A 56,027-nucleotide genomic window follows, 5' to 3' on the forward strand; every position below is an offset into this window, starting at 1 on the left:
CCAATGGCAGCAAGCAGGTTTCCGTCAATCTCGGCGGCACCATACCAGGCCTCACCACGGTGCAGATGACGATGGCCATCGGCGAACCGCCGCAAAGCACACCATCCCTGGCCGTTGGCGCCGTCGGCACGGTGGTGCGCACCTCCCAGACCCGTATCAAGCTATCCATAGCGATCGACGCACTGGCGGCGCTGGCTGGCACCAAAGTGCAGCTGCCGCTTTACGTGCAGCTGGCCAATGCGACGGGAAAGCTTTCGGCCATCACCTGCCTCGGCAACGGCGCGCAGAACGCCAATGTCTCCGTCAGTACCATACCTGGCGTCGCCGATCTCTACATCGGCAACGTCGACACCACACAGTTTTCCAATTTCGCGACCGGCCCGGACGTGACAGCTGCAACCTTGGTCAACGTGCTGGGCCTGATCACCGCCACGGCCAGCGCCCACGTCGCCATTACAAATATGACAAAGACGACGCTCACCTTCACGCCGGCAGACATCGCTGCCGGGGTGAAAAAGACTGCCTCCACCACGGACACACTGACCTCCGCGATCTCGTCCCTCTTCGCCAACACCAACTATTCGATCAATATCCTGGGCCTCACCCTCGTCACCAAGGCCGTCTTTCAGCAAGCGCTGGCCATGACGCTTTCGAGCATCAGCACGCCGCTCAACGATCTGCTCAGCAACGTGCTGCTTCTGGCCGGCGTCAAGGTCGGCCAGGCCGACGTCACGGTAACAGACGTCCGCTGCCAGCAGCCCGTACTCGTCCAATAGACGACGTCCCAAAACAAAACGGGCCGGTCTTTCGACCGGCCCGTTTTCGATGTGATGTTGAGACTGCTCAGCCGTTGGCGACAAGTCGCTTTTCGTCGCGACCGCCCTTCATGCGCTCTGCCAGCAGGAAGGCGAGCTCCAGCGCCTGGTCGGCGTTGAGGCGTGGATCGCAATGGGTGTGGTAGCGATCCTGAAGGTCGTCGGCCGTGACGGCGCGGGCACCGCCAGTGCATTCGGTGACGTCCTTGCCGGTCATCTCGATGTGGATGCCGCCCGGATGCGTGCCTTCGGCGCGGTGGATCTGGAAGAAGCTTTCTACTTCCGACAGGATGCGCTCGAAAGGCCGTGTCTTGTAGTTGTTGAGCGTTATCGTGTTGCCATGCATCGGATCGCAGGACCAGACGACCTTGCGGCCCTCGCGCTCGACGGCGCGCACCAGCTTCGGCAGATTGTCGGCGACCTTGTCGTGGCCGAAGCGGCAGATCAGCGTCAGGCGCCCGGCCTCGTTGGCAGGGTTGAGCACGTCGATCAATTCCAGCAGGTTGTCGGCTGTCAGCGACGGACCGCATTTCAGCCCGATCGGGTTCTTGATGCCACGGAAATACTCGACATGGGCGTGGTCGAGCTGGCGCGTGCGGTCGCCGATCCACAGCATGTGGCCAGACGTCGCATACCAGTCGCCCGAGGTCGAGTCGACACGGGTCATCGCTTCCTCATAGCCCAGCAGCAATGCTTCGTGGCTGGTGAAGAAATCGGTTTCGCGAAGGCTCGGATTGTTCTCTGCCGAGATACCGATGGCCTTCATGAATTCCATGGTTTCGCTGATCCGGTCGGCCAGCTTGCGGTAGCGCTCGCCCTGCGGGCTGTCCTTGACGAATCCGAGCATCCATTGATGAACGTTTTCGAGGTTGGCATAGCCACCCATCGCGAAGGCGCGCAGCAGGTTCAGCGTCGCGGCGGACTGGCGGTAGGCCATGATCTGCCGTTCCGGATCGGGAATGCGGGCCTTTTCGGTGAACTCGATGCCGTTGACGATGTCGCCGCGATAGGCCGGCAGCGTCACGTCGCCCTGCGTCTCGACATTCGACGAGCGCGGCTTGGCGAATTGCCCGGCGATGCGACCGACCTTGACGACAGGCAGCTGGGCGCCGAACGTCAGCACCACTGCCATTTCGAGAAAGGCGCGGAAGAAATCACGGATGTTGTCGGCGCCATGTTCGGCAAAACTCTCGGCACAGTCTCCGCCCTGCAGCAGGAAGGCGTTGCCTTCGGCGACATTCGCCAGGTGCTTCTTCAGGCGACGCGCCTCGCCGGCAAAGACCAGCGGAGGATAGGTCGCAAGCTGCGCTTCCATCACCGTCACGGCATCCTTGTCCGGGTATTCCGGAACCTGGCTGATAGGCTTCTGCCGCCAGCTGCTGGGGGACCAATTCTGTACCATCGTGCTCACCTGTTTTCCGCCCGGTCTCCGCCGGTTCTCCCGCTATTTCGAAATAAGCGCGGCTTATATCCCTTTGCGTGCGACTTGCATAGCGGGGCTACTCTCTGCGCGTTCCGATGCAGATTTTAACCGAATACAAACCACGGCAATTGCCGGATTGTTGATGAAACTACCCTATAAAGCGCGCAAACGCCGCGACGATGATAGCCGCGACCGATCGCCATGACGGCAAAGCTGCGAACGGGCTATCGACGATGCGCATTCAAAACCTCTGGAAAGACAGATCCGGCAACTTCGGCATCATGACGGCACTGCTGCTTGTGCCCATAGTCGGCACCGCAGGCATGGCCGTGGACTTTGCCAATGCGCTGAATATCAGGAACCAGCTATATGCTGCCGCCGACGCCGCAGCCGTCGGTTCACTCGCCGAAAAATCGCCTGGCGTGACCGCTGCCATGGGGATGACGTCGGATGGCACCGTCGCGGTTGCCCAGACCGATGCGAATTCGCTGTTCTTTGCCCAGAACAGCGCGGCACTCACCAGCAGCAACGTCAAGGTCGCCATCGCAGTCACCAAGACCGGCAACACGCTTCAGTCGAACGTCAGCTTCACGGCAACAGTGCCGACGACGTTCCTGCATGTAATCGGCCAGGACACCATCTCCATCGCAGGCAAGGCCACGGCGCAAAACCAGACTCAGACCTACATGGATTTCTACATCCTGATCGACAACACGCCATCGATGGGCGTAGGCGCCACGCCGAATGATGTGGCGCTCATGGAGGACAACACCTCGGACAAGTGCGCCTTTGCCTGTCACGAGACCGGCGCGAACAAAGGCAAAGACAATTACACGCTGGCAAAGAGCCTCAAAGTTACGATGCGAATCGACGTCGTCCGTGAGGCAACGAAGAGCCTGACAACCACTGCAACGACGCAGCGCAGTTCCTCCGACCAATACCGCATGGCGGTTTATACCTTTGGCGCAGCGGCGGAAACGGCGGCGCTGACGACGATCTCCCCCCTGACGGCCGACTTGGCGCAGGTCCAGACCTATACCAGCGCCGTCGATCTCATGACCATTCCTCAGCAGAACTATAACAGCGATGCTCAGACCAGTTTCGACACCGCCCTGACCGCGCTCAACACCACAATCCCGACACCGGGAAATGGCTACACCAGCAGCAGCCCTCAGAAGACCTTGTTCTTCGTGACGGACGGCGTCGGCGACAGCATCAAGCCGGTCGGCTGCACTGCACCGTTGGATGGTAACCGCTGCCAGGAGCCGATCGACACATCTTTCTGTACGCCCCTGAAGAACCGCGGCGTCAAGATAGCCATTCTCTATACGACCTACCTGCCCCTGCCGGCTAACCCTTGGTACGTGAGGTGGATCGATCCGTTCAGCAAGCAGATCCCTGCCAAGCTGCAGAGCTGCGCGTCACCCGGCCTCTATTTCGAGGTCAGTCCGACCCAAGGCATCAGCGATGCCATGAATGCGCTGTTTATGCGGGTGGTCAACGGGTCCAGGCTGACGAGCTGATACCAGGTAAACTGGAGGCGAGCGCGAGATAGCGCGCTCGCCTCCATTAATCTTGATCAGACGCGCGCGCCATTCTTGATCAGATAGCTCGGCGTATACATGGTCACCAGCTCTTCTGAAGCCGTAGGGTGGACGGCCATGGTGCGATCGAAATCGTCCTTGGTGCAGCCGGCCTTCAATGTGATGCCGAGCAGCTGCGCCATCTCGCCGGCATCGTGGCCGAGAATGTGGGCGCCGACCACCTTGCGGTCGGCCGCATTGACGATCAGCTTCATGATGCTCTTTTCGGCCCGCCCCGATAGCGTCGCCTTCATCGGCCGGAACTGGGCGCGATAGACTTCAAGCGCCTCGTATTTTTTAGCGGCCTCCTCCTCGCTCAGGCCGACGGTGCCGATTTCCGGCTGCGAGAACACGGCGGTGGCGATCAGCTGGTGATCCGGCTTGGTGGGATTGTTCTTGTATTCGGTCTCGATGAAGCACATCGCCTCGTGAATGGCGACCGGCGTCAGCTGTACCCGATCGGTGACGTCGCCGAGTGCAAAGATGTTGGGCACCGAGGTGCGCGAGTATTCGTCGACGACGATGGCGCCACGACCGTCGACCTTGACGCCGGCGGCCTCCAGCCCGAGCCCCTTGGTATGGGGATCGCGACCGAGCGCCAGCATGACCGTGTCGACCGTCAGCGTATCGCCCTGCTTTGTGCGGGCCTGCAGGCCCTCCGCCGTCTTGGTAACTTCCTCGATGACGTCATGGCAGCGGATCTTGATGCCCTTGGCGACCATTGCCTCATGCAGGCCCTGGCGCATGTCGTTATCGAACCGCGACAGGATCTCGGCACCGCGATAGATGAGCGTGGTATCGACGCCGAGGCCATGGAAGATATTGGCGAATTCGACGGCGATGTAACCGCCGCCGGCAATCAGGATAGACTTCGGCAGCGTCTTCAGGTCGAAGGCCTCGTTCGAGGAGATGCAGAACTCGTGGCCCGGAAGCGACTGGTGCGCATTCGGCATTCCGCCTACGGCGATGACGATGCGTTCAGCAGTCACCGTCTGGCCGGTCTTGACGAGGCGCACAGTATGGGCATCGACGAGCTCGGCGCGGCTGTCGTATATCTCGGCCTTGGCATTATCGAGGCCCTTGCGGTAGAGGCCTTCGAGGCGGGTGATTTCCCGGTCCTTGGCCTCGACCAGCTTGCTCCAGTCGAAAGTGCTCTTGCCGACAGTCCAGCCGAACCCTTCCGCATCCTCGAAATGCTCGTGGAACTGCGAGGCATAGACGAACAGCTTTTTGGGAACGCAACCACGGATGACGCAGGTGCCGCCATACCGGAATTCCTCGGCAATCCCGACTTTCTTGCCGAGCGACGCCGCCACGCGGGCGCTGCGCACGCCGCCGGAGCCTCCACCGATGACGAAGAGATCAAAATCGAATGACGGCATGGGAGCTCCTGGAATTTCTATGCCGGCGAGCCGGCTGGATCGATGCTGATATAGGAATACCGGCGATAAAAAGAAAAGCCCGGATGAACCGGGCTTTGGAATAGCAGATATGCGAAGCGATTAGGGCTTCGGAGCAGGTGCCGGCTTTGCAGCAGGTGCCTTGGCAGCCGGTGCCGGTGCGGCGTCGGCAACTGGCGGAGCCGGCGGAACCTTGACGATCTTCTCGAGTGCCTTGTTGCTCTGGTTGGCGAGGTCACGCGAAATGCCCTGTCCCCAGATGTCGGCAGCCTTGTAGAGTTCGCGGGTGGCGATCGGGCCATCCTTCAGGAGCTTCTTGCCCGCTTCCGAATTGTAGAAGTCGGCCATTGCCTTCAGTTCTTCGGTCGTGAACGACTTGGCATAGGTTGCAGCCGCTTCCTTCTCGAGGTCGGCGCGGCGGGCAGCAAGCGCAAGCGCCTGCTGGTCGACGGTCGAGCTGATGGCTTCCTGGAAATTCGGGTTGGCCTGGATCATCGTGCTTTTCAGCTGCTCGGCCAGCGTCGGCAGAATGGAATCGAACTGATTGGTGATGCCGAGCGCGTTAATCGCGGCACGGGCAGCCTTCATCTGTTCTTCGGAGATTTCCTGCGCGCTGACTGAACCGAACGCCATGCCGGAAAGAAGAACGGTTGCAGCGGCCAGGCGGCCGAAACCCGCTATTTTGATCATGTGTTCAATCTCCTGTATGATGCGCGTGAAGCGTGTGCGCGCCTGCCGGGCCGGCAATGACCGCAAGCGTCGCCAAGTTGATAAAGAGCCCGTGTTCGACAACGCCGGGTATGGAATGAAGTGCGGCTGATAGCGCCTCTGCATCAGCAATGCGGCCAAAAGATGCATCGAGGATGTAGTGCCCGCCATCGGTCGTGAAAGTCTGGTCGCCTGCTTGGCGCAATGCCAGGGCGCCGGATAACCCAAGTCTGGCCGCAGCCTTTTCGATCATCATCCGCGTTGCCGTCAGCCCGAAGATGTTGACCTCGATGGGCAATGGAAATGCACCCAGGGTTTCGACAAGCTTGCTCTCGTCGGCAATGACGATCATCCGGCCGGATGCGGCAGCGACGATCTTCTCGCGTAGCAGCGCGCCGCCACCGCCCTTGATCAGTCGCAAGCTGTGGTCGAGTTCATCGGCGCCGTCGATGGTCAGGTCCAGTTCCGGGCGCTCGTCCAGTGATTTGAGCGGCACGCCCAGCTCCATGCAGAGCCGCGCCGTGCGCTCGGATGTCGGAATGCCTTCGATCCGCAATCCGTCGGCGACCTTTTCGGCAAGCAGCCTGACGAATTCTTCAGCGGTGGTGCCGGTGCCGATGCCAAGCCGCATGCCGCTCTCGACATAATCGAGAGCCACTGCCGCAGCCTTGATCTTCATTTCGCGGGCGTCCATGCGCCACGTGCTCCCACCGTTTCGATGGAGTGCTGTTTACACGGCCCGCTTGGCAAACGGAAGCCAAAATTCGGCGGTGCGAAAGAATTGCGGCGGCATTCCGAGAGGCGCGCAAGAGGCCGGCGGAGATCGTCGGCGTTGCATTGGCAGACGCGATCTTTTACTGGAAAGGCTCATTTTTCCCTCCCCGTTAGCCAAGGCGGTCTGCCCGTGAAAACTCCCACTGTAGTCTTCGATCTCGATGGAACGTTGGTCGATACCGCGCCAGATCTCGTCGCCAGCGTAAACCACACGATTGCCGCCCTCGACCTCAAGCCGGTCGGCTTTGACGACCTCACCTATCTGGTCGGCCACGGCGCGAGGACGATGATCCAAAGGGCCTGCAAGCTCGGCGGTTACGATCTCGAGGAAAAGGACATGCCGCCTCTGATGGAGCGCTTCATTGACTTCTACGGCAAGACCATGCCGGGCGACAGCAAGCCTTATCCCGGTCTCGTCGCCGCCTTGGACCGCCTCAGGGCCGAAGGCTTCGCGCTTGCTGTCTGCACCAACAAGATAGAGGCGCTGGCTGTAACCCTGCTCCAGAAGCTGCAGCTCGACCACTACTTCGCAACCATCGTTGGCGGCGATACCTTCCCTGTCCGCAAGCCTGACGGCCAGCATATCCTCGGCACCATCGACAAGGCCGGCGGCGATGCGACGCGGGCGATCATGGTCGGCGACAGCATCAACGACATCCTCGCCGCCCGCAACGCCGCCGTCCCGTCGATCGCCGTGCCCTTCGGCTACTCCGACGTGGAGATTGCAAGCCTGTCGCCGGACCACATCATCCAGCATTACGACGAGCTGACGCCCGAACTGGTCACAAGGCTGCTCGCAACGCGCTGAGGCATATCTCCGAAACGAAACAGGCGACCCGAGGGCCGCCTGTCGAAAGTCATTGTCAGAGGGAGGCGATCAGATCTGCGCTTCGCGGACCTTGGTCGTCGTAGCGAACGCCTTCATCGTGTAGGTGTCGCGATCGTAGACATCGTCGAAGTAGCGAACGACGCCATCCTTGTCCGGCCACGCCGTGAAGTAGGCGATGTAGACCGGGAAGCGCTGCGGCACGGGCACGGCCTTGTTCTCGCCGGTGGCGATCTGCTTGGCGACATCGGCAACAGTCGTGTTCAGCACTGCCGCTGCCATGGCGCGCGGATCGGCCAGGCGGACACAGCCGTGGCTGAGGGCGCGCATGTCCTTCTTGAAGAAGCTCTTCGACGGCGTGTCATGCATGTAGATCGCATGGCTGTTCGGGAACAGGATCTTCAGTTCGCCCAGCGCATTGTCGCTGCTCGGCGGCTGACGCACGGCGATATTGGTGGTCGATCCGTACCAGTCGACGCTGGACGAAGGAACGGCGCGACCGTTGACCTCGACCTGATAGCCGGTCTTGTCGAGATAGTTCGGATCGGCCCTGAGCTTCGGCAGCATCTCGTTGACGATGATCGACTGCGGCACGCCCCAGTAGGGGTTGAACTCGACGGTCTGGATCTGGTTCTCGAAGAAGTTCGTCTGGTGCCCCTTGGCGCCGACGACGACGCGCATCGACAACGCTTCTTTGTTGTCGTTGTAGTAGTAGACCATGAAGGCCGGCTGGTTGATGAAGACGTAGCGCGGACCGAGCTGGTCAGGCAGCCAGCGCAGCTGTTCCATGGCGATGGTCAGCTTCTGCAGCTTGGCATCGCTGTTTTCACCGACGATCGCACGAACGGTAGACTGGCCGATGACGCCATCGGCCGTCAGACCTTTTTCCTTCTGGAAGGCTTCGACAAGCGAGACCAGTTCCGGCGTGTACAACGGCGTCTGCTGATAGGACGAGAACACGTCGGCATGAGATGTCGTCAGCGCATCGGAACCCTTGAGCTGGATGCCCTTGACGATGTTGGCGATCTGCGGCGAGGTATCGCCGGGCTTGATGATGCCGGTGAGGGTAATCGCGACGCGGTTGGCATCGTTGGTAGTCTCGGCCTTCAACCGGGCATATTCAGCCTTCAGGGCATCGAACTGCGGGTTCTGCGGGCTGCGGCTGTTGAGATAGGCGGTGACATCAGGGCTGAGCGACAGGTTGCCCAGCACGGGCATCAGGTTGACGTCCTTGCGCTTGAAGTCGTGATAGCCGGACAGCTTGTTCGGATCGATGCGGCCGCGCTGGTTGTCCTGCACGAAGGCGAGAACCTTGGCCGACAAAGCCAGTTCGAACTGTGTCAGGGCCCGGTCACGGTCGGCAGGATTGACGCTGCCCTCGTCGATGACGGGAACGGCAACCTTGTAGTCGTCGGGATCGAGACCGATGAGATCGGCCTGCGCCAGCACAGCCATGGCGGCCTTGGCCTTCTCGGACACCGCATTATCGGCAACCCAGACCATCGGCTTCTTGCTGTCGGCGTAATAATCTTCCAGAGCCTTGGCGACATCGTTGGTCGCCGACACCCGGGCTTCGGTGAGATAACGACGCTGGGCGCTGGACGGGTCGACTGCGACAGGAGCGGCAGACACATCGGCGACGGCACCGGTGACTACCGGATCCGCGAATTTGCTCGTTGCGACAAGGCGCATCGGCTCGGGCTTGTAGGTGTAGTAGGTCGGCGAGCTGACCTTCGGAGCCGGGCCACCACCACCCGCACCTTCTCTCGGGACGGGAGCAATCGGCATGCTCGGAGGCAGGATCTGATTGCTGTCAACCTGCTGCTGCGACCGACCCTTGCCGCCACGAATGAAATCCATCAGCGTCATGGCATGCGCAGACGTGCCAACGATCGTCAGGCCACAGGATAGTGCCAGGACGGATGCTGCTGCTTTCGTCAGAAATGTCGTTCTCAATTCAGTCCCCTGTCATGGGTGTGTCGGACAGCCCGAGCTCATGTCAAATAATTCAGCGATACTAGAAGATCGGGCGGTGAATTGGAAGAAAACCACCCGGTCGGAACGACGCACGAATACTTGCTTTTCGCATGGGATTCGGCCGCGTCGAACGCTCAGAAGTTCACACAAAATTATGAAATTATTGGTTAATTTTTTGTGGAATTTTGCGTTGCAATTGAGGCGTAAAAATCGGCCGAAAAACATTGGCAATGCGCGTGATATAAATAGCACGGGAATTTGCGGCCTGGAAAGATCGAGTCGACGCAACTTTCAGGAGACTTCTCTTTGCTGTTTTCTTACCGGCGGATCGGCCTTATAACAACGCGGATTTTCGAACGGAGCGGCAGCTCCACGGTCCCACGAAAGGCAGCAGAATGACTTCCACCCGTAAGGAAACCGACACGTTTGGCGCGATCGACGTTGCCAGCGACCGGTACTGGGGCGCACAGGCGCAGCGCTCGCTCGGCAACTTCAAGATTGGCTGGGAAAAGCAGCCGATGTCGATCGTCCGCGCGCTGGGCATCGTCAAGCAGGCAGCCGCCCGCGCCAATATGGAGCTCGGCGGGCTCGACGCCGATCTCGGTAAAGTGATCGTCGCCGCCGCTCAGGAAGTGATCGACGGCAAGCTCGATGCGCATTTCCCGCTGGTCGTCTGGCAGACCGGCTCCGGCACCCAGTCGAACATGAATGCCAACGAAGTGGTTTCCAACCGGGCAATCGAAATGCTCGGCGGCGTCATGGGCTCGAAGAAGCCGGTGCATCCGAACGATCACGTCAACATGAGCCAGTCGTCCAACGACACCTACCCGACGGCGATGCATGTCGCCTGCGCCGAGCAGATCGTCCACCACCTGCTGCCGGGCCTGCGCCACCTGCACGAGGCGCTCGAAGCCAAGGTCAAGGCTTTCGCCCACATCATCAAGATCGGCCGCACCCACACGCAGGATGCCACCCCGCTGACGCTCGGCCAGGAATTCTCCGGCTATGCAGCCCAGGTCGGCTCGGCCATCAAGCGTATCGAACTGACGCTGCCCGGTCTCTATGAACTCGCCCAGGGCGGCACGGCCGTCGGCACCGGCCTCAATGCACCCATCGGCTTTGCCGAGAAAGTTGCCGAAGAGATCGCAGCGATCACCGGCCTGCCCTTCGTCACGGCCCCCAACAAGTTCGAGGCGCTGGCCGCCCACGATGCCATGGTCTTTGCCCACGGCGCCATCGCTGCTGCTGCTGCCGCCCTGTTCAAGATCGCCAACGACATCCGCTTCCTCGGCTCCGGCCCACGCGCCGGTCTGGGCGAACTGTCGCTGCCCGAAAACGAACCGGGCTCGTCGATCATGCCGGGCAAGGTCAATCCGACCCAGTCGGAAGCCCTGACCCAGGTCTGCGCCCATATCTTCGGCAACAATGCCGCAATCACCTTTGCCGGCAGCCAGGGTCATTTCGAGCTCAATGTCTACAATCCGATGATGGCCTACAACTTCCTGCAGTCGGTGCAGCTGCTCGGAGACGCCGCCGTCTCCTTCACCGACAATTGCGTCGTCGGCATCGAGGCCCGCGAGGACAACATCCGCAAGGGCGTCGAGAACTCGCTGATGCTGGTCACCGCGCTGAACGGCCGCCTCGGCTACGACGCCTGCGCCAAGATCGCCAAGACGGCCCACAAGAACGGCACCACGCTGCGCGAGGAAGCCGTTGGCGGCGGATACCTCAGCAACGAGGAGTTCGACGCACTGGTTCGGCCAGAAAACATGATCGGCCCGAAGTAACATTCGAGCCTTGCATCCCGGCTTCGGCCGGGATGCGCAACGCAACCAAAACATTTAATTAGACATATATAATATTAACTTCTGGTAGACATTTCTCGCCGACAAGAACAAAAACTGCAACCACACTTCCGATAATTACAATTATATTCAATAGCTTAACAGTATTCGCAGGATTTCATTACTAATTTCCAGCAAGGTTACCCTTAATCTTTTCAAAAGAAATTTAGGCTACATAAACCATAGTCATTTAAATCCTTAGGAGTTCGCCAATGAGCACGGTGATTGCGTCCAGGTCGCAAATTCCCGACGTGGCAGGACAGATCATCTATGCTATGCGAGCCATGGGCGTTGCTCCGATCCCGCGCAATTACGAGCTTTTCTACGAAGCCTATATTGGCTCCAACCCTGCCCTCACCCGCGACCTTGCAGCGCTTGGCAGCAACGCCACGCAGGAAGAGATCGACCTTCTCGGCAGCCAGTATTTTTCCCATTCCACGCGGATCTACGACGACGCCCATTCGCGGATCATAAACGAGCTGGACGGCGTGCTGCGCGCCCTGAAGCAGGAACAGACATCGCTTTCCAGCTACAACAAGCTACTCGGCGAAACCTTCGTCCGCATTACCTCGAAGACCGCCAACAGCGCCGACCTGCTGCGCAATGCGATCGACATGCTGACCGAAGCCACCGGCGATACCATGGCGCGCGGCGAAAAGACGGTTGAGGATGTTGCCCAGCGCTCGCAGGAGATGGACCAGGTTCGCAAGGAACTCGACGAATACAAGCGCATCGCCAACACCGATTCCCTGACGCGCCTCTCCAACCGCCGGGCCTTCGATGACCGCCTCGCATCGGTGTTCGACAATCCGATGGCGAAGTCCGTCACGGCGCTGGTGCTATGCGACATCGACAATTTCAAGAAGGTCAACGACAGCTTTGGCCACCCCGTCGGCGACAAGATCCTCGCGACAGTCGCGTCAGTAATCCGCGCCAACGTTCGCCGTGACGTCTTCGTTGCGCGCACCGGCGGCGAAGAATTCGCCCTGATCATCGATGGCAATACGGCTGACGAGGTGATGGCGATCTGCGAGCGGATCCGCCGCACTCTCGAATCGACCCCCTTCCGCAATTCGCGCACCCGCGTCGACTACGGGCCGATCACCATGTCGCTTGGCGTCTGCATGGCGTCGGAAGCGAAGGATCCGGGCGAACTCTACAGCAACACCGATATCGCGCTCTATCAGGCCAAAAATTCCGGACGCAACTGCACGTCGCAATATCAGAGCGGCATGCAGAAGGATTTCAGCAAGAGCTGGCTGATCTACAAGAACTGAGCCCCGATACCGAAGCGGGTCAGCGCTGCCGCAAGGTCTGTGAACTGTGCCGCAGCGACACAAATTCCCACAGCGCCACTCCGACCAGAATGCCGGTCGCAAGGATTGCTAGGTCAAACCTGTCGACCCGCGACGCGAGCATCATCGACAGCAACAGAACAGCAATACCAACAAGATGCGACAGCGGCGGACGGTTGCCGGTGGTCGCCTTGAACCAGAGATTACCGCATAGGAAAATCAGCGGGCCACCGAGGATAGCGCCGGCAACGCCAAGGTCCGCCACATCGTCCGGATGCGTCAGGGCGAGCTTGTTGGCGACCACGGTGACGATGATGCCGGCAAGGATAGGGATATGCGCGTAGGTGAACGCCTGCCTCGCGAGACTGCCGGGCAACTCGGCATGCTCGATCCGATGGGCAGCACGCTCGTGGCCGAACTGGAAGTAGATCCACCACATCGCCACCGTGCCGGCGAAAACGCAAACGAGCATCATCATGCTCTGCGGCACGAGCGGCATCTCGGAGAAGGTCTCCCCGGCCTCGAGAATGGCCTCGCCGAGGCAGATGATGATGAACAGCGCGCAGCGTTCCGCCAGGTGTGCGCCCGAGACGTTCCAGTCCGCAGGCGTCGAGCGCCCGAGGCCCGGCACAATGAAACCGGCAGCCGGTGCTGCATATTCGATCGCCAGTGCTACCAGCCAGCACACCAGCCGTACCTCTCCCTCCTCCAGGCCACCGGCTATCCAGAAGACGCCGGACAACATCAGCCAGACGGTGATGCGCAGGAAATTGCGGTGATTGGAGGGGGCGGCGTGGCGCAGCGCGTAGACCGCGAACAGCGAGCGCCCTACCTGCATGAACACGAATGCGCCGGCAAACATCAGGCCCTTCTCGCCGAACGCCTCGGGGATCGATGCAGAGAGAATCAAGCCGGCGAGCATCAGCACGAACAGCATCACCCGCACCGGCTGCCGGTCCGGATCGAGCCAGTTGGTGACCCAGGTGGTGAATATCCACACCCACCAGACGGCCAGCGTCAGCAGCAGCGCCTGAAGTACGCCGAGCGCGGTGAAATGCTCGTAAAGCGCATGGGCAAGCTGAGATATCGAGAACACAAACACGAGGTCGAAAAACAACTCGACGAACGAGACCCGGTGCTCGTTCCGGCTCCCCTTCTGACGTAACCATCCATCCGCTTTACGACCGGTCATACTCTATCCCCCACCTGATGTTCTCAGCGCTGGCCGACCCTGTCGCGGCTTAGGCCTTTTTCGGCCAGTTCGCTCTCGTAGGCTGCCATCAGCGCCGGCCCATTCTCACCCAGCTCTCGCAGATAGGTCCAAGTGAAAATGCCGGTGTCGTGAAGGTCGTCGAAGCGGATGCGGACCGCATAATTTCCGGTTGGCGTAATCGTCATGATGCCGACATCGCGCTTGCCGGCAACGGTCACCTTCTGGCCGGGTCCGTGCCCCTGAACCTCGGCAGACGGGGATGTCACCCGCATCAGTTCGGCCGGAATGTCGAAACTGGCGCCATCGTTGAAAGTCACCAGCAATCGTTGCCGATCCTTCGATACCCGCAACTCGGTCGGCCAAATCCCGCTCATACTGCGCCCCACTCTTTGCTACAACCGCAGGACTAGGCTGCGGCCGCACCGCGCGCAAGACTCTTTTCTCGAGCATTTGCCTTGACGCAACAAGCCAGTCGTCCCAGTTATGCCCAATCACGGAGATATATTTGTGAACAGCATCGTCGGCGCTATCGCCAGCGCCTCTCCACTTTCGGCAAGCCCTTCCTCAATGATCGACCCCTTCGGTCGGATGGTCAGTTATCTGCGCGTTTCCGTGACGGACCGCTGCGACTTCCGCTGCACCTATTGCATGGCGGAAAACATGACATTCCTGCCGAAGAAGGACCTTCTGACGCTGGAAGAGCTGGACCGGCTCTGTTCGGCATTCATCGCCAAGGGCGTGCGCAAGATCCGGCTCACCGGCGGCGAACCACTCGTCCGCAAGAACATCATGCAGCTGATCCGCAGCCTCGGCGACAAGGTCAAGTCCGGCGCCCTCGAGGAGCTGACGCTGACCACCAACGGCTCGCAGCTCGCCCGTTTCGCAGACGAGCTTTACGCCTGCGGCGTGCGCCGCATCAACGTTTCGCTCGACACGCTGGATGCCGACAAGTTCAAGGAAATCACTCGCTGGGGCGATATCGCCCGGGTGATGGAAGGCATCGATGCCGCCCTTGCCGCCGGCCTCACGATCAAGCTCAATGCAGTCGCGCTGAAAGGCTTCAACGAAACGGAAATTCCCGACCTGCTGCGGTTTGCCCATGCACGCGGCATGGACCTCACCGTCATCGAGACGATGCCGATGGGCGAGATCGAGGAAGACCGCACCGATCGGTATCTTCCTTTATCCAAGGTGAAGTCGGATCTGGAAAAGCAGTTTACCCTGACCGATATCGGCTACCGCACCGGCGGCCCCGCCCGCTACGTGACCGTCGAGGAAACCGGCGGCCGGCTGGGCTTCATCACCCCGCTCACGCATAATTTCTGCGAAAGCTGCAACCGCGTCCGCCTGACCTGTACCGGTACGCTCTACATGTGTCTCGGCCAGAACGACGCCGCAGACCTGCGCGCCGCCCTTCGCGCCACCCCCGACGACGAACTCCTCAGCATGGCAATCGACGAGGCCATCCGCCGCAAGCCGAAAGGCCACGACTTCATCATCGACCGCACCCACAACCGCCCCGCCGTCGCCCGCCACATGAGCGTCACCGGCGGGTGACATATAGGTTCGAAGCGAGTGACATACAGAGTACAAGGCGGTCGAAACTTTGACGTGGTGATCGTCTGCATAGGCCCGTTGGTCGATGCGACCCAGCATAAACTGCGGCGCCAGGCAAAACAGCTTATCCTTCACGTAGGGTGGACTATCCAACTCGATCCATAAACACGAGACGATGAGATGGAACGAGAAATAATCGACGACTTCAGAGTGATCTTGCTAAAAGCGCGAGAGCATGATGGCGAAGCCTGGGAGATGGTGGTCGGAGAGTTGCAGCTGCAATTTGGCGAGGCCTGCCTCTGGGTGCTGATAGATGAACCTGAACAGGCTGCCACTGCCTTGCGTAGCATCAGGGAAATCGTCGCCTTCTACATGCAGAAGTGGAAAAGCGTAACGTTCACCGTCACCTTCCAAGTTATCGAAGGGGATGAAAAGCTCTTCCTCGAGCTACTGGAGGGCGGAGAAATTATCGATGATCGCCACCTGAGCACCATCGGTAAAACCTTCGATCGCGCTCGCCTTTCTCCCACTGACATATTTCTGACCGAGCGTACCCGTCGACTTAAAGAAGGATAACCACAAGAGAAGCAGCGGGCCGCACGACTGGCTGCCGACATGAGTTAATTCCGCACACCGTGTCTCAGGGCCTCATACCGCATCGCACAAACGATTTTGCCGATAACCTGTCCGTCACAGATTCCCAATCGCCGCTTTCCCGCGTAGACACTGCCACGCAAACCGGTGGAAGTGACGATGGCTCGATCGAAGAATACGGAAGGTGCGCTTTACATGGCCGCGGCCATGGCGGCCTTTTCCTGCAGTGATGCCCTGTCGAAATCGGTCATCTCGGTCATGAATGCCGGCGAGATCATGTTGCTGCGCGGCCTCCTCACCAGCGTCATCGTCTACCTGATCGCCAGACACCTGGGTGCGCTGCGTTCGTTCAAGGTCATTGCCCAGCCGATGATCCTGCTGCGCGTGGTCTGCGAGGCGCTGGCGGCCGCTACCTACATCTCCGCGCTCGGCATGATGCCGATTGCCAATGCCTCGGCGATCATCCAGGCCTTGCCGCTTGCCGTGACGCTCGGCGCCGCATTGTTCCTGAAAGAGCCCGTCGGCTGGCGGCGCTGGTCGGCAATCACGGTCGGATTTCTCGGCGTGCTGGTCATCGTCCGTCCCGGGCCGGAGGGGTTCACGCCGGCAGCGTTGATCGTCATCGCCAGCGTCTTCATCACCGCCGCCCGCGATCTCGCCACCCGTTGCGTCGACAAGCAGGTGCCGTCGCTGATGGTGACCGTCTGCACGGCCATCGGCGTGTCGCTGATCGGCGGCATCCTCGTCGTGCCGCTGGGCGGCTGGCATAGCCCAGGCCCGGTCGCGCTGATGCATCTGGCGCTGGCGTCGGTGATGGTGCTTGCCGGCTACCAGACGGCGATCCTTGCGATGCGCACAGGAGACATCGCCGTCGTCGCACCGATGCGCTATCTCAGCCTGATTTTCGCAGCCCTGCTCGGCATGATATTCTTCGGCGAGATGCCTGATCTGTGGACGGCGGTCGGCGCGGCCATTGTCATCGCCTCCGGCCTCTATACCTTCTACCGCGAGAGCCGGCGCAAACACGCCAGCCAGCTGGCACAAAGATCGGATCCGCGCGTTCCCGTCTGACAGAGGAACAAGACACGATGGTGTTCGCGATAGAAAAGCTGCCCTGCGTCATCCTTGCGGGCGGCCGCTCGACCAGGATGGGAAGCAACAAGGCATTGGCGACCGTCGGCGGCGTGCCGCTTATTGCGCACATCGTTGCCCGCATGACCCCGCAGTCGAGCGAGGTCGCCGTCAACGCGCCGCTGGACTTCGAAGGCGGCGACGGCCTGCGCCGGGTGCCCGACACCCTCCCCGGACAACTGGGCCCGCTCGCTGGCGTTCTGACGGCCATGCGCGATACAAAGGCGAACCATCCCGCCGCCAGCCATGTCCTGACCGTGCCGACCGATGGCCCGTTCCTGCCGACAGACCTGATGGCACGGCTCGCCGATGCCCGCCACGACGGCGAGACCATTGCCATCGCCTCGTCGAGCGGCGAGCAGCACCCCATCGTCGCCCTCTGGCCGGTGTCGCTGGCCGACGAGCTCGAAAGCTGGATACTGACGGATGGAAAGCGGCGAGTGCGCGACTTCCAGCGGCGCTATCCGCTGGCTGAAGTGATCTTTCCGCTGATCCAGACGGAAAACGGCACTATCGATCCCTTCCTCAACGTCAACACGCCAGAGGAACTCGCCGCCGCCGAGCTCTGGCTCCAGGCCCTGCACCGATGACACCGCCGAAGACTTTTGGCATTGCCGGCTGGAAGAACTCCGGCAAGACCGGGCTCGCGGTTCGCCTCGTCACCGAGTTCACCCGGCGTGGCTACCGGATCTCGACGATCAAGCACGCCCACCACGACTTCGACATCGACAAGGTCGGCGCCGATAGCTTCCGTCACCGCGAGGCTGGAGCCCATGAGGTGGCGCTGGTGTCAGGCACGCGCTACGCCATCATGCACGAGATGCGCGGTGCGCCGGAGCCTGGCTTCGACGAGATCCTCGCCCGCCTCGCCCCGTGCGATCTGGTCCTTGTCGAGGGTTACAAGCGCGAGCCGATCCCCAAGATCGAAGCCCGGCGGTCGGCATCGGCCAACCGCGAACCCCTGGCACCGCAGGACCCACATATCGTCGCAATCGCCGCAGATCACGAGGTTTCAGCTGACGACGCAGCCGTTAACGGCGGATTGCCCGTGTTCGACCTCGACGACACAATGGCCATCGCCGACTTCATCGTCACGACCGTCGGCCTCGAAAAGCCGAGCCCATAAAAAAAGCCGCCGGATTTCTCCGGCGGCGCAGACTGATGACAAAGCTATGATCTAATAACTCTGCAGGTTACTCGGGAAATTCAGCCGGTTGTCAAACTCCCCTCACCCTCGCCCTTGTGGCGGGGATCCAGTCAGCTCAAGTCTTTGAGCTGAAAGAGTCTTTTGACCCGACAGACGTTGTGTCGCTGGATCCCCGACACAAGGGCGAGAATGAGGGAGAGTAAGGTATCGCTCTCGTCAAACACGCTTCTTCAGGGTTTGTCAGCAGTCTGAGCCGCCGGATTTCTCCGGCGGCTTATTTTCTTCATCAGGAGAGGTGGTTACCGGACGGCAACAGGGCGAACCAGCGCCGTGACGCGGCGGATGGTGACGCGGCGGTTTTCCTGCTCCGGTCCCGGTGTGTTAATCTTCAGGTACTGCTCGCCATAGCCTTGCGTCGCAAGGTTTTCCGGCGGGATGCCGTAGACGTCGGTTAGCACGTTTGCGACAGATTCAGCGCGCTGGTCGGAAAGGATCAGGTTGCTCTGAGGTGTGCCCACGGCATCCGTATGACCCTCGATCAGGAAGGTCTCAGTCGGATCCTTCTTGACGATACTGCCGATGGCCTCGGCAATCCCGCGCAACGTCTTTGCCTGCTCCATCGGGATTTCGGCACTGCCCGTCGCAAAGGTGATCGTATCGAGGTCGATACGCCGTACCTTATCGCGAATACGAGCCGAGTAGCGAACCTCGTTCAGCGAGTAGACACGCTCGACCGGCTCGACAGGAGGCTTGCGCAGGAAGTCGTAGTAATCCTGGTCCTGATCGGCACTGGTATCGATGATATACTGGTTGAGCGGAATGCGCAGGCGCATCGGCGGCAGTTCATCACCTGGATCGCGGTAATAGTCGTCCTGATCCGGCGAATTCTCCAGCTCGGGCGAATAGAACAGCACATATTCTCGGCCGCGTGCATCGATGCGCGAGCGCTGGATGATATCGCCATAGCGATTGCGCACGGTTACGATGCGGTCGCCGTCGGGACGGTCGATCGTCTCGCGGTAACGGTCGCGGGGCAGCTGCTCGTAGACCGGGCGTTCCCCATCGCGCACGAAGCGCTGCGTGTCGTCATGCCGCACGAACACGTTGTCGCCGAAGTTGACGATGACGCGGTTGTCCTGGCGGTCGTCGATGCGCACGCCCTGGGGCGAGACATAATCCGGCTGCCTGTCCATGCGACGACCCTGCTCGCTGGTGACGGCTTCCATCTTCACCGGTGGCGCCTGGTTGCCGCCGGCTGCGCGTTGCGCGTCGGCATCGGATGTCGGCGCACGGACGTTGGCAGGTGCAGGCGGAGCCGGCTGCCCCGGTGCGGCCGCTGCCGGCTGGCCGGGAGCCGGGGGCTGGCCGGGAGCGCCCGGTTGACCTACGCCCGGCTGGCCACGGTGGCCACGACGCGCGGCATCCTTGTCGCTGTCGAGGACGGCAGTGCCGTTCTGGACGGGCAGGATGACCGGACCGCTGCCTGCGCCGGCCGCAGCCGGGTTCTCGGCGATCTTCTGGCGACGCTGCAGTTCGGCTGGCGAAACCTGCTCCCCGGCAATGCTTGGCGCTGCTGGTGCTACGGCTGCCGGTGCGGCACCGTTGGCCGCAGGGGCAGCGGCTGCTCCGGGTGCCGGCTTGCCAGGGGCAACCGGTTCGGTGCCGGGGGCGACCTGGCGCTGGCCGGCTGCTGCGGGTGGCTGTTCGGCGGCAGGCTTGGCAGGCGCAACGCCTTCAGCGGCCGGTGCCGGAGGCTTCTCGGCGTTCGGGGCGACCTTTTCGGCCGGCATGACGGGCTTTACGGGCTTCTCACCCGGCGTTGCAGGCGCCGGCGCTGCCCCACCATTGGCCTCTGCAGGCTTCTGGTGCTTGCCGGCTGGCGGCGGTGCAGGCGCTGCCGGCTCTGCTGCGGGGGCTTCGGCTGCCTTGGAGCGAACAGCAGGCGCTTCGGCCGCAGGCTTCCTGGTTTCGGGCTGTGCCTCTGGCTCGGCTGCCGCAGGCTTCTCGGCCTTCGGAGGCTTCGGCGCTTCCAGTTCCTGTACCTTCGGCTTTGCAGGGGCAGCTTCCGGCTCGGCAGGCTTTTCGGCCTTCGGCGGCTTCGGTGCTTCCATTTCGACGGGCTTTTCAGCCTTCGGGGGCTTCGGCGCTTCCGGTTCAGCCGGCTTCTCAGCCTTCGGCTCTACCGGCTTCTCGGCCTTCGGCTCTGGAGGCTTCTCAGCCTTGGGCTCTACCGGCTTCTCGGCTCTGGGCTCTGCGGGCTTTTCAGCCTTGGGCGCTTCGGGCTCACCATGCTTTTCGGCCTTCGGCGGCTCCTTGCCGGGCTCCTCAGCGCCGGGCTTCTTTTTCTTCTTGGGGTCCTGCTCGTCTTCCGCAGGCTCGGCTGTCGCCTGCGCTACCTCGAACGATGCAGCATTGTCCGCTTGCCGGACAGTGGTGTTGACGGTGCCACCGACCAGCATCGCGGCGTGCACCGGCTGCAGCATCAGCGACAGGGACAGCAGCGGAAAGGCGGCACTGGCGAACAATCTTGATCTGGTACCCACGGAATTTCCTCTTCGTTTCTTGTCGTTCTGGTCTTGTCGTTATGGCGAACCGAATTTCTCGATCCGGCCGCCCTCGGGTGTCTTGTTCCGATACATTCGGGCCAATTTGCGGTCGGGCGCATCCAAAGGGTATCGGCCTTCATTTTGTTCCGCTTTTCTAAAGTCCGTGAAATGAATCCCCGATGAATGTTGCGTGCAGCCACCGTTCACATGGCCTCCGGGCGCGGAAACTGTGCACTGCATCATCGACAGATGATTCCGGTTGCAATTCTCTCGAAAAGAGGAAAATTATCTCCGCAAGGCGGTCCTCGCGATTTCCGCCCCATTCAAACCGCGCGCGGAAAACAAGAACACCCCGCGGTCACCAACAGAGAGGATCCACATGCGCAACTCAACCCGTCTCTTCGCCGCAGCGTCGCTCGCAGCGATGTCGCTCTTTTCCGGCGTGGCCATGGCCGACGGCGACACGCTGACCATCGGCACCGATGCGACCTACCCGCCCTTCGAATCGCTGGATTCAGCCGGCAAGTTCCAGGGCTTCGACATCGACATCGCCAACGCTCTTTGCGACCAGATGAAAGTCAAGTGCACGATCGTCAACCAGGATTTCGACGGCATCATTCCTGCCCTGCAGGCGAAGAAGTTCGACATGATCGTCTCCTCCATGTCGATCACGCCTGAGCGCTTGAAGTCGATCGACTTCACCAACAAGATCTACAACACCCCACCTGCCATTGCTGTGCCGAAGGATTCCAAGGTCACGGAAGCGACCGACGCCGGCCTCAAGGGCAAAACCATCGGCGCCCAGTCGTCGACGACCCACGCCAACTATGCGACGGCCCACCTGAAGGATGCCGAACTGAAGCTCTATCCGACCGCTGACGAGTACAAGCTCGACATGACGAACGGCCGTATCGATGCCGTCATCGATGACGTCGTCGTCCTGTCGGAATGGGTCAAGTCGGATGCCGGCAGCTGCTGCAAGATGCTCGGCACCCTGCCGATCGATCCGGTTATCAACGGCGAAGGCGCCGGCATTGGCGTTCGCAAGGGCGACGATGCGCTGAAGACCAAGCTCAACACCGCGCTTGCCGCCATCCGCGCCGACGGCACTTACAAGAAGATCCAGGACAAGTATTTCGACTTCGACGTTTACGGAAAGTAATCGCCGGGTTTAGATGCGATGCAAAATACTGGCGGCGGGAGGCTTGCTCTTCCGCCGTTTTTATTTGAGAACTGTCGGTAATAGTAAGCGACGAAACAGTCGCGAGGGGAAATAAAGGCATGAGCGGAGCGTTTTCCGCCCTCGGATCCCTGTGGGATCGGATGAGCACTATCTTCGATCCTTTATGCGGGCCGGTCGGCCTTTTCAGTCTGTTCGGTTCGGGAACGGTCATCGCCTGCGGCGATACAGGCTGGGGCGACGAGATTGCCCTCGGCATGAAGGTCACCATCGTCGTCGCGCTGTCCACCCTGCCGGTCGGCCTTGCCATCGGCTTCCTCGTGGCGCTCGGCCAGCAGTCGGAAGAAAAGTCCGTACGGCTGGCGGCCAGCATCTACACGACGATCTTCCGCGGTCTTCCCGAACTGCTAACGCTGTTCATCGTCTATTACGGCATCCAGATCGCCCTCCAGAGCCTGCTTGCCTCTCTCGGCTACGAGGGACGCGTCGAGATCAATGCCTTCGTGGCCGGCATGCTGGCTCTCTCGGTGGTGTTTTCCGCCTATTGCGCCGAAGTCCTGCTATCGGCATTCCGCGCCATCCCCAAAGGCCAGTACGAGGCTGGCGATTCGCTGGGCCTCGGGCGATTTCGCACCATGCAGCTGATCGTCCTGCCGCAGCTGATCCGTATCGCCCTGCCCGGCCTCGGGAACCTCTGGATGAACCTCCTGAAGGACACCTCCTACGTCTCGATCATCGGCCTGACCGACATCCTGCGCCAGACCGGCATCGCGGTGCGCGTCACCAAGGATGCCTTCGGCTTCTACCTGCTTGCCTGCGGCCTCTATCTGTTCCTCGCCATTGTCTCATCAGTCGGCCTCGGCTTTATCGACCGGTGGACCAAGCGCTCGGAGGCATCGCGATGAGCTATTCGAAGGCCCTTATCCCGCCACGCGCGCCGCCACCAGAGGCCATGACCCGGATGCGACCGGCCCGGATGACAGGCTACATCGTCGTGACCCTCTGGGCTCTCCTCGGTGTTGCCCTGCTGGCGATGATGATTACCAACTGGGACAACGAGAAATTCTTCAAATACGGACCGCGCTTCGTGCATGGCCTGATAACGACGCTCGAGCTGGTGGCCTTCTCGATCGTCTTCGGCGCGGTGCTTTCAGTACCGCTGGCCTTTGCCCGCATGTCGAAGAACCGGCTGTTCAGCGGCTTTGCCTATGTCTACGTCTACGTCTTTCGTGGAACGCCGATCCTCGCCCAGCTTTTCCTGATCTACTACGGCCTCGGCAGCTTTCGGCCCGAATGGCAGTCGGTCGGCCTCTGGTGGTTCTTTCGCGAGGCCTGGTATTGCGGGCTGCTGTCGCTGACACTGAACACCGCTGCCTACCAGACGGAAATCCTGCGTGGCGCCATCATCAGCGTCTCCAAGGGCCAGCACGAGGCAGCCTCGTCGCTCGGCATCCCCAAGCTGGTAGCCTTCTTCAAGATCATCCTGCCGCAGGCACTGATCGTCGCGCTTCGCCCCTACGGCAACGAAATCATCCTGATGGTAAAGGGCTCGGCGGTCGTTGCCATCATCACCGTCTTCGACCTCATGGGTGAAACGCGCTACGCCTTCTCGCAAACCTACGATTACCAGAGCTACCTCTGGGCGGCGATCTTCTACCTCAGCATCGTCGAAATCCTGCGTCATTTCCTGGAATGGACAGAACGCCGGCTGACACGGCACCTCGTCCGGTAAGGGCGAGGGTCAGATCAATTGGCAGCACTCCCCTCAGAGAACTGCTAACCTGTTGATTATCATCACAAAATTGTCACGAAAAGTCATTTTCGAAAGCTTCGGTTAAGCATCCCGTGTTTCCATATCTTTGTGACGAACGTCACGCCCAGGAGTTGGAACCGCAAGCGAGGGGCCGATGCATAAGGAAATGGAATTGCAGCTGAAAGGCTACGGACTGACCACCGCCGAAATTTTCTACCGCCTTCCCGATCATCCCGCCATCCTCCAGACCTATCTCTGGCAAGACTACGATCTCTCCCCGGACTTTCCGGAAATGCGCAGCTTCCTGAAATTTTGGCAGGAGAAACTCGACGGCCCCCTCCACTCCGTCCGTTACGTCCACCGCAAGCTGATCTCGGCAACAGACTGGCGCGCCCTCAAAGGCGAATTCATCCTGAACTGAAATAGCGGTTGCAGCGGCATTTGACCCGGCTTAAAAAGCCGGCATGAAAAACAAGATCGACGAAGACGCGCTGGCCGACGCCTATAACCGAGCCCTCGAGCTGGAGAAATCCGGCGACATCGACGCGGCCGTTGCCGCCTATAACGAGGTCCTGGCAATCGACCCCGACGATCACGGCGGCGCCTCAGTTCGCATCGCCTCGATGGGACGCGGCGAGACACCGACACGGGCGCCGGACGCCTATGTCGAGACGCTGTTCGACCAGCATGCCGAAGTCTTCGAGGACGTGCTCGTCGAGCAACTCGGCTACCATGTGCCGATGCTGGTTCGCCAGCGCCTGCAGGCACTCGGCCTCGGGCCCTTCAAGCGGCTGCTCGATCTCGGCTGCGGCACCGGCCTCACAGGCGGCGTGCTCAGCGACATCGTCGACGACATGACCGGCATAGACCTGTCGGAAAACATGGTCGAGATCGCCGACGAGAAGGACATCTACGATTCGCTGTTTGTCGCAGAGGTCGAGGATTTTCTCGAGGACAACGACGAAGAGCCCTTCGACATCATAACCGCCACCGACGTGCTGCCGTATCTCGGTGCGCTCGAGCCGCTGTTCTTCGGAACCGCCGAAAACCTGACGCCCGGCGGCCTCTTCATATTCTCGTCGGAAACGCTGCCCGAAGAAACCCTCGCCGGCCGCCCCTACATGGTCGGCCCGCACCAGCGCTTCGCCCACGCTGAGGCCTACGTCCGCGAACGCCTGACAGCCACCGGCTTCGACCTCATCGAAATCACCGACATCAACGTCCGCATGGAAGACGGGCAGCCAACCCCGGGGCATCTGGTGGTGGCGCGGTTGAAGCAGCAGCACTGATAGCGCATCGCTCTACCCGCTAGACGGCTAACGTCGCTGATGGGAAAGCGGACCGCTTTCCCAAGCGTCTCAATGCCCCAGGATAGCGGCCAGCAGCTTGCCTTCCAGCTCCGCCAGCGCCGGATTGCCGTGGCGGCGGGGATGGGGGTGGGGAACGGGGAGGTCGAGGGCAATCCCGCCTTCCTCGAGCACAATGACGCGGTCGGCCAGATGCACGGCTTCGCTGACATCGTGGGTGACGAGGACGGCTGTGAAGCCGAGTTCGCGCCAGACGCGGTTCAAGAGCTCCTGCATGCTGATGCGGGTGAGCGCGTCGAGGGCGCCGAGCGGCTCGTCCAGGGCAAGAATGCCGGGCTTGCTGACCAGCGCGCGGGCGAGCGCCACGCGTTGGCGCTGTCCACCGGACAGTTGAGCCGGCCAGTTACCGGCCTTTTCCGCCAGTTGCACTTCCGAGAGAACCCTCGCCGCAGCCTTGCGACCTTCTGCCTTGGAAACACCCTCGCCGAGACCGACGGTGACATTGTCGGCGACGCTCAGCCAGGGCAGCAGGCGTGGCTCCTGGAAGACGATGCGGGCGTTCGGAGCCGCCTCGCCCGAGGTTGTACCGAAGGCGACGCTGCCGCCGGTCGGCGCGTCCAGTCCCATCAGGATGCGTAGCAGCGTGCTCTTGCCGCAGCCGCTCTTGCCGATGACGGCGACGAACTGGCCGGCCGGAATATCGAGATCGATACCCCGCAGGACCTGGTTGTCGCCGAAACGCTTTTCGAGGCCACGGACGCGGATGGCACCGGCACCCGGTGCAGCACTCGCCGCCTCCGGCTGTGTGCTTTTGTGTTCGACCGGCTGAAATCGTGGGTGGGCGATGACGTTCATCTCTCTGTCCTCAGCGCTGCTGATAGGTAGGGTTCCAGCGGAGCGCCCTGCGCTCCATCGCCCGGGCTGCAACATCGGCCAGCTTGCCGAGCACCGCATAGATCACCAGCGACAGCACGACGACATCGGTCATCATGAATTCGCGGGCGTTGTTGGCCATGTGGCCGATGCCGGATGAAGCCGCAATCGATTCCGAGACGATCAGCGTCAGCCACATGATGCCGAGCGCATAGCGCAGGCCGACGAAGATCGACGGCAGGGCGCCGGGAAAGATGACCTTGCGAAACAGCGTCCAGTTGCCCATGCCGTAGACGCGACCCATCTCGATCAGGTCTCGGTCGACATTGCGTACGCCATGATAGGTGTTGAGGTAGACCGGAAACAACACACCGAGCGAGGTCAGGAACAGCTTTGATTCCTCGCCGATGCCGAACCACAGGATGACCAGAGGGATCATCGCCAGATGCGGCACGGTGCGCATCATCTGCAAGGTCGTGTCGGTCAGCTTTTCCGACAGCCGCGACACGCCGTTGGCAAGACCAAGCAGGAACCCGATGCTGCCGCCGACAAACAGGCCGGCAAAGGCTCGGCCGGCGCTGACGGCAATGTCTTTCGGCAATTGACCGGAGGTCGTCGTCTGCCAGAAGGCCATCACCACATCGAACGGCGATGGCATGATCCGCGACGAAATCCATCCGGCCGACGAGCCGAGCTGCCAGAGTGCGACGATGGCGACCGGAACCAGGTAAGGCAGCCAGGCCTCCAGGTTTTTGCGCGCGCGGCTGGCGATATCGTTGTCCGCCGTCCGCGCTGCCCTTACCTCGACGAAGTGTGTGTCGACTGCCGCCATGATCTTGTCCCTCTCTGCCGGATCAGGATCCGGACACGACCTTCAGGTTGCCACCATGGCTGCCGCCGCCGAAAACCTGGCGCTTGCCGAACTCGACGTCGAAGCTGCCGCGCTGCAATTCGCGTCCAAGCCCCAGTTCCGGGAAGAGCAGCTCGGAAACGCGGTAAGCTTCTTCCAGATGCGGATAGCCGGAGCCGATCACCGTCTCGATGCCGATCTCCTGGTATTCGCGCAGGCGTGCGGCCACAGTCTTCGGCGATCCGACCAGGGCCGTGCCGGCTCCCGCGCGCACCAGGCCAACTCCGGCCCAGAGGTTGGGAGACACTTCGAGATTGTCGCGGCGTCCGCCATGCAGGGCGGCCATGCGCTTCTGTCCGACAGAATCGGATTCCTTGACGAAGCGCTCCTGTGCTTCGCGGATCGTATCGTCGTCGAGCTGCGAGATCAGGCGGTCGGCGGCGGCCCAAGCCTCGTCGTCGGTTTCACGAACGATGAAGTGGAGGCGGATGCCGAAGCTGACTTCGCGGCCGGTGCGCTTTGCTGCAGCCCGCACCTTTTCGACCTTTTCGGCAACCTGCGCCGGAGGTTCGCCCCAGGTCAGGTACTTGTCGACGCGACCGACGGCAAAATCGATGCCAGCGTCCGAAGAACCGCCGAAATACAGCGGCGGACGCGGCGATTGCACCGGCGGCAGGGCCAACCGTGCACCGGTCGCCTTGATATACTTGCCATCGAGCGTCGACGTGCCCTTGGCCATCAGCTCTTCGAACACGTCGAAGAATTCATTGGCGTGATCGTAGCGCTCGTCATGCTTCAGGAAGATGCCGTCGCCCGCAAGCTCAGAGGGACTGCCGCCGACGACGATGTTAAGCAGCAGGCGTCCGTGCGAGATGCGATCGAGCGTTGAGGCCAGCCGGGCGTAATAGGCCGGCGACGCCGTACCGGGACGCACCGCCACCAGGAATTTGAGCTTCTGCGTATGGGCTGCAAGCGCTGCCGCCGTGACGAAGGATTCCTCGCATGACACGCCGGTCGGCAGCAGCACGCCGGAATAGCCGAGGCGATCGACGGCCTGCGCGATCTGCGTCAGATAGCCGATATCCGTGTCGCGGTTGAGGTCGGCGGAACCGAGATAGCTGCCGTCGCCCGAAGTCGGGATAAACCAGAGGAAGTCGATTGGCTTGGAAGTGTTTGTCATGTCTGTTTCCCTTGTTCCGTGGTCGCGGGGATCAATCAGCTGGCTTTAGGGTGCCAGACGATGTCGCTGACCTTGAGCTTCTTCGGCACGATGCCGAGGCTGTAGAAATCGTCCGCCAAAGCCTGCTGGTAGGCAAGCGCCGCGTCCGGCATCAGCGAGACCTTGCCGAGGTCAGCCTTGCTGCGGGTCAGCGTGACGCGAGTGATCGGCTCCGGCACGCCGGTGATCTGCGCCAGCGCCGTCACCGTTGCATCGAGATTGGTCTGCGCCGCGGCACCGACCTTGGCCAGTTCGTCGATGACGTCGGCAATCACCTCTGGGTTCTTGGCCGTGAAGCCGCCGTTGCCGAGGAAATAGCCCCAGTTGTCGATGATGCCCTCGGAGGTGGTCAGCACGCGTGTCTGCGGATCGGCCTCTGTGACGGCAAAGTAGGGATCCCAGATCGCCCAGGCATCGATGCTGCCGTTCTTGAAAGCAGCAGCGGCGTCCGGTGGCGCCAGATCCACCTCCGTGATGTCAGAGACCGTCAGGCCGCCCTTGCGCAATACCTGGATGGCGAAGTTGTGGCCGCTGGAACCGCGCTTGTAGGCGAGTTTCTTGCCCTTCAGATCCTCGATCTTCTGGATCGGCGAATCCTTGTGCACCAGCAGGCCGTGAAAGGCGGCCGGCCCCTGATAGGCACCGACATAGAGGAGGTCACGACCGGCAGCCTGCGCGAATAGCGGCGGCACGTCGCCGGTGATCCCGAAATCGATGGCGCCCGCCCCGATGGCTTCGAGCAGCGGCGGCCCCGAGGTAAACTCGTTCCACTCGACGGTCACGCCCTTGCCGGCCAGGCGCTTCTCCAGCGCGCCGCTTTTCTTGGCGAGTGGCACCACGCCGAATTTCTGCCAGCCGACCCTCAGCGTCGTGCCGGTGGCGGCGCTCGCCCCCCTCACCTGCGGAAGGATGGCAGCAGAAGCGGCTGCACCGAAAAGCCCAAGCGTCTGTCTGCGGGTAATCATCGAAGTGCCTCATAAAAATTCGCAACCGGATCCCTATCCGGCAAGTTCATAGTGTCATGGTCGCGGCGCAAGATCGAAGCCGCGGTTTCCCAACCGCAGCAAGGTCTTAGAATAATTTTGCTTGAAGTCGGGCTCCGGCATTGTCAGGGAAGCGTCTGCATGAGGCTTGCAAACTCAACTCGCCTTCGGCCGCCAGACGATATCGCTGACATTGAGCTTCTTCGGCACGATGCCCAGACCATAGAATTCCTCGGCCAGCGATTGCTGGTAGGCAACCGCTGCATCTGTCATCGTCGAGACGCTGCCGAGATCCGCGCCGGGCCGCGTCAGCGTCACCCGCGTCACGTCGGCCGGCACACCGGTGATGCCGGAGAGCGCCGCCACGGTGTCCTCGAGTTGCCCCTGTGCCGCAGCACCCACCTTTGCCAGTTCGTCGATGACGGCAGACACGAGCTGCGGGTTGCTCGTCGTATAGTCGCCATTGGCGAGGAAAAACGAATAACTGTCGACGATACCCCGCGCCGTCGCCAGCACGCGGGTCTGGGGATCGGCCTCGGCAATCGCCAGATAGGGATCCCAGATCGACCAGGCATCGATGCTGCCGGTCTTGAAGGCGGCAGCCGCATCCGAGGGCGACAGGTCGATCGGCTCGACATCTGAAGGCGTCAGGCCTGCCTTTTGCAGGGCCTTGACAGCAACGTTGTGGGCGCTGGAGCCACGCTTGAAGGCAAGCTTCTTGCCCTTGAGGTCGGCAAGCGACTTGATCGACGAATCCGCCCGCACCAGTATGGCAGAGCCTTCCGGGCTGCCGCGATAGAGCCCGACATAAAGGAGATTGCCATTCGCCGCCTGGGCAAACAGCGGCGGGACATCGCCGGTTGCGCCGAAATCCAGCGCGCCGGCCCCGAGTGCTTCCAGCAGAGGCGGCCCCGAGGTGAACTCCGACCATTCGACCGAAACACCTTGCCCCGCCAGCCGCTTCTCCAGCGCTCCCTGGCGCTTGGCCAGCGCCAGCACGCCGTTCTTCTGCCAGCCGATGCGCAGCTGCTTGGCGGCTGCGGCGCGTGCGATGCCGCCGAGCGGTAGAAGCGATGTAGCGGCGACGGCGCCCAAAAGCCCGAGTGTCTGTCTGCGCGATATCATGTCACATCTCCTTGCGTCAGCATTCTGCTGCCATGGCCCCTACACTGGAGAAATCTAGTCGGCTTATCGACAAAGGATTTTGTGAAATTCACCGACTTCGTCGAAATTTGCTTCTGCGGAAAGCGACAATTGCGAAATCAGCGCCCTCGCTCGTCCCCTGACGCCAAACGGCCTTTCCTGGATTTCGGCTTTCAGCTAATGCTCTGGCGAAATCTGAGAAGGAATGTACGCATGTCGAATGTCACTTTCATCGGCCTCGGGGTCATGGGCTATCCGATGGCCGGACATCTCGCCGTCAAGGGCGGACACACCGTCACCGTCTATAACCGGACGGCTGCCAAGGCCGAGGCCTGGGTGAAGCAATATGGCGGCAAATCCGCTGCCACCCCGGCAGATGCCGCAAGGGACGCCGACTTCGTCTTTACCTGCGTCGGCAATGACGACGATCTGCGCTCCGTCACCACCGCCGAGAATGGCGTGTTCTCCGGCATGAAGCCCGGGGCAATCCTGATCGATAACACCACAGCCAGTGCCGAAGTCGCACGCGAACTCGATGCCGCCGCAAAAGCCAAGGGCTGCCATTTCATCGATGCTCCGGTGTCCGGTGGCCAGGCCGGTGCCGAGAACGGCGTGCTCACCGTCATGTGCGGTGGCGAAGCTGCGGTGTTCGAAAAGGCAAAGCCGGTGATCGACGCCTATGCCCGCATGGTCGGGCTCATGGGCGATGTCGGCGCCGGCCAGTTGACCAAGATGATCAACCAGATCTGCATCGCCGGCCTCGTCCAGGGCCTGGCCGAAGGCATCCATTTCGGCCAGAAGGCCGGGCTCGACATCGAGAAGGTGGTCGAGGTGATCTCCAAGGGCGCTGCCGGCTCCTGGCAGATGGAAAACCGCCACAAGACGATGATGGCCGGCAAATACGATTTCGGCTTCGCCGTCGACTGGATGCGCAAGGATCTCGACATCGTCCTCAGCGAAGCCCGCCGCAACGGTGCAACGCTGCCCGTGACGGCGCTGGTGGATCAATTCTATGGAGAAGTCCAGGCGATGGGTGGCAAGCGATGGGACACGTCGTCGCTGCTGGCCCGGCTGGAAAAGAAGTAGGCTGCACCGGAGGCCGGCAAAAAGCCCAGGGCCTCGACGCCACAAGCGAAAAAGGCAGCGCGCACCGGCACGCTGCCCTTTTCCGTTATTCGTCGTTCGACTTGCTGGCGTCGAGCAGCATATAGTCGAGCGGCAGTTGCGTCGAATACTTGATTTGCTCCATGGCAAACACCGACGACACGTCGCGGATTTCGATCTTGGCGATCATCCGCTTGTAGAACGCGTCATAGGCGGCAATATCGGGCACGACGACGCGCAGCAGGTAGTCGACGTCACCGCTCATGCGGTAGAATTCCACCACTTCCGGAAATTCGGAAACCACCTCGGAAAAACGCTTCAGCCATTCGATCGAGTGGCTGGCCGTCCGGATCGAGACAAAGACGGTGACCTTGGTATTGACCTTGACGGGGTCGAGCAGCGCGACGCGGCCACGGATGACGCCGTCTTCTTCCATCTTCTGGATACGCCGCCAGCAGGGCGTCGTCGACAGCCCGACCTTCTTGGCGAGATCTGCGACGGCAAGCGTTGAATCTTCCTGCAGAAGCCGCAGGATCTTTCTATCTAGACGATCCATCCCCAATGTCCTTTTTCGAAATATATTCTGTCTATAGCGCGATTCCGGGGAAAGAAAAGAACATGATTTCAGAAAGTGAGGGTTTTCACCCGATTTTGCAACACCGGCAGCAAATCGCTCTCGAACCACGGGTGGCGCTTCAGCCAGCCACTGTTGCGCCAGCTCGGATGCGGAAGCGGCATCACCGCGGGCCCCTCATTGGTCAAAACATAACGCTTCCATGCAGATACCGTCTCCGTCATCGACGCCATCCTTGAAGGCCCGAGGTGAAAGGCTTGCGCATACTGGCCGATTGCCAGCACCAGCTCGATCTGCGGCATGGCATCCAGCACGGTCCGGCGCCACGCCGGCGCGCATTCACGCCGGGGCGGCAAGTCGCTGCCGGCAGCGTCGTAGCCGGGAAAGCAAAAGCCCATGGGGACGATGGCAAAGCGATCGCGATCGTAGAACGCCGCCCGGTCCACCCCCAGCCATTGTCGCAGCCGGTCGCCGGATGCATCTTCGAACGGCAGGCCACTTTGGTGCACCCGCAATCCCGGCGCCTGTCCTGCGATCAGGATGCGCGCCTTGGACGAGACGACCACCACCGGGCGCGGCTCGTGCGGCAGACGATACTCGATGCCCCGCGCCGGACTATCGCGACAGATACGACATCCGGCGATCGCAATACGCAGGCCCTCGAGCCGCTCTTCTCTTCCTGCTCCGAAATCCGTCATCGCCATCCCATGAGGTCGCGGACATACTCGCCGATACCAGCCAGCGGATCGCGGCTCGACTGTGCTGCACCGCCATCGCGCCGATAATCCCGGGGTCGCTCGAAACTGCCCGCCCACAGCCCTGCCTTGGCGTCACGCGCCTCTGCCTCCTCAGCCTCGTAGGCGCCATAGCCGACAGCCATGCCGCGACGAACCATCTCGGCATTGACGTCGAGCCCGCCGACGCTGCAGGTGACGAGAAGCCGGTCATAGCGGTCCCGTTGCCGGCCCCGGCACTCGACCGGGCCGGCAGCCAGCATCTTCGAAAGCGCATCCCGCGCCACCTGCCCGCAATCCCAGGATCGGGAATCGCGCTGGCATTGCTGCCGCAATTCCGGCGCATCGATGCCGACCAGGCGAAATCGCCCTCCCTCGCGCTTCAGACTATCGCCGTCGACGACCGAAAAATTACCGTTTGCAACCGTTTCCGGCTGAAGGTTCAACTTGAATGCGAGGAGGCCCAGCAAGCCCAGAAACGCAAATGCCATGAGGCTATCGCCCCACAGACCACGGGGCTTCGCCACCTTTCGGCCTCCTTGAAAAACAACTCGTTTGCGAAGATGGCAAACAAAACCTTGCATGGCAGCATCTTCTTAAGGATTCCGGCATACGCTTTGGCCATCTTCAGAGCAAGTATGTGCACATGAGTACCGGCACCAGCATCTCCTCGGACAAGATCATTGTTGATCGGTCGCGAAGCCATCGCAACAAGGCGGTGTCCAAAGCCGTGCGCGAAACGCGCGAGCGTTTGCAATCCGGTCATATCGGCAGTTTCGACCGCGAATTGCTCTCCATGTACATCGGCAACATGCTTCAGGGCGCCACGCTCGTTCCGCTGTTCGTCATTGTCGTCTCGGCGCTTGGCCTCTACCTCACCCACGACATCGGCTTTCTTGCCTGGGCGTTGCTGACGCTGAGCGCCCATGCCGTCAACCTCGTGCTCGGCCAACGCGCCAGCCGCAAGCAGCTGACCGTCGAGACCGCCCAGAAGTGGCGGCGGGTGCTGCTGTTCGGGCAGGTTCTGGTCGGCTGTTGCTGGGCTGCCTTTGCCATGAAGGGCTGCGACACCTGCGACGGCGACGGCTTCCTGCTCTACAAGGGCGCCACCCTGCTGGTCGCGCTCTGCGTCATGGCGATGTCCAATTTCTTGCTGCCACGCAGCGTCCTCTATGCCTTCGTACCAACCACGATTGCGCTCGCCCTGAGAGCCTTACTGACGCGCGACCTGCTCGATATCAGCCTCGCCTCGACCTTTGCCGCAGCCGTCGTGTTTTTCGTCTTCATCGGCAACCGGATGTTCCAGTTCAACCTGAAGATCCTGTTTTTCCAGTCGGAAAAGGATAACCTGATCGCCGAACTCGAGGTTGCCAAATCCATGTCGGATGAGGCAAGGCGCCGCGCCGAGGAGGCAAACCTGGCCAAATCGCGCTTCCTCGCCTCGATGTCGCACGAATTGCGCACGCCGCTGAACGCCATCCTCGGCTTTTCCGAGGTGATGTCGGCCGAGGTCATGGGGCCGCTCAACAACCCGACCTACAAGGAATACACCGACGACATCCACCGCTCCGGCCAGCACCTTCTCAACCTGATCAACGAAATCCTCGACCTGTCGCGCATCGAAGCCGGCAAATACGACCTGAGCGAAGAGGCAATCTCGCTGCTCGACGTCGCCGAGGATTGCATCGGCATGGTGCAGCTACGGGCTCGCGGCAAGAACATCTCGATCTCGCAGCAGTTCGAGGGATCGCTGCCATCCGTCTGGGCAGATGAAAAATCTCTCCGCCAGGTGATCCTCAACCTGCTGTCGAATGCCGTCAAGTTTACGCCGCAGGGCGGCGAAGTGGTGGTCAAGGTCGGCTGGACACTCAGCGGCGGCCAGTATGTCTCGATCAAGGACAACGGCCCGGGCATTCCCGAAGAGGAGATCCCGATCGTGCTTTCGGCTTTCGGCCAGGGCTCCATCGCCATCAAGAGCGCCGAACAGGGCACCGGCCTCGGCCTGCCCATCGTCCAGGCGATCCTTGCCAAGCACGACGGTCAGTTCATCCTGAAATCCAAACTGCGCGAAGGCACCGAAGTCATCGCCATCCTCCCCGCCAAGCGCGTCCTCCAGACCCTCCCCGCCGAACAAACCCCTTCGATCGACAAGAAACGCCGGAGTTTTGCGTGATCACCCGAGCCAGTAGTGGCTGAACACGGTGAAGGCGAGGTGGAGGCCGCAGGCGACGAGCATGCAGAAGACGGCGAAGGAGCCCAGGTCCTTCGCGTGTTTGCCGACGTTCGAGAGCTCCGGCGAGATGCGGTCGATGACCTCTTCGACTGCCGTATTCAGTGCTTCGGCTGCGAACAGTCCGAGGAACAGGAAGATCGACACCAGGATATCGGAAAGCCGCGTGCCGGTGGCAACGAGGATGATTTGCGCGACGACGAAGAACAGTAGTTCCTGCCGGAAGGCCGCTTCCTTCAGCAGGCGGCGAAAACCTCCCCAGGAATAGCCGGCGGCGGCGAAGAAGTGTCGGACGCCGGTTTCCTTGGTCACTGCTGATTTCGACAAGTGCGCGTTCTCCGGCCATCGCGTTCAGAAGCGTTGCGCATACAGAACCCGCAGCTGCAATTCAAGATGCCGCAGCCCCCCGATCCCACCTGTCTATGCTGCCGGTCCATGTCACCGGTCGTTGCTGCCGGTCAGTGGGTGTGGCTGTGTCCGTCGCTGACGCCGGCGGCTGCAAACGTCGCCATGCCGGAGTGGCAGGCGGCTGCGGCCTTGACGATGCCGGCGGCAAGCGCTGCGCCGGTGCCCTCGCCGAGCCGCATGCCGAGGGCCAGAAGCGGTGTCTTGCCGAGCTTCTCGATCGCCTTCATATGGCCCGGCTCGCCGGAGACGTGGCCGATCAGGCAGTGGTCGAGGGCAGCGGGATTGGCAGCCTTGAGGATCGCGCCTGCCGCCGTCGCCACATAGCCGTCGAGGATGACGGGAATGCGCTCGACGCGGGCGGCAAGGATGGCGCCCGCCATAGCCGCGATCTCGCGACCGCCGAGACGACGCAGGATTTCCAGCGGATCGGACAAATGGTCGCGGTGCAGCGCCACAGCCTTTTCGACGGCCGCGGTCTTGCGCTGCAGCATCTCACCCTCAGACCCCGTGCCAGGCCCCACCCAGTCGGCAGCGGTGCCGCCGTAGAGTGCATAGTTGATTGCCGCCGCGATGGTCGTGTTGCCGATGCCCATTTCGCCGATGCAGAGAAGATCCGTGCCGCCGGCGATGGCCTCCATGCCGAAAGCCATGGTCGCCGCACAGTCGCGCTCGGACAGCGCCGCCTCCTCCGTGATATCGCCGGTCGGGTATTCCAAGGCCAGGTCGAAAACCTTGAGGCCAAGGTCGTAGGCGACGCAGATCTGGTTGATCGCCGCGCCGCCGGCCGCGAAATTCTCGACCATCTGTTGCGTGACCTCAGGCGGAAATGGCGTGATTCCCTGGCGCGTGACACCGTGATTGCCGGCAAAGATCGCCACCAGCGGCCGGGTGACCGAGGGTTTGCGGCCACTCCAGGCTGCCAGCCAGAAGGCGATTTCCTCGAGCCGGCCGAGAGAGCCGCGCGGCTTGGTCAACTGCGCATCGCGCTCGCGCGCATCGACAAGCGCCCGTTGGTCGGGACCCGGCAGATCGCGCAGCAGCGCACGGAAATCGTCGAAGGGAAGGCCGCTGACGCTCATCGTTGTGGTTCCTTGTCTTTTGGTCGCAAATCGGCTTTTTTTGCTGGCCACTCTCTTAATCACGGAAGCCGGCGCGAACAACTGCAAAAGCGTCGCGGCTCTCGCCTTCACAAGGACCCACCACCATCGCCAGGCTACAAGCCATCACCGCCTACGCCACAGATATCGCCCGCGCTGTCGGCTTCCTCAGCCGCATTCGCATGCCGGATGCCGTCTTCCATGGCCATGACGGCAATCTCGGGAAGGTTGCCCGCGCTTTCCCGGCTGCCGGCGCGCTCATCGCGCTCCCCGCAGCCCTGCTGTTCGGCGTGCTCACTGTAGGCGATGTCGATCCGTTGCTGGCTGCGCTTCTGGCGCTCGGCCTGCAGACGCTGCTGTCGGGCGCCCTGCACGAGGATGGCCTCAGCGACGCCGCCGACGGGCTCGGCGGCGGACGCGATGCGGAGCGGGCGCTCGCCATCATGAAGGACAGCCGCATCGGCACCTACGGCGCAGTGGCGCTGATACTCTCCTTCGCCCTGCGCGCCGCAGCCCTTGCCGCCATCGCACGCGGTCTGCCTCCTCTTGCGGCAGCCCTGACGTTGCCCGCAACCGCCGCCCTCAGCCGCGCCGCGCTGGTCTGGCACTGGCACCGTCTTCCGGTCGCAAGGCCCGATGGCGTCGCTGTCGCCGCCGGCCAGCCGGACAGCGAGGCAACCCTCGTAGCGGTCGTAAGCGGCGTGCTGCTCGGCGCGCTGCTGCTCTGGCAGAGCCTGACGACAATCGCCCTTCTCGACGTCATCGGCCTTGGCGTCGTCGTCACCCTGGCATTCACCGCCTATGTCCGGCGCAGGCTTTCCGGCCACACTGGCGACACCATCGGCGCGACACAGCAGATTTGCGAAATCGCCATTCTCTGCGCCCTTGCCATGGCCGTCTGAAACCCCGATATGAAGCCCATGCAAACACCCTGCGTTCTTATCTGCAACATCGACGCCGACAGCGGCTTGTGCGTCGGCTGCGGCCGCACCCTGGCGGAAATCGGCGGCTGGTCGACCTACGACGATGCCGGGCGCCATGAAATCATGGCGAAACTGCCGGACCGGTTGGCCGATCTCGTCCCGCGCCAGGACGCTGCCGAATGAACCGTGTCACCGTCTTCCTCGGCATCCTTGCCATCGGACTGGCACTTTTGGTTTTCAACCATGACAGCGGCACCACCTTCGGCATCGACAACGACGATTTCGGTCGAATCGTCTACCTCCTGCCGATCAGCCTGATGCTGGCGGCCGGTATCTGGGCCAGCCGGCGCACCGTCAGCGAGACCTTGCGCAACCTGTTCATATGGCTGGTCATCCTGCTGGCGCTGGCCACCGCCTATCTCTACCGCTACGACGCGCTGGATGCAGGCAACCGGCTGATGGCCGGCCTCATCCCCGGCCGCGCCTTTGTCGTCACCACCAGCGAAGGCGGCCAGGAAGTCATCCTCCACAAGCTGCTGAACGGCCACTTTTCGGCAGACGTGATGATCGATGGCCACCGCATCAACATGCTCGTCGACACCGGCGCAAGCCTGCTGGCCCTCACCCAGGCCGACGCAAAGCGCATCGGTCTCGACCCGAAGACCATGAACTATTCGATGTCGATCATGACCGCCAACGGCCGGGGCCGTGCCGCGCCCGTGACCCTCAAATCCGTCGGCATCGGCCCCATCGCCCGCCAAGACGTCGCCGCCGCAGTCTCCGAGGACGGCAAGCTGGACCAGAGCCTACTCGGCATGAGCTCCCTCGAAACCTTGGGCTCGATGCAGATGCAAACGGACGAACTGCGGCTTCGGGACTGACGGTGTCCGCCACTAAGTCTCCACGGCTGGATGAGCATCGATATGAAATTCTGGCGGAAATTGCAGCGGTGATTCCCCAAAATTGATGGTTTGCTTTTTGTGCCTATTGGTGGATTTTCTACCGCCTTGTGCCTTCCTCTGTATGTTTTAAGGTGCGCGGGCCAACCCCTGTCGACACTTAGGAAAAATGTTATGAAGCTGCCCGTCGCCGCCTTTGCTCTTGCTCTCACGCTTGGTTCTGGCGCATTTGCGCAAGAGGCCGTTGTGGGTGTTGCCAATCCCGATCAGCTGTTTACCAGCAAAGATCCTGCGCTGAACCACAACAAACAAGTGACCTATAAGATCATCAAGGAACTGCTCGAGGCCAATCAATGGGATCGCGCTGATCAGTATTTGACCGCGCGGTATATTCAGCACAATCCCAATGCAGCGTCTGGGCGTCAGGGTGTGATTGATTATTTCACAAAGGTCCTCAACAAGAAGCCAAGTCCTGTTCCTGAAAAGATGAGCACCAAGATTGTCTCCGTGGTGGCCGAAGGTGATATTGTCACCGTCGCCTATCCGCGCGAGGTCAAGGATGCCAAGGATCCGACAAAGACCTATACCACCACCTGGTTTGACAGCTGGCGTTTTAAAGATGGCAAAGCGGATGAACATTGGGATTCGGCATTGAAACCCTGAGGATCAAGGGGATATCGCATGAATGGGCGATCGACGCTGGTTGGTTCACAGCAACCGCGGATCGTCGAGCATGATCGCATCCGGGGCCAGCTTGCGCAGTTTCTCCAGCCCCTCCGCATCCACCAGTCCCACCGGGAACTGCGGATAGTGCGGTAACGGCACGTTGCGCGGTTGGCCGACCATGATGGCGACCTGCAGGCCGGCTTTGCGGGCCGTGGCGATGCGGTCGGCGCTGGCCTCGCCCTGCCACAGGCGAAACCAGTCCGCTCCGAGGTCAGCGGCTTCCTCAGACGAATCGGCATCGGGCAACAATCCGAGGACCGCCATTTCACAGCCCATGCTTCGGACCTCGGCAATCAGACCCATGCTGCGCAGCCCGAGGATGGCGCGCCGGGATGCCCCGCCGGCCTCGACGGTGCGGACGATCTCGGCGATGTGCGTTCCATCCGTCAATTTCACATCGAGCAGGATGCCGAGCGGTGCAGATGCGGCTATCGCTGCTTCGAGGGTGAGAAGGTCCGGGACGAGGTCTTGCAGCGTTGCGAGATCGAGCGCCTCGACAGAACGGGGGTCGCCGGCGATCCTCTGCATGTCGGCATCGTGCAGGCAGACGAGAGCGCCGTCGGCACTGACGCGGACATCGGTCTCCACCGCATCGGCGCCAGCCTCGCCTGCCAGCGAAAATGTTATCGCGGAGTTTTCAGGACCGAGTGCCGCGCCGCCGCGATGGGCGATGACCAGAGGCCGGCTCCGCCCGGTGTCAATCCAGGATCCGAATGTCATTGTCTGCTCCACCAGCCCATGCCGTTGCAAGACCGCTTTAGGTAGACGGCTTTTGTATCGGCTTTGCGACGGAGGGCGCGTGGGCGGTGGAAAGGCCTAGTTGCGCAGCCGATAGCCCGTTCTGAAGATCCAGTAGACGGTGGCCAGACAGATCGCCAGGAAGAACAGCACCATGCCGAGGCTGACCAGCGGGTTGACGTCGGCGATCCCGTAAAAACTCCAGCGGAAACCGCTGACGAGGTAGAGCACCGGATTGAAATGGCTGACCGCCTGCCAGAAGGGCGGCAGCATGCCGATCGAATAAAAGCTGCCGCCGAGAAAGGTCAGCGGTGGCACGACAAGCATCGGGATAAGGTTGAGCTGCTCGAAGTTCTTCGCCCAGATCCCGATGATGAAGCCGAAGAGGCTGAACGTTACCGCCGTCAACACGAAGAACAGCACCATCATCAACGGATGCTGGATGGTGACGTGCACGAAGAAATTGGCCGTCAGCAGGATGATTGCCCCGATCAGCATTCCCTTGGTGGCCGCCGCCCCGACATAGCCTAGCACGATCTCGGTCATCGCCACCGGCGCCGACAGCACCTCGTAGATGGTGCCGACGAATTTCGGGAAGTAGATGCCGAACGAGCCGTTGGTGATGCACTGGCTGAGCAGCGTCAGCATGATCAGGCCGGGCGTGATGAAGGCACCATAGGAGATGCCCTCGACCTCCTGGATGCGCGAGCCGACGGCCGCCCCGAAGACGATGAAGTAGAGCGACGTCGAGATGACCGGCGACACCACGCTTTGCAGCAGCGTGCGACGCGTGCGGGCCATTTCGAACATGTAGATGGCTTTGACGGCCTCGAAATTCATTGATCGTCTCCGACAAGCTGGACGAAAATATCCTCGAGCGAGCTTTGCCGCGTCGAGAGGTCCTTGAAGGCAATACCGGCAGCGGCAAGGTCGGTCAGCAGCCCGGCGATGTTGCCGTGCCCGTTTTCGGCATCGAGCTCGTGGATGAGCGACAAGCCACCCTCGCCGATTGTCAGCCCACGGCCTTCGAGGCTGGGTGGAAGGACGGCGAGCGGCGTGTCGAGGTCGAGGATGAGCTGCTTTCGGCCGAGCTTGGCCATCAGCGCCGTCTTGTCCTCGACCAGCAGCAGCTTGCCGCCATTGATGACCCCGACGCGATCGGCGATCTCCTCGGCTTCCTCGATATAGTGGGTGGTGAGAATGATGGTGACGCCCGTCTGGCGGAGCTTTTCGACCACCTGCCACATGTCCTTGCGCAGCGTCACGTCGACGCCGGCGGTGGGCTCGTCGAGAAACAGGATCTGCGGCTCGTGGCTCAGCGCCTTGGCAATCAGCACCCGGCGCTTCATGCCGCCGGAGAGCTCGCGCAGCATGTTGTCGCGCTTGTCCCACAGCGACAGGTCGCGCAGCACCTTTTCGATATGGGCGGCGTTGGCCTTCTTGCCGTAGAGGCCGCGCGAAAAGCTCACCGTGTTGAAGACGGTCTCGAACTGGTCGGTGGTCAGTTCCTGCGGCACCAGCCCGATCATCGACCGCGTCGCGCGAAAATCCTTGACGACATCGTGACCGTCGACGAGCACCGTCCCGCCGCTTGGGTTGGCAATGCCGCAGACGATGGAAATCATCGTCGTCTTGCCGGCGCCGTTCGGTCCGAGCAATGCCAGGATCTCGCCCTTCTGGATATCGAGATCGATCCCCTTCAGTGCTTGAAATCCGTTGTCATAGACTTTGGTGAGATTGCGGATGGAGACGATCGGGGGCATGGGCGAGATGGGGCTCTTTGATTATTTTTGCGGCAACAGCCCGCTATATAACCTCGAACCGGAGTTTTGCCAGAGCGCCCCCGGCGAACAATCTATTCGGCAGCAGAGATGACCCGTTACAGGGCTGAGTTGCCGGTCGTTGCCATCCGCCGCGGCATCCTTCTCAGTTGCAGTACCTCCGTCCGCCCTTCCTTTCGCGAAGGTCGAAGTGGAAATGGTTCCAGTGTTCCGGATTACTGCCGGGGCCCATGACGGTGTCGAAATAGTTGCAGCTGTCGGTGCGCACCGCCTTCAGCAACGCGCCTTCGCGGAAGGAAAACAGCCCCTTCTTCCGGATATCGATGGCGTGGCCGTTCTTCAGCACGAACTTGCCCACATCGATGGCGTTCCCGTGCGCATGCTCCGACATCGGGTTGTAGCGTTGCGCGCTGTTGTTCATCCGCCGGCAGGAATAACCGCCGAGCGGGATGATGGTGCCGATCCCGGAAAGATAGCGCAGCCGCGCCGAGGGAGCCAGTTCGTTCTTCACCCATTTGGCAAAGGCCAGCGTCACCTGGCAGTTCAGCGTTACCGCCGGCCGGACGGCGATGTTGCCGGAGAGGCCGCGCAGCGATATCGGATAGGGAACCTGGCAGGCTGGTCCTTGCGAGATCGCCGGCTTGTCCTGGAAGACGACGCCCATCTGGCGCAACTGCTGGCGGCACTGCAGTTCGGAATTGGGCATGGCGGCCGACATCGGCGGTGGCGCTTGTGGCGCCTCGTACTGCGGCTCCGTGGTGGTCATCGGATTTTCCACGCGCGGCAACATCGCCACCTGCTGCCCCTGCAGCCGTGGCGCGGTCGATTGCAAGATCTGCCTCTGGGCGCTGGTGCGAAGCACAGGCCGGTTCGCCTGGACGGGATTATCCGTGCCGATGCCGCTGACGACCGGCTCCTCGGACTGGCCCTCGGCGATGTTCTGCTCTTCCTCCTCGGCCAGCCCGACGACCCGTTGCGGGGTGCCACCGACACCGAGCTCTGCGTCCATATTGATACCTTCGGCAGGCACCGGCGATGAATTCTGCGCGGAACGCTGCGATGCCAAGCCGGTGGACTGCGGCGCCACCATCGCATCCGGCGACTGGGCCGCAGACTGCCTGCCGCTGACATGGCCGACATCGGCAAGGTTTGGCGTGTCGAGGTAATCGACGGAGGCCGAGCTCACCGGCGTCGTCGTGCTCTGGTAGGTGTATTGGCTCGGTGGATTCGTCGGCACGGAGCGGCGCGGCTGGATCGAACCGACACGCGTCTTGTTGTCGATGCCAGACGGCGGGACGAGGCTGTCGGCAGAACAGGCAATCAGTGTCGACGACAGCAAAACGGGCAGCACTGCCCGCCGCAGAAAGGGAAAATACGCCATACACACACCACTTCCGACGCCGCAATCGATCGGCAATCGTGTACAAATTTAAGCAAAATTGGTGAATGAAAGCTTAGCGGCATGAAAGCCGGCGAAATCGGAGGGAAAACTCGCCCCCGGCCCTTTTGCAAACGGCGGCGTTTGCCTTACGGTGCGTCATACATATCAGGCCCGACAGGAGAAGCCGACATGAACGACACCGCCAAGCCGCTGGGCGAACTGACGCTGCGCACCCTGGCGATGCCCGCCGACGCCAATCCGGCCGGCGACATCTTCGGCGGCTGGGTCATGGCGCAGATGGATCTGGCAAGCGGCATACGCGCCGCAGAGCGCGCCAAGGGCCGCGTCGTCACCGCCGCCGTCAAGGAAATGGCCTTCCAGCTGCCAGTGAAGATCGGCGATACGCTGAGCATCTACACCCACATCACCCGCGTCGGAACAACCTCCATCACCCTGCTGATCGAAGCCTGGGCACAGCGGTCGCGCTACCAGAAGATGGAAAAGGTAACCGAAGGCACCTTCATCATGGTGGCACTGGCCGACGACGGAAAGCCGAAAGCCGTTCCGCCGGCGGAGGAATGACGGGAGGCAACCTCACGCCAGGGGCAACTGTGTCGGAAAAACGGGGGTGGACCTGGCCTTCACCAGCCGGGTTATCTGCCGCTGGACCTCATAAAGCGCAAGGCAACAGGCGATCGTCGCCACAACGATCAAAAAGAACGAACCGGTGTCTAGCCCGAAATTTCGCATCCACCAGTAGGCAAAGGCGATCAACACCGTCTGGTGCAGCACGTAGCAGGTCAGCACCGACCTGTTGAGGTAGGTGATCACCGGGTGAGACCGGGTGATCAGGGCGCGACCGTAGCCGAGTATCGCCACCATCGCCGACCACTGGAAGATCGATCGCCCGATACGGTGTATCACAGCCACCCCGAGGCTGCGGGCACCCGGCGGATAGGCCACCAGCAGGCAAGCCAGAATTACCAGCGACACGATGGCGACAAGCGCCGCATGCTTTCGGTAGCGGACTGCGGTCGCCCAGAATTTCTCGTCCTCGGCAATCACATAGCCAAATGCGAAAAGCGAGAAATAGACGATGTGGGCGTACCAGTCCGAGCCCACTTCCATCGTCTCACCGAAGATCGGGAAAAGGGTGAGGCGCAGAACTGCGAGATAGAGGATCGGCCAGACAAGCAGGCCACGGCCTTCCACCAGGCGCCTGAGACCTGCGGTCAGGGGCGAAAGCCAGCCGCGCAGAAACGCCAGGCCCAGGGTCAGGACGACCGTGTAGAGCCAGAGATAGCCAATGAACCAGAGGTGTTGCAGGCTGACCAGCGAGACCGCCTGGCCATCCTGGACCATGATGGTGCCGAACTGGAGATAGATCCCCCAAAAATCCAGATAGGGAAGGTCCGTCGCCGACGCAGCCTTGAGCGCGAGGTAGATCTGCGGCGGCACCAGCACGAAGATACCGAGCAGCAAGGGCGGAATGAGCTGGAGCGACCGCTTTCTGCGGATATCGGCCGGCGCAAGCCGCTTGGCGAGCGCTGCCGTCGAAATCCCTGACACGAGAAACAGTAGACCGAGGCGCCACGGATGCAAGGCAAGCAGCAGCAGATCGAAGGCCCGGTTCGGAGTGCTGGCCTGCAGCAGCCACGACCTCGTCCCGAAGATAAGTGCGGTATGATAGACCATCAGAAGCGCGAAAAGCACGACGCGGATCACGTCGATGTCGTGTCGGCGCTGTGCCTGCCCATTCCTTCCCATGCCCGCCCCCAAGCGCCAAAAAGACTGACACAACCGCGAGCGTCCAGGCACCCGACAATTCACAATCCAAGGTAAGGACGAGAAGTTAATTAAATCGTAACGGGTGCCATCTGGGATTGCAGGCGGGAGGCCGCACCGCAGCCTCTCACGTTACATGCCTGGATGCAAAACTCACACCCGCAGGAACTGCGAGCCCTTGCCGAAATCCAGCCCGTGAAAGATCTTGGCGTTCAGGTCGCCGGGCGGCACATCGAACTGCTTGTAGAGCATGGCGGCAGCAACTTCGCGGACGTCGGCCGTCGGCATCAGGTCGCGGTCGTCGAGCAGTTGTTGGTCGCCGATACCCGGCCATTTGCCGAGTACCTTGCCGCCTTCGATCGCGCCGCCGGCAAGCAGACAGCATCCGCCGGTGCCGTGGTCCGTTCCCCCGGAGCCGTTCTGGCGGACGGTGCGGCCGAATTCGGTCATCGCCAGCACCACCGTCGTTTTCCAGACGTCCGGCCCCATCGTATCTTTCAGCGTCACGATCGCCTGTGTCAGGTCTCCGGCCGCCTTCTTGAACTGGCTTGCCTGCTGGACATGCGTGTCCCAGCCGTTGATCGAGAAGCTGGCGATCCGATAGTCGCCGCGCAGCATCTTGGCCGCCAGCCCGGCGATATCGGCGATCTGTTCGCCCCGCTTGGCGCCGGGCGGCATGCCCATCTCGGCCGACTGGTCTGCCCGCGTCGCCTCCTCCATGGCCTTGGCAAAGGCCGGGTCGTTGGCATAGAGGCGCTTCAGGAACTGCGCCTCGTCGCCCCCCGTCCCGAGCGTCGAATCCGATGCCCAGACATCAGCGACGTTCGGCCCGGAGAGAATGAGCTCCGTCGAGGTATTGATGTCTATCGCCTTGCGCGCCGTCGAGCGCGGTATCACTGCAAGCGCCCGGTTCAGCCAGCCGGTTTTTTCCTCCGCCACATGGTCGCCGCCCGATTCCAGCATGTCCTGGCCGTCGAAATGGCTGCGCGCATTGCGGTAGGGGGTCGAGACCGCATGGATGAACGCCAGTTCCCTCGCCTTCCACATCGGCATCAGCCCGGCGGCAGCGGGATGAAGCCCGAAAAAGCCGTCGAGGTCGAGAAGCCCCTGGTCCGGCCTGATGGCGATATCCGGTCGCAGTCCCGCAAATGACGTGTCGCCATAGGGCTGAACAAGGTCCAGCCCGTCCATGGCACCGCGCAGGACGATGGTGACGAACCGGTTGTCGCCCGGCATCGCGGCAAAGCTTATCGGCGTGAACACGGGCGCTGCGGCGAGGCAGCAGGCGGAGGCGAGAAAGCTGCGGCGGGAAAGGGACATGATCCTGCTCCTAGCGTCGGTTGAAGTCGGGCGAGGCGAGCACCAGTGTCAGCCCCGTCATCCGGTTGGGTGCCTGCGAGACGACACGGATGGTGTCGTCTCGCGCCGCATCGGCCAGCGTCGTCTTGAGGAACTCGCGCGGATCGTCCTGCTTGCCGTATCGACCGGCGGCACGGCGGGACCATGCCAGCCGCTCCGACAGGGCGCTGGCATTGATCCAGGCGTCGAAACTGTCGGGAAAGCCTGCCGGGCTCGGCGGCTCCCACACCGGCTCCCCCATGCGGCGAAGGGCATAGAGCCCGAGGCCCCGCGGCACATAGAGGGTCGCGTCGAAGGCCGCCTGCTCCTGCTTGCGCCGCTGCGCCTCGGCATCGGCAGCCATATCGCCGGGCGGTGACATCTGTGCGCCTGTGGTACCGCCGCTCATGCCGTTGACCATGGTCGCAACGCCGGCAGCCGTGACCGGCGCAGCCACCACAGGCGCACTTGCCGCGGCTGCCGCAGGCGCCATGGCCGGGGTGCCCGCCGGCGACATCGTCGCGGCGGCTGCTGCCTGTGGCGTTGCATCGGCGACTTCGAGGCTTTGCGGCGGCGGACTGACAGCCACTGGATTGCGCGGCATATTGAGGGCGCGAAGCCCGGCGACGACGAAATCGAACGGCGAACGCGCCTTGGCACCCTCGCCGCTCCAGGCATCGGGATGGTCGAGCATGGTGGCATAGACGGCGGTCAGGTCGCCCTTGGTGTTCTTCCAGCAATCGACCATCACGTCGATCATCGCTTGCGGCGGCTGGTCGGCGACAAAATGCGCGACCAGCTTGCGACAGATATGCTGGGCGGTCTTCGGATGAAGCGCCAGATTATCAAGCATGGCCAGATAGTCGCCTTCGCGACGGACCTTGCCGCCATAGGCCACGCCCAGCACGTCGTGGCTGCCGGGCTCCGACATGCCCGGCTTGAAATCCACCAACACCGCCTGCCGGTCGAGCGCGATACCGGTCAGCACCATGGCGGCCGAGCGCACGTCGGCTTGTGTGTAGCCGCTGCCCGCACCGAGCGTGTGCAGTTCGATCAGTTCGCGCGCGAGATTTTCGTTGAGGCCCTTTTTCTGTTTCAGGCCGGCAGGCGAGTTCGGTCCCAGCGATTGCGACTGGTCGAGATAGATCAACATCGCCGGATGGCGCGTCACCGCTTTCAGAAGCACGGGAAACGGCGCACCGATATTCGGACGGATCGCTTCGGCCTCGAAGAGCGGCACGATCAACCGCATCTGCTGGGTCTTCTGGGCGCTGACGGAAAAATGGTTGACCCAGAAGCTTGCCAGCCGCTCGTAAAAGCCATTCGGCGAGAACACCGCCTGGGCGATGCGCGCGTCCGCGTCGCGCTGGTAGATGGCGTCGAGGCGGTGGTAGACCGCATTCTCCCGCGCCCGTTTGGTCTCATCGGGATCGTTGCCCTTGCGGATCGCCTGCAGCTGGTCGGCGACATCGGCCACCGCCTTGCGACGGGCATCGAGCCCGCCGACGGGAAACAGCGGCGGACTGGCGATACCGTCCCTGATCTGCGCGAGAAGGGCCTGCTTGTCGGCGGGCGGAGGTTCGCCCGGCCGGAGACCGGTGCCAAACCGCAACGCTGCCATTGTCTGGAAAGAAATGCTCATGCCTGCCACCGTTATCGTTCGTTCGGGGATCAAGAACGAGTGACAGGCTGCCAGCCAATTGCGTCCGGAATGTTCGGAAAATGCGGCTTTTTCCAGACATGGACAAGATGTAACCGGACGCGGACGAACCTGTCCGGATGTTAATGCAGGGCGATCAAGGCGAGCAGCGACAGAAGCAGCGCCGGCACCATCACCACGACGCCGAGTTTCAGGAAGGCGAAGGCTCCGACCTGCAGCCCTTCGCGCCGGAGTGCCGTCAGCCACAGGATGGTCGCCAGCGAGCCGGTCACCGACAGGTTGGGGCCGAGATCGACGCCGATCAGGATCGCCCCGGATATGGTATCGGAGGCGTGCGCCGCCTGGACCGCACCGCCCGCAACGAGGCCTGCCGGCAGGTTGTTGACGAGATTGGCGAGGAAGGCGACGGCAACGCCGGCAACCGCCGCCGTCTGGCCCGGTGCCGAGGCTGCGCCCGCCGAAAGCTGGTCGGCCAGCATCTTGGTCAGCCCGGTCTTCTCCAGCGCCTGGACGACGACAAAAAGCCCGCCCACCAGCGGCAACACGCTCCAAGACATCGCGCGCAACGTCTCCATCGGGCTTTCCCGGCCGACAACCACGATCAGCGCTGCCGTCACGAGACCGCAAACGAAAGTCGGCAATCCGAGGTCGAGACCGAATGCCGAGGCGCCGATCAGGATCAGCGCGGTGACGACGAGACCGGCACCGGCAAGCTTTGCCGTCGGCGTCAGATGCGGCGCCTCGACGTCGCTGGCAACGCTGTCCTGCAACAACACGCGGCGCTGCGTCCAGTAGAGAAGCACGTATGTGGAGACGACGGCAGCGATCGACGGCAGCGCGAAGGTCGCAAGCCAGCGCCCGAGCGGCGGCATGTGACCCCCCCCGAAAATCACCAGGTTGGCAGGGTTGGAGATCGGCAGCACAAAGCTCGCGGCGTTGGCGATGAACGCGCAGATGAACAAGTAGGGCAGCGGCTCCTTGACCTTGGCGGCCTTGGTCGCCGCATAGACGGCCGGCGTCAGCACCACGGCAGTCGCATCGTTGGACAGGAACACGGTGACGACGGTGCCGACGATGTAGATCAGCGCGAACAGCCGGATTGGCGAACCCTTCGCGCGACTGGTGGCGATGGCGGCCAGCCAGTCGAACAGTCCTTCGCGACGTGCGAGTTCGGAGAGCAGCATCATGCCGACCAGGAACAGGTAGACGTCCAGCCCCTTGCCGACGCCCTGCCATGCTTCCGGCAGCGTCAGCAGCCCAAGGGCAACCAGCAGCACGGCGCCGGCCACGGCCCATACGGCCTCAGGCCAGCGAAACGGTCGAGTGATGACGCCAAGCGCGGTCAGGGCGGCGATGCCCCACGTCAGGGGAACGGCGTGGCTCATCATAGGCTCGGGCCCATCCTCAGAGCTGCCTGCATGTCTTGCCTCCTGGTTTCACGACCAAATCATTGTGTTGAATGTCATAGTTGGCGTCGGGCCGGACAACGGTGCCGACAGCGCCGACCCTTTACGTCACGAGCCCTCACCGGATCACCAAGGCATCGGGATGAAGACTGCCGGACACCGGGTTCACTCAGTTATTTGGGAGGTGTCGGCTGCGTCCGGGAGCTGGTTGCGCACAGATCGTCCGCAATGAACGTAGGGCCGCTTGGTCGACCACACGGCCGGTCGGCGCCAAGGGCTTTCACCCGGGATCAAATAAAAGGGCCTGGCGCTGGATAAGGCGATTACTCCGCAGCTTTTTTCTTTGCCGGCTTTTTCTTGGGTGCCGCTGCGGCGGCAATTTTGGCGTCCTCTTCTTCCTTGGCAAGGCGGAGGGCGCGCAGTCGGGTGGTCTTGGCTTCGCGGGCGCTGTCGCGCGCGTCGATCAGCGTGTAGGCCGCCTCGTTGGTCGCGTCGATCTTGGTTATCGCGGTTGGTCTTTTTGTCGGCGCGTCGGTCATGGGGTCGGTCTCCGCGTTCTGCTCACAGCCAAACCGGGGCATGAAAATCATCACCCCGGCCGCTATCCAATTGACTCGTCTGCCGTTCCGTGCGGTAACGAACAGACCTAACTATATAAGCGCAATCAACACTAAGCGGCCTCCGAGGTCAATCGATGGCGCTGCGGATAATCATTCATGAACAATAACTGGCTGGCAATCTCGTTGCCATCTTTTATACTCTTCGACATCAAGACTGTCGTTTGCGTTGAACTGGAACTGAGCTGACGATGAGCGATGACACACCCATCCGTACGCCGTTCGATGCGATCGACCTGGACCATCTTCGCCGTCTGGAGGCGCTGGAGGCCTACGACATCCTGGATACCGCGCCCGAGCCGGAATTCGACGATATCGTCTACATCGCCTCTACCGTCTGCAATACCCCGGTATCGCTGGTCAGCCTCGTCGAGGCCGATAGGCAGTGGTTCAAGGCACGGATCGGTTTCGAGCCCGGCGAAACGCCGATCGACCAGTCGGTGTGCGCCCATGCGCTGACGTCGCCGGAACTGCTGGTCATTCCCGACCTCACCCTGGATCCGCGCACCCGGCACAATACGCTCGTTACCCAATCGCCTTTCATCCGCTTTTATGCCGGAGCGCCGCTCATCGTGCCCGGTGGCGCCGTGATCGGCACGCTCTGCGTCATCGATACGGTGCCACGCCCGGAAGGGCTGGACGAAAACCAGCAGAACCTCCTGCGGGCACTGGCGCGCCAGGTGGTGGCCTTCATGGAAACGCGACGCGTATCCCACCGCAAGGACGAACTCTTCCAGCGCCAGAAACGTCTCGCCGCCAGCATCCGCAACAGTGCCAACAAGAACGTCGCCGCCCAGCAGGCCGGACGCATCGGCACCTTTGAAATCGATATCGCCACAAGCCAGGTGCGCGCCTCCGACGAGTTTTGCCGCATCTTCGACGTCCCCCCCGCCGACACCCATCCGACCGCGCTGTTCGAGTCCATGGTCGTGCCGGAAGATCGCCATATCCAATCGAATGAGGCGACCCGCAGGAATGGCGCGGCGCCTGTCGAAGTCGAATACCGGATCCAGACGGCAAACCATGGGACACGGTGGATTTCCCGCCACGCCAAATACCAGTACGACGAAAATGGCAAGCCGATCACCATGTTCGGCATGGTGCAGGACATCACGTCAATAAAACGGGATGCGGCACGCGTCCAGGCGTTGCTCGATCTCGGCGACCGCCTGCGCGAACTCGACGATATCGAGTCCATGGCACTGGCTGCCTCCGACTTGATGGCCAAGGCCCTAGACGCCAGCCGTGCGGGTTTCGGGCTCGTCGACGTCGCCGCTGAAACCCTGATGATCCAGCCGGAATGGCGCGCGCCCGGCGTCGCAAGCCTCGCTGGTCTCCACCATTTCCGCGACTACGGTGATTTCGTCGATGAGCTGAAGGCCGGCCAGACTGTCATCATTACCGACGTCGCGACCGACCCGCGCACTCGCCACAGGGCAGAGGCGCTGCTCGCTATCGGCATCCACGTCCTCGTCAACCTGCCGGTCTTCGACCACGGGCAATTCAAGCTGGCGGTCTTCGTCCACCACGACAGACCGCATGACTGGACGCAGCAGGAAATCGACTTCGTGCGGAGCTTCGGCGACCGCATGCATCTCGCCATCGCCAGGCTCCAGGCGGAGGCCGACCAGGATGTGCTGAACCGGGAGATCGGTCATCGCCTGAAGAACACCTTTGCCATGGTCCAGGCAATCGCCTCGCAGACCCTGCGGCCGATCATCGAGCAGGAGCATGTGCGCAATTTCGAGCGCCGGCTATACGCTCTTAGCTCCGCCCACGATTCGCTTATCACCCAGGACAGCGACGGGGCGGACATCGGCGCAGTCCTCATGCGGACTGCCGAAACCCTCGGTGTCACCGAACGGATCGACGTGCACGGGCCGTCCATCAATTTCGGTCCTCGCAGCACTCTGTCGGTGTCGCTGCTGTTCCACGAGCTGGTGACCAACGCCATGAAGTACGGTGCCCTTTCGAACGAGGACGGCCGTGTCGCGGTCGAGTGGCAGGTGCTCGAGAGCAACGGCAACCGCGTGCTGACGATGCGGTGGACGGAGAGTGGCGGCCCGCCGGTGACAGAGCCTACACGCACCGGTTTTGGTTCAAGGCTGATTAAACGCGGCTTCATGGGAACAGGCGGCGTTACGCAGAGTTACTCAAGCCTGGGCTACTCGGTCGAAATGACCGCCGCGCTTTCACAGCTCCAAAGGGCGAACTGACAGATGGCAGAGACATCGCCGACCAAGAAAATCGTTCTCGTCGTCGAGGATGAACCGCTTTTGCGGATGATGGCGGCAGATCTGGTTGAGCGGGCCGGCTTCGAAGTGATCGAGGCGACCGATGCAGACGAGGCGGTGCATATCCTCGAAACCAGGACCGACATCCGCATCGTTTTTACGGATATCGACATGCCGGGTAGCATGAATGGGATGTTGCTTGCCGCCGCCATCCGCGACCGCTGGCCTCCGATCGACATTATCATCACCTCCGGCCATGCCACTGCCGAAGAGGTCATGATGCCGGCACGCAGCATCTTCTTCTCAAAGCCCTACGACACGACCAAGCTTACCGCGACGCTGCACGCGCTGGCGGCCCGCGTCTACTAGTCTCAGCCGCCAGTGGTGTGCCCGCACCATTATCGTTCAGACATGGCGCCGTGTCACAAACCGGCAGCGGGCTCTTGCAGCAGGCATTGCTCCTTCATACCTTAAGGTCCGGGATCTGACCGACCGCGCAGCGTCGTCGTGCTCCCCCGACCAACAGACTGCCGCGAGGATAAGCCCGTGCCAATTGAAAAACTCCTGCCATCCATAGTCGCCCTACGCTCCAGCATCGCCGAGGACGCCTTCACCGCCTCGACGCTTGGAACCATCCGCGAGGGCAGCGGCGTCGTCATTCGCGACAACGGCCTGGTGCTGACGATCGGCTATCTCATCACCGAGGCGGAAGAGGTCTGGTTGACGCGCAGGGACGGCAAGGTCGTCCCTGCGCACGCCCTCGCCTTCGATCAGGAGACCGGCTTCGGGCTCGTCCAGGCGCTCGGCCCTCTCGACGTACCGGCGCTGCCGATCGGCGATGCGACCGCCACGCAGCTCGGAGATGCGGTCGTGCTCGCAGATGGCCTCGGCAATGCGGTGTCGTCGAAAATCGTCGCCAAGCAGGAATTCGCCGGCTACTGGGAATATCTCCTCGACGAAGCGATCTTCATCTCGCCGGCTCACCCATCCTGGGGCGGCGCTGCCCTGATCGACGAACACGGCAAACTGCTCGGCATCGGCTCTCTGCGGCTGCAGATGAGCCAAGGCGGCAAGGTCGCCGATATCAACATGGTCGTGCCGATCAACCTCCTGGAGCCGATACTCGACGACCTGCTGCACCGCGGCCAGATCGATAAGCCCCCACGTCCATGGCTGGGCGCTTTTTCGGCCGAGAACAACGGTGAAGTCGTGGTGATGAATGTGGCTCCAGGCGGACCGGCTGCGGAAGCAGGCCTGCGTCCCGGCGACATCATCTCGGAAATCCGCGATGCGGAAGTCGATGGGCTGGCAGATTTCTATCGTCAGGTCTGGAACAGCGGACCGGCTGGCGCCGAGATCCCGATGCGCGTGCTGCGCGACGGCCGCGAAGCCTGGCTGCGTGTAAAATCCGCGGATCGCGGCAGCTTTCTCAAGAAGCCGCAGATGCAATAGGCAGATAAACGTCGGCAGCGATCACAGGACCGCTGCCGACATCGTTTTCGTCAGTTGAATTTTCCGCGCCTGGATTTCTTGGCGAGCCGCAGGACATGGTCGTCGGCGATGTCGGCGAGAATGACCGCCACTTCCATCTCACGCCAGCCTGCAGCACTTGCCTCGGCAACGAGGCGCGCAAAAGCGATCTCCATCGCGCTCGCGCAATCGGTCGCGCGTTCGTGATCTTCTTCTGTGGGTTTGGGCGAAATTTGACTATCCATAACTCTACCATGACGCGAAACGGATTGAATGTGAAGTCCCGTTGACTTGATGTCAGACCATATAACCTATCCGTGTGTCATTCTGGGGCCCATTTTTGGGTTCACTTTTTATGCTGCCTCCATGACCCTTCGGCTGTGGCCACCTGTAAAATGAGTTCAGCAGGGAACCATTATTACTACCGTGTGTTGGTTGCCGCTTTACAAGAGACAGCAAATATATAATTCGCTGAAACTCTTGAGCCATCAACGCCATCGGCTGGTGCAGCCACGGCCCATCCGGAGGTGCGAATGCAGCCATCATCGAAAACTGGCCTGTCCGGCCGCTCGCTCGTCGCGCTGGCGTTTCTCAATTTTTTCCTCGCAGATGCCCGCGATGGGCTCGGGCCCTTTCTCGACGGGTTCCTTGCGACCAACGGCTGGAGCCCCATGACGCTGGGGTTCATCGCCACCCTCGGCGGCATCCTCGGCATGGTGGCAACGCCGTTGTTCGGCGCCTGGGTGGATGCATCCAGCCACAAGCGGATGCTGATCATCCTGCCCGTCGTGCTGATCAATGCAGCCGCCGTGTGGACGCTGGTCAGTCCCGGTGATTTTTCGGTGTTCGGCGGCCAGTCGGCCACCGCGGTCGTCGGTGCCATCGTCGGCCCGGCGCTGATGGGACTGACGCTCGGTCTGGTCGGCCAGAGGGCGTTTTCACGCCAGGTGTCGCGCAACGAGTTCTGGAACCACGCCGGCAACGTCGTATCGCTCGCCGGCGTCTATGCAGCCTCGGTGTTCTTCGGCCTCACAGGCATCATCGTGCTGATGGTCGTCACGGCGGTAGCAACCATCATCGCGGTGCTGGCGATCGACCCGGATAAGATCGACAACAGGGTTGCCCGTGGCCTTGGCTCGGAAGACGGCGACGGCAAGGACCAGCCCTCCGGCTACAATGTTCTCATTGGCACCAAGGGGCTAGTGCTGCTGGCGGTGACATTGCTGGTCTTCCATTTCGGCAATGCGCCGATCAGCCGCCTGATTGCCCAGGACTTCTCGCTGCAGCTCGGCACCCCTTTCCGCACCACGGCGATCACTACGGGCGTCTCGCAACTGTCGATGATCGTCATGGCGCTCGCCGCACCGTTTCTGATCCGTCGCTTCGGCCTTGCCACGGTATTCATCCTTGCTCTCTGCGCCCTCCCCATTCGCGGCGCCATCGCCGGCAGTTTCCACGAATTCGCCGTCATCTTCCCGGTCCAGGTGCTGGACGGCATCGGCGCCGGGCTGATCGGCATCGCCACGCCCATCGCTGCGGAGCGCATCCTGTCCGGTAGCGGGCGCTTCAATGTCGGCCTTGCCGCCGTCATGACGGTCCAGGGCATCGGCGCCTCGCTCAGCAACGTCGTCGCCGGCTGGCTGACATCAGAGGGCGGCTATCCGCTGGCCTATTGGGTGCATGGCGGCGTTGCGGCGATTGCTCTTGCGATCTTCATCTACGGTCGCCACAGCATTGCGCCGGAAACACGGGACCGCCGTGGAGTGACAGACGGCGCCACCGCATAGCCTCGCCCTTGACTTCGCAGGCCAACAAGAACATTTTGAGAACAAATTAAAGGGCATACATCATGGCGGCGGAAAAATTCATCATCATTCCATACAAGAAGGTCCGCAATGGCCTGGCTCCCGGCGAAATGCGCCAGGCTTCCAACGCCGCCAGCGCGGAAAAGATCGCGGCTGCCATGTCTGAGCGCTTCGTCGGTGTTGCCGCCTATGCCGTCACCGTCGACGAGGAGACCGGTGACATGACCTCGCCGCGCCTGCTGGCAAAGCACGGGGACATCGCCGAACTCAACCCGTAATCTGTTGCATTATTCTGGATGCATCGCCTCGCGCGGCGCATCTGTCGTCTCAGCGCTTGGCGATCGTCGGGCTTGAAACCTTGTCGCCGATGGCAAGGCCGAGCTTCTTCACGATGCCGCCGTTCAATTCGATGACGTATTTCACCGGCCCGCCGGAATCGATGATGGTCTGCGAATAGGGCACGGCGTTCTCGACAATATGCGTCACACCGCCTGCCGTGTCGACGAACAGCATGTCGAGCGGCAGGACTGTATTTTCCATCCACATCTGCACATGCTGCGCCTTGTCGAAATCGAACAGCATGCCGTGGTCGGCAGCCATCTGGCGACGAAACATCAGGCCGTATTCGCGCTGTGGGCCGCTGACAGCGACCTCGACGGTGAATGTATGGACTGTTCCAGTCTTGCCGGTGATCGTCAGCGTCTCGCTCGCAAAATGCGGCGCCTGCTTGACGACATCTGCGGCATCGGCCGTTGCGGCATGACTAGAGAAAGCCAAAAAAAGCGCCAGAGGGGCGCTTTTCAGGAGAGATGCGAGACGCATGGCCATCAGTGCGACCTGCCGACCGGGCTTGGCGTATCCGGATGGATTTCAGCTGCCATCATGCCCTTGTCGCCCGGTCCGAAACGGACCAGCACCACCTGCCCCGGCCGAAGCTCGGTAAGGCCAAAACGGCGCAATGTTTCCATGTGGACGA

At 61.8% G+C, this 56,027-nt stretch carries 57 protein-coding genes (2 of these 57 running past the window's edge); 27 read left to right on the forward strand and 30 right to left on the reverse strand.

Annotated elements, in window-relative coordinates; translation table 11 throughout:
- Positions 1-776: the final stretch of a pilus assembly protein TadG-related protein gene (locus EQW76_RS02915; RefSeq protein ID WP_142822933.1), read on the forward strand. 964 nt of this gene lie to the left of the window's left edge; only the last 776 of its 1,740 coding nucleotides appear in the window; the start codon falls outside the window, past its left edge; it ends in the stop codon at positions 774-776.
- 67 nt (positions 777-843) lie between these two features.
- Here EQW76_RS02915 and EQW76_RS02920 read toward each other — a convergent pair whose 3' ends face one another.
- Positions 844-2,217: a 3-deoxy-7-phosphoheptulonate synthase class II gene (locus EQW76_RS02920; protein WP_142822934.1), complete on the reverse strand. Its 1,374-nt coding sequence runs from the start codon at positions 2,215-2,217 to the stop codon at positions 844-846.
- A 254-nt stretch (positions 2,218-2,471) separates the two neighbouring features.
- Here EQW76_RS02920 and EQW76_RS02925 point away from each other — a divergent pair, with 254 nt between their 5' ends.
- A complete protein-coding gene (locus EQW76_RS02925) occupies positions 2,472-3,761 on the forward strand; it encodes a pilus assembly protein TadG-related protein (RefSeq protein ID WP_142822936.1) in 1,290 nt (429 codons plus the stop codon).
- A gap of 56 nt (positions 3,762-3,817) precedes the next feature.
- On the opposite strand, the gene gor is transcribed toward EQW76_RS02925, so the two are convergent.
- The 3 genes from gor to rpiA all read right to left on the reverse strand — a co-directional run bounded on the left by gor (position 3,818) and on the right by rpiA (position 6,623).
- Positions 3,818-5,203, reverse strand: coding sequence for a glutathione-disulfide reductase (gor, locus tag EQW76_RS02930; RefSeq protein WP_142822938.1), 1,386 nt, complete (start codon positions 5,201-5,203; stop codon positions 3,818-3,820).
- 120 nt (positions 5,204-5,323) lie between these two features.
- The gene (locus tag EQW76_RS02935; protein ID WP_142822940.1) at positions 5,324-5,911 is read right to left on the reverse strand and encodes a DUF2059 domain-containing protein; all 588 of its coding nucleotides are present in this window, start codon (positions 5,909-5,911) and stop codon (positions 5,324-5,326) included.
- Positions 5,912-5,915: 4 nt separating this feature from the next.
- On the reverse strand, positions 5,916-6,623 hold the full coding sequence (gene rpiA / locus EQW76_RS02940; RefSeq protein WP_142822942.1) for a ribose-5-phosphate isomerase RpiA: 708 nt from the start codon (positions 6,621-6,623) through the stop codon (positions 5,916-5,918).
- A gap of 210 nt (positions 6,624-6,833) precedes the next feature.
- Here rpiA and EQW76_RS02945 point away from each other — a divergent pair, with 210 nt between their 5' ends.
- Positions 6,834-7,511 (forward strand): HAD family hydrolase, encoded by a 678-nt coding sequence (locus EQW76_RS02945; RefSeq protein ID WP_224127700.1) that lies wholly within the window; start codon positions 6,834-6,836, stop codon positions 7,509-7,511.
- A 69-nt stretch (positions 7,512-7,580) separates the two neighbouring features.
- On the opposite strand, the gene EQW76_RS02950 is transcribed toward EQW76_RS02945, so the two are convergent.
- Entirely contained in the window at positions 7,581-9,398 is a 1,818-nt protein-coding gene (locus EQW76_RS02950; RefSeq protein ID WP_142823591.1) for a L,D-transpeptidase family protein, read from the reverse strand.
- 503 nt (positions 9,399-9,901) lie between these two features.
- Here EQW76_RS02950 and fumC point away from each other — a divergent pair.
- Together fumC and EQW76_RS02960 are read left to right on the forward strand one after the other, a co-directional pair.
- Complete coding sequence (gene fumC / locus EQW76_RS02955; RefSeq protein WP_142822946.1) at positions 9,902-11,293, forward strand: class II fumarate hydratase; 1,392 nt, start codon at positions 9,902-9,904, stop codon at positions 11,291-11,293.
- Positions 11,294-11,562: 269 nt separating this feature from the next.
- Complete coding sequence (locus tag EQW76_RS02960) at positions 11,563-12,627, forward strand: GGDEF domain-containing protein (RefSeq protein WP_142822948.1); 1,065 nt, start codon at positions 11,563-11,565, stop codon at positions 12,625-12,627.
- Between the two features lie 19 nt (positions 12,628-12,646).
- On the opposite strand, the gene EQW76_RS02965 is transcribed toward EQW76_RS02960, so the two are convergent.
- Together EQW76_RS02965 and EQW76_RS02970 are read right to left on the reverse strand one after the other, a co-directional pair.
- Positions 12,647-13,837, reverse strand: a complete 1,191-nt coding sequence (locus tag EQW76_RS02965) for a low temperature requirement protein A (RefSeq protein WP_142822950.1) — start codon at positions 13,835-13,837, stop codon at positions 12,647-12,649.
- 23 nt (positions 13,838-13,860) lie between these two features.
- Positions 13,861-14,232, reverse strand: a complete 372-nt coding sequence (locus EQW76_RS02970; protein ID WP_142822952.1) for a DUF971 domain-containing protein — start codon at positions 14,230-14,232, stop codon at positions 13,861-13,863.
- 133 nt (positions 14,233-14,365) lie between these two features.
- On the opposite strand from EQW76_RS02970, the gene moaA reads away from it, so the two are divergent.
- From moaA to mobB, 5 genes are all read left to right on the forward strand, one after another.
- Positions 14,366-15,415 (forward strand): GTP 3',8-cyclase MoaA, encoded by a 1,050-nt coding sequence (moaA, locus tag EQW76_RS02975; RefSeq protein ID WP_142822954.1) that lies wholly within the window; start codon positions 14,366-14,368, stop codon positions 15,413-15,415.
- A 180-nt stretch (positions 15,416-15,595) separates the two neighbouring features.
- The gene (locus EQW76_RS02980) at positions 15,596-15,991 is read left to right on the forward strand and encodes a hypothetical protein (protein WP_142822956.1); all 396 of its coding nucleotides are present in this window, start codon (positions 15,596-15,598) and stop codon (positions 15,989-15,991) included.
- A gap of 177 nt (positions 15,992-16,168) precedes the next feature.
- Complete coding sequence (locus tag EQW76_RS02985; protein WP_142822958.1) at positions 16,169-17,080, forward strand: DMT family transporter; 912 nt, start codon at positions 16,169-16,171, stop codon at positions 17,078-17,080.
- Between the two features lie 17 nt (positions 17,081-17,097).
- A complete protein-coding gene (gene mobA, locus EQW76_RS02990) occupies positions 17,098-17,730 on the forward strand; it encodes a molybdenum cofactor guanylyltransferase MobA (protein WP_142822960.1) in 633 nt (210 codons plus the stop codon).
- Entirely contained in the window at positions 17,727-18,266 is a 540-nt protein-coding gene (gene mobB, locus EQW76_RS02995) for a molybdopterin-guanine dinucleotide biosynthesis protein B (RefSeq protein WP_142822962.1), read from the forward strand. The genes mobA and mobB overlap by 4 nt, the downstream gene beginning before the upstream one ends.
- A gap of 320 nt (positions 18,267-18,586) precedes the next feature.
- On the opposite strand, the gene EQW76_RS03005 is transcribed toward mobB, so the two are convergent.
- Positions 18,587-20,830 carry an OmpA family protein gene (locus EQW76_RS03005; protein ID WP_142822964.1) on the reverse strand — a complete coding sequence of 748 codons (2,244 nt, stop codon included), beginning with the start codon at positions 20,828-20,830 and terminating at the stop codon, positions 18,587-18,589.
- Positions 20,831-21,212: 382 nt separating this feature from the next.
- Here EQW76_RS03005 and EQW76_RS03010 point away from each other — a divergent pair, with 382 nt between their 5' ends.
- From EQW76_RS03010 to EQW76_RS03030, 5 genes are all read left to right on the forward strand, one after another.
- Positions 21,213-21,995 (forward strand): ABC transporter substrate-binding protein, encoded by a 783-nt coding sequence (locus tag EQW76_RS03010; protein ID WP_142822966.1) that lies wholly within the window; start codon positions 21,213-21,215, stop codon positions 21,993-21,995.
- A gap of 119 nt (positions 21,996-22,114) precedes the next feature.
- Positions 22,115-22,918: an ABC transporter permease gene (locus tag EQW76_RS03015; RefSeq protein WP_142822968.1), complete on the forward strand. Its 804-nt coding sequence runs from the start codon at positions 22,115-22,117 to the stop codon at positions 22,916-22,918.
- On the forward strand, positions 22,915-23,745 hold the full coding sequence (locus EQW76_RS03020; protein WP_142822970.1) for an ABC transporter permease: 831 nt from the start codon (positions 22,915-22,917) through the stop codon (positions 23,743-23,745). Before EQW76_RS03015 ends, EQW76_RS03020 begins: the two co-directional genes overlap by 4 nt.
- 175 nt (positions 23,746-23,920) lie before the next feature.
- Positions 23,921-24,187 (forward strand): usg protein, encoded by a 267-nt coding sequence (locus EQW76_RS03025; RefSeq protein ID WP_111221809.1) that lies wholly within the window; start codon positions 23,921-23,923, stop codon positions 24,185-24,187.
- 43 nt (positions 24,188-24,230) lie between these two features.
- The gene (locus EQW76_RS03030) at positions 24,231-25,055 is read left to right on the forward strand and encodes a methyltransferase domain-containing protein (protein WP_142822972.1); all 825 of its coding nucleotides are present in this window, start codon (positions 24,231-24,233) and stop codon (positions 25,053-25,055) included.
- Positions 25,056-25,124: 69 nt separating this feature from the next.
- Here EQW76_RS03030 and EQW76_RS03035 read toward each other — a convergent pair whose 3' ends face one another.
- The 5 genes from EQW76_RS03035 to EQW76_RS03055 all read right to left on the reverse strand — a co-directional run bounded on the left by EQW76_RS03035 (position 25,125) and on the right by EQW76_RS03055 (position 30,123).
- On the reverse strand, positions 25,125-25,928 hold the full coding sequence (locus EQW76_RS03035; RefSeq protein WP_142822974.1) for an ATP-binding cassette domain-containing protein: 804 nt from the start codon (positions 25,926-25,928) through the stop codon (positions 25,125-25,127).
- Positions 25,929-25,938: 10 nt separating this feature from the next.
- Positions 25,939-26,778, reverse strand: a complete 840-nt coding sequence (gene ssuC / locus EQW76_RS03040; RefSeq protein ID WP_142822976.1) for an aliphatic sulfonate ABC transporter permease SsuC — start codon at positions 26,776-26,778, stop codon at positions 25,939-25,941.
- Between the two features lie 22 nt (positions 26,779-26,800).
- Positions 26,801-27,976 (reverse strand): FMNH2-dependent alkanesulfonate monooxygenase, encoded by a 1,176-nt coding sequence (gene ssuD / locus EQW76_RS03045; RefSeq protein WP_111221805.1) that lies wholly within the window; start codon positions 27,974-27,976, stop codon positions 26,801-26,803.
- A 35-nt stretch (positions 27,977-28,011) separates the two neighbouring features.
- A complete protein-coding gene (locus EQW76_RS03050) occupies positions 28,012-28,980 on the reverse strand; it encodes an aliphatic sulfonate ABC transporter substrate-binding protein (protein ID WP_142822978.1) in 969 nt (322 codons plus the stop codon).
- A 174-nt stretch (positions 28,981-29,154) separates the two neighbouring features.
- The gene (locus EQW76_RS03055; RefSeq protein ID WP_142822980.1) at positions 29,155-30,123 is read right to left on the reverse strand and encodes an aliphatic sulfonate ABC transporter substrate-binding protein; all 969 of its coding nucleotides are present in this window, start codon (positions 30,121-30,123) and stop codon (positions 29,155-29,157) included.
- A 231-nt stretch (positions 30,124-30,354) separates the two neighbouring features.
- On the opposite strand from EQW76_RS03055, the gene EQW76_RS03060 reads away from it, so the two are divergent.
- Positions 30,355-31,227 (forward strand): NAD(P)-dependent oxidoreductase, encoded by an 873-nt coding sequence (locus EQW76_RS03060; RefSeq protein WP_142822982.1) that lies wholly within the window; start codon positions 30,355-30,357, stop codon positions 31,225-31,227.
- A gap of 85 nt (positions 31,228-31,312) precedes the next feature.
- Here the strand turns inward: EQW76_RS03060 and EQW76_RS03065 are convergent, their stop codons facing one another.
- From EQW76_RS03065 to EQW76_RS03075, 3 genes are all read right to left on the reverse strand, one after another.
- The gene (locus tag EQW76_RS03065) at positions 31,313-31,801 is read right to left on the reverse strand and encodes an Lrp/AsnC family transcriptional regulator (RefSeq protein ID WP_111221801.1); all 489 of its coding nucleotides are present in this window, start codon (positions 31,799-31,801) and stop codon (positions 31,313-31,315) included.
- Between the two features lie 68 nt (positions 31,802-31,869).
- A complete protein-coding gene (locus tag EQW76_RS03070) occupies positions 31,870-32,517 on the reverse strand; it encodes a uracil-DNA glycosylase family protein (RefSeq protein ID WP_142822984.1) in 648 nt (215 codons plus the stop codon).
- A complete protein-coding gene (locus tag EQW76_RS03075) occupies positions 32,514-33,080 on the reverse strand; it encodes a thermonuclease family protein (RefSeq protein WP_224127702.1) in 567 nt (188 codons plus the stop codon). The genes EQW76_RS03070 and EQW76_RS03075 overlap by 4 nt, the downstream gene beginning before the upstream one ends.
- A 119-nt stretch (positions 33,081-33,199) precedes the next feature.
- Between EQW76_RS03075 and EQW76_RS03080 the strand changes: the two genes are divergently transcribed.
- Positions 33,200-34,726, forward strand: coding sequence for a HAMP domain-containing sensor histidine kinase (locus EQW76_RS03080; RefSeq protein ID WP_142822988.1), 1,527 nt, complete (start codon positions 33,200-33,202; stop codon positions 34,724-34,726).
- Here the strand turns inward: EQW76_RS03080 and EQW76_RS03085 are convergent, their stop codons facing one another.
- Complete coding sequence (locus EQW76_RS03085) at positions 34,727-35,110, reverse strand: diacylglycerol kinase (protein WP_111221798.1); 384 nt, start codon at positions 35,108-35,110, stop codon at positions 34,727-34,729.
- Between the two features lie 131 nt (positions 35,111-35,241).
- Entirely contained in the window at positions 35,242-36,270 is a 1,029-nt protein-coding gene (gene cobT / locus EQW76_RS03090) for a nicotinate-nucleotide--dimethylbenzimidazole phosphoribosyltransferase (protein ID WP_142822990.1), read from the reverse strand.
- 143 nt (positions 36,271-36,413) lie between these two features.
- Here cobT and EQW76_RS03095 point away from each other — a divergent pair, with 143 nt between their 5' ends.
- The 4 genes from EQW76_RS03095 (at position 36,414) to EQW76_RS03110 (ending at position 38,773) form a co-directional block, all read left to right on the forward strand.
- Positions 36,414-37,190, forward strand: a complete 777-nt coding sequence (locus EQW76_RS03095; protein WP_142822992.1) for an adenosylcobinamide-GDP ribazoletransferase — start codon at positions 36,414-36,416, stop codon at positions 37,188-37,190.
- Positions 37,191-37,208: 18 nt separating this feature from the next.
- Positions 37,209-37,394 carry a DUF1289 domain-containing protein gene (locus tag EQW76_RS03100; RefSeq protein WP_142822994.1) on the forward strand — a complete coding sequence of 62 codons (186 nt, stop codon included), beginning with the start codon at positions 37,209-37,211 and terminating at the stop codon, positions 37,392-37,394.
- Positions 37,391-38,092 (forward strand): TIGR02281 family clan AA aspartic protease, encoded by a 702-nt coding sequence (locus EQW76_RS03105; protein WP_142822996.1) that lies wholly within the window; start codon positions 37,391-37,393, stop codon positions 38,090-38,092. The genes EQW76_RS03100 and EQW76_RS03105 overlap by 4 nt, the downstream gene beginning before the upstream one ends.
- Positions 38,093-38,284: 192 nt before the next feature.
- On the forward strand, positions 38,285-38,773 hold the full coding sequence (locus tag EQW76_RS03110; RefSeq protein ID WP_142822998.1) for a nuclear transport factor 2 family protein: 489 nt from the start codon (positions 38,285-38,287) through the stop codon (positions 38,771-38,773).
- Positions 38,774-38,818: 45 nt separating this feature from the next.
- Here the strand turns inward: EQW76_RS03110 and EQW76_RS03115 are convergent, their stop codons facing one another.
- The 4 genes from EQW76_RS03115 to EQW76_RS03130 form a co-directional block, all read right to left on the reverse strand.
- Positions 38,819-39,556, reverse strand: coding sequence for a glycerophosphodiester phosphodiesterase (locus EQW76_RS03115; RefSeq protein WP_142823000.1), 738 nt, complete (start codon positions 39,554-39,556; stop codon positions 38,819-38,821).
- A gap of 96 nt (positions 39,557-39,652) precedes the next feature.
- Positions 39,653-40,414, reverse strand: a complete 762-nt coding sequence (locus EQW76_RS03120) for an ABC transporter permease (RefSeq protein WP_111221792.1) — start codon at positions 40,412-40,414, stop codon at positions 39,653-39,655.
- A complete protein-coding gene (locus tag EQW76_RS03125; protein WP_142823002.1) occupies positions 40,411-41,337 on the reverse strand; it encodes an ABC transporter ATP-binding protein in 927 nt (308 codons plus the stop codon). The genes EQW76_RS03120 and EQW76_RS03125 overlap by 4 nt, the downstream gene beginning before the upstream one ends.
- Positions 41,338-41,500: 163 nt before the next feature.
- Positions 41,501-42,736 carry an extensin family protein gene (locus EQW76_RS03130; RefSeq protein WP_142823004.1) on the reverse strand — a complete coding sequence of 412 codons (1,236 nt, stop codon included), beginning with the start codon at positions 42,734-42,736 and terminating at the stop codon, positions 41,501-41,503.
- 189 nt (positions 42,737-42,925) lie between these two features.
- Here EQW76_RS03130 and EQW76_RS03135 point away from each other — a divergent pair, with 189 nt between their 5' ends.
- On the forward strand, positions 42,926-43,318 hold the full coding sequence (locus tag EQW76_RS03135; RefSeq protein WP_111221789.1) for an acyl-CoA thioesterase: 393 nt from the start codon (positions 42,926-42,928) through the stop codon (positions 43,316-43,318).
- Positions 43,319-43,330: 12 nt separating this feature from the next.
- Here EQW76_RS03135 and EQW76_RS03140 read toward each other — a convergent pair whose 3' ends face one another.
- From EQW76_RS03140 to EQW76_RS03160, 5 genes are all read right to left on the reverse strand, one after another.
- The gene (locus EQW76_RS03140) at positions 43,331-44,503 is read right to left on the reverse strand and encodes an acyltransferase family protein (RefSeq protein ID WP_142823006.1); all 1,173 of its coding nucleotides are present in this window, start codon (positions 44,501-44,503) and stop codon (positions 43,331-43,333) included.
- A gap of 171 nt (positions 44,504-44,674) precedes the next feature.
- On the reverse strand, positions 44,675-45,841 hold the full coding sequence (locus EQW76_RS03145; protein ID WP_142823008.1) for a DUF1501 domain-containing protein: 1,167 nt from the start codon (positions 45,839-45,841) through the stop codon (positions 44,675-44,677).
- 10 nt (positions 45,842-45,851) lie between these two features.
- Positions 45,852-47,501, reverse strand: a complete 1,650-nt coding sequence (locus EQW76_RS03150; RefSeq protein ID WP_142823010.1) for a DUF1800 domain-containing protein — start codon at positions 47,499-47,501, stop codon at positions 45,852-45,854.
- 140 nt (positions 47,502-47,641) lie between these two features.
- A complete protein-coding gene (locus EQW76_RS03155) occupies positions 47,642-48,904 on the reverse strand; it encodes an arsenic transporter (RefSeq protein WP_142823012.1) in 1,263 nt (420 codons plus the stop codon).
- A 344-nt stretch (positions 48,905-49,248) separates the two neighbouring features.
- On the reverse strand, positions 49,249-49,464 hold the full coding sequence (locus EQW76_RS03160; RefSeq protein WP_142823014.1) for a hypothetical protein: 216 nt from the start codon (positions 49,462-49,464) through the stop codon (positions 49,249-49,251).
- Between the two features lie 269 nt (positions 49,465-49,733).
- Here EQW76_RS03160 and EQW76_RS03165 point away from each other — a divergent pair, with 269 nt between their 5' ends.
- The 3 genes from EQW76_RS03165 to EQW76_RS03175 all read left to right on the forward strand — a co-directional run bounded on the left by EQW76_RS03165 (position 49,734) and on the right by EQW76_RS03175 (position 53,228).
- Positions 49,734-51,758 carry a GAF domain-containing protein gene (locus EQW76_RS03165; protein ID WP_142823015.1) on the forward strand — a complete coding sequence of 675 codons (2,025 nt, stop codon included), beginning with the start codon at positions 49,734-49,736 and terminating at the stop codon, positions 51,756-51,758.
- Between the two features lie 3 nt (positions 51,759-51,761).
- Positions 51,762-52,145, forward strand: a complete 384-nt coding sequence (locus EQW76_RS03170) for a response regulator (protein WP_142823016.1) — start codon at positions 51,762-51,764, stop codon at positions 52,143-52,145.
- 177 nt (positions 52,146-52,322) lie between these two features.
- Positions 52,323-53,228, forward strand: coding sequence for a S1C family serine protease (locus tag EQW76_RS03175; RefSeq protein WP_142823017.1), 906 nt, complete (start codon positions 52,323-52,325; stop codon positions 53,226-53,228).
- Between the two features lie 50 nt (positions 53,229-53,278).
- Here the strand turns inward: EQW76_RS03175 and EQW76_RS03180 are convergent, their stop codons facing one another.
- Complete coding sequence (locus tag EQW76_RS03180; protein ID WP_142823018.1) at positions 53,279-53,491, reverse strand: hypothetical protein; 213 nt, start codon at positions 53,489-53,491, stop codon at positions 53,279-53,281.
- Positions 53,492-53,779: 288 nt separating this feature from the next.
- Between EQW76_RS03180 and EQW76_RS03185 the strand changes: the two genes are divergently transcribed.
- Together EQW76_RS03185 and EQW76_RS03190 are read left to right on the forward strand one after the other, a co-directional pair.
- Positions 53,780-55,033 (forward strand): MFS transporter, encoded by a 1,254-nt coding sequence (locus EQW76_RS03185; protein WP_142823019.1) that lies wholly within the window; start codon positions 53,780-53,782, stop codon positions 55,031-55,033.
- Between the two features lie 59 nt (positions 55,034-55,092).
- A complete protein-coding gene (locus EQW76_RS03190; RefSeq protein WP_111221779.1) occupies positions 55,093-55,329 on the forward strand; it encodes a hypothetical protein in 237 nt (78 codons plus the stop codon).
- Positions 55,330-55,378: 49 nt separating this feature from the next.
- Here EQW76_RS03190 and EQW76_RS03195 read toward each other — a convergent pair whose 3' ends face one another.
- Together EQW76_RS03195 and EQW76_RS03200 are read right to left on the reverse strand one after the other, a co-directional pair.
- A complete protein-coding gene (locus tag EQW76_RS03195; protein ID WP_142823020.1) occupies positions 55,379-55,879 on the reverse strand; it encodes a DUF192 domain-containing protein in 501 nt (166 codons plus the stop codon).
- Positions 55,879-56,027, reverse strand: the final stretch of a protein-coding gene (locus tag EQW76_RS03200; protein WP_142823021.1) for a cold-shock protein. The gene runs 430 nt beyond the window's last position; 149 of the gene's 579 nt are visible here — the last part of the coding sequence; the start codon falls outside the window, past its right edge — the gene reads right to left on this strand; its stop codon occupies positions 55,879-55,881. Before EQW76_RS03200 ends, EQW76_RS03195 begins: the two co-directional genes overlap by 1 nt.

This window comes from Rhizobium sp. rho-13.1 (genome assembly GCF_007000305.1).
In the GTDB taxonomy this organism is placed as follows: Bacteria; Pseudomonadota; Alphaproteobacteria; order Rhizobiales; family Rhizobiaceae; genus Rhizobium; species Rhizobium rhododendri.

Coding starts and splice junctions, on each gene's coding strand:
- EQW76_RS03080 (WP_142822988.1), top strand. CDS start 33,200: ATGAGTACCGGCACCAGCATCTCCTCGGACAAGATCATTGTTGATCGG.
- EQW76_RS03115 (WP_142823000.1), bottom strand. CDS start 39,556: ATGACATTCGGATCCTGGATTGACACCGGGCGGAGCCGGCCTCTGGTC.
- mobB (WP_142822962.1), top strand. CDS start 17,727: ATGACACCGCCGAAGACTTTTGGCATTGCCGGCTGGAAGAACTCCGGC.
- EQW76_RS03140 (WP_142823006.1), bottom strand. CDS start 44,503: ATGGGAAGGAATGGGCAGGCACAGCGCCGACACGACATCGACGTGATC.
- EQW76_RS03125 (WP_142823002.1), bottom strand. CDS start 41,337: ATGCCCCCGATCGTCTCCATCCGCAATCTCACCAAAGTCTATGACAAC.
- EQW76_RS03070 (WP_142822984.1), bottom strand. CDS start 32,517: ATGACGGATTTCGGAGCAGGAAGAGAAGAGCGGCTCGAGGGCCTGCGT.
- EQW76_RS03170 (WP_142823016.1), top strand. CDS start 51,762: ATGGCAGAGACATCGCCGACCAAGAAAATCGTTCTCGTCGTCGAGGAT.
- EQW76_RS03025 (WP_111221809.1), top strand. CDS start 23,921: ATGCATAAGGAAATGGAATTGCAGCTGAAAGGCTACGGACTGACCACC.
- EQW76_RS02920 (WP_142822934.1), bottom strand. CDS start 2,217: ATGGTACAGAATTGGTCCCCCAGCAGCTGGCGGCAGAAGCCTATCAGC.
- EQW76_RS03160 (WP_142823014.1), bottom strand. CDS start 49,464: ATGACCGACGCGCCGACAAAAAGACCAACCGCGATAACCAAGATCGAC.
- EQW76_RS03065 (WP_111221801.1), bottom strand. CDS start 31,801: ATGGATCGTCTAGATAGAAAGATCCTGCGGCTTCTGCAGGAAGATTCA.
- EQW76_RS03010 (WP_142822966.1), top strand. CDS start 21,213: ATGCGCAACTCAACCCGTCTCTTCGCCGCAGCGTCGCTCGCAGCGATG.
- EQW76_RS03150 (WP_142823010.1), bottom strand. CDS start 47,501: ATGAGCATTTCTTTCCAGACAATGGCAGCGTTGCGGTTTGGCACCGGT.
- EQW76_RS03015 (WP_142822968.1), top strand. CDS start 22,115: ATGAGCGGAGCGTTTTCCGCCCTCGGATCCCTGTGGGATCGGATGAGC.
- EQW76_RS03165 (WP_142823015.1), top strand. CDS start 49,734: ATGAGCGATGACACACCCATCCGTACGCCGTTCGATGCGATCGACCTG.
- ssuC (WP_142822976.1), bottom strand. CDS start 26,778: ATGGCGGCAGTCGACACACACTTCGTCGAGGTAAGGGCAGCGCGGACG.
- EQW76_RS03180 (WP_142823018.1), bottom strand. CDS start 53,491: ATGGATAGTCAAATTTCGCCCAAACCCACAGAAGAAGATCACGAACGC.
- EQW76_RS03110 (WP_142822998.1), top strand. CDS start 38,285: ATGAAGCTGCCCGTCGCCGCCTTTGCTCTTGCTCTCACGCTTGGTTCT.
- EQW76_RS03100 (WP_142822994.1), top strand. CDS start 37,209: ATGCAAACACCCTGCGTTCTTATCTGCAACATCGACGCCGACAGCGGC.
- EQW76_RS03055 (WP_142822980.1), bottom strand. CDS start 30,123: ATGATATCGCGCAGACAGACACTCGGGCTTTTGGGCGCCGTCGCCGCT.
- ssuD (WP_111221805.1), bottom strand. CDS start 27,976: ATGACAAACACTTCCAAGCCAATCGACTTCCTCTGGTTTATCCCGACT.
- EQW76_RS03035 (WP_142822974.1), bottom strand. CDS start 25,928: ATGAACGTCATCGCCCACCCACGATTTCAGCCGGTCGAACACAAAAGC.
- EQW76_RS02965 (WP_142822950.1), bottom strand. CDS start 13,837: ATGACCGGTCGTAAAGCGGATGGATGGTTACGTCAGAAGGGGAGCCGG.
- EQW76_RS02950 (WP_142823591.1), bottom strand. CDS start 9,398: ATGACGCTGATGGATTTCATTCGTGGCGGCAAGGGTCGGTCGCAGCAG.
- EQW76_RS03050 (WP_142822978.1), bottom strand. CDS start 28,980: ATGATTACCCGCAGACAGACGCTTGGGCTTTTCGGTGCAGCCGCTTCT.
- EQW76_RS02970 (WP_142822952.1), bottom strand. CDS start 14,232: ATGAGCGGGATTTGGCCGACCGAGTTGCGGGTATCGAAGGATCGGCAA.
- EQW76_RS03185 (WP_142823019.1), top strand. CDS start 53,780: ATGCAGCCATCATCGAAAACTGGCCTGTCCGGCCGCTCGCTCGTCGCG.
- EQW76_RS02980 (WP_142822956.1), top strand. CDS start 15,596: ATGGAACGAGAAATAATCGACGACTTCAGAGTGATCTTGCTAAAAGCG.
- rpiA (WP_142822942.1), bottom strand. CDS start 6,623: ATGGACGCCCGCGAAATGAAGATCAAGGCTGCGGCAGTGGCTCTCGAT.
- cobT (WP_142822990.1), bottom strand. CDS start 36,270: ATGAGCGTCAGCGGCCTTCCCTTCGACGATTTCCGTGCGCTGCTGCGC.
- gor (WP_142822938.1), bottom strand. CDS start 5,203: ATGCCGTCATTCGATTTTGATCTCTTCGTCATCGGTGGAGGCTCCGGC.
- EQW76_RS02925 (WP_142822936.1), top strand. CDS start 2,472: ATGCGCATTCAAAACCTCTGGAAAGACAGATCCGGCAACTTCGGCATC.
- EQW76_RS03020 (WP_142822970.1), top strand. CDS start 22,915: ATGAGCTATTCGAAGGCCCTTATCCCGCCACGCGCGCCGCCACCAGAG.
- EQW76_RS02960 (WP_142822948.1), top strand. CDS start 11,563: ATGAGCACGGTGATTGCGTCCAGGTCGCAAATTCCCGACGTGGCAGGA.
- EQW76_RS03155 (WP_142823012.1), bottom strand. CDS start 48,904: ATGAGCCACGCCGTTCCCCTGACGTGGGGCATCGCCGCCCTGACCGCG.
- EQW76_RS03195 (WP_142823020.1), bottom strand. CDS start 55,879: ATGGCCATGCGTCTCGCATCTCTCCTGAAAAGCGCCCCTCTGGCGCTT.
- fumC (WP_142822946.1), top strand. CDS start 9,902: ATGACTTCCACCCGTAAGGAAACCGACACGTTTGGCGCGATCGACGTT.
- EQW76_RS03060 (WP_142822982.1), top strand. CDS start 30,355: ATGTCGAATGTCACTTTCATCGGCCTCGGGGTCATGGGCTATCCGATG.
- EQW76_RS03135 (WP_111221789.1), top strand. CDS start 42,926: ATGAACGACACCGCCAAGCCGCTGGGCGAACTGACGCTGCGCACCCTG.
- mobA (WP_142822960.1), top strand. CDS start 17,098: ATGGTGTTCGCGATAGAAAAGCTGCCCTGCGTCATCCTTGCGGGCGGC.
- EQW76_RS03130 (WP_142823004.1), bottom strand. CDS start 42,736: ATGGCGTATTTTCCCTTTCTGCGGCGGGCAGTGCTGCCCGTTTTGCTG.
- EQW76_RS03105 (WP_142822996.1), top strand. CDS start 37,391: ATGAACCGTGTCACCGTCTTCCTCGGCATCCTTGCCATCGGACTGGCA.
- EQW76_RS03145 (WP_142823008.1), bottom strand. CDS start 45,841: ATGTCCCTTTCCCGCCGCAGCTTTCTCGCCTCCGCCTGCTGCCTCGCC.
- EQW76_RS03120 (WP_111221792.1), bottom strand. CDS start 40,414: ATGAATTTCGAGGCCGTCAAAGCCATCTACATGTTCGAAATGGCCCGC.
- EQW76_RS02935 (WP_142822940.1), bottom strand. CDS start 5,911: ATGATCAAAATAGCGGGTTTCGGCCGCCTGGCCGCTGCAACCGTTCTT.
- EQW76_RS03030 (WP_142822972.1), top strand. CDS start 24,231: ATGAAAAACAAGATCGACGAAGACGCGCTGGCCGACGCCTATAACCGA.
- EQW76_RS02985 (WP_142822958.1), top strand. CDS start 16,169: ATGGCTCGATCGAAGAATACGGAAGGTGCGCTTTACATGGCCGCGGCC.